51 protein-coding genes (2 of these 51 cut by a window edge) are annotated in these 57,671 nt (G+C 55.7%); 29 read left to right on the top strand and 22 right to left on the bottom strand.

Translation table 11 applies throughout. From position 1 onward, the window contains the following. The 4 genes from urtC to trmB form a co-directional block, all read left to right on the top strand. Nucleotides 1-966 carry the 3' portion of an urea ABC transporter permease subunit UrtC gene (urtC, locus tag H6F46_RS09900; protein ID WP_099532336.1) on the top strand. 204 nt of this gene lie to the left of the window's left edge, so 966 of the gene's 1,170 nt are visible here — the last part of the coding sequence; its start codon lies off the left edge, out of view; it ends in the stop codon at nt 964-966. After that, on the top strand, nt 963-1,742 hold the full coding sequence (gene urtD, locus H6F46_RS09895) for an urea ABC transporter ATP-binding protein UrtD (protein WP_099532335.1): 780 nt from the start codon (nt 963-965) through the stop codon (nt 1,740-1,742). Before urtC ends, urtD begins: the two co-directional genes overlap by 4 nt. Nucleotides 1,743-1,797: 55 nt before the next feature. Further along, nucleotides 1,798-2,514: an urea ABC transporter ATP-binding subunit UrtE gene (urtE, locus tag H6F46_RS09890; RefSeq protein WP_190354631.1), complete on the top strand. Its 717-nt coding sequence runs from the start codon at nt 1,798-1,800 to the stop codon at nt 2,512-2,514. Nucleotides 2,515-2,664: 150 nt separating this feature from the next. After that, on the top strand, nt 2,665-3,315 hold the full coding sequence (gene trmB, locus H6F46_RS09885; RefSeq protein WP_242027883.1) for a tRNA (guanosine(46)-N7)-methyltransferase TrmB: 651 nt from the start codon (nt 2,665-2,667) through the stop codon (nt 3,313-3,315). A 172-nt stretch (nt 3,316-3,487) separates the two neighbouring features. Here the strand turns inward: trmB and fabF are convergent, their stop codons facing one another. Both fabF and acpP read right to left on the bottom strand, forming a co-directional pair. Beyond that, nucleotides 3,488-4,798: a beta-ketoacyl-ACP synthase II gene (fabF, locus tag H6F46_RS09880; protein WP_099532332.1), complete on the bottom strand. Its 1,311-nt coding sequence runs from the start codon at nt 4,796-4,798 to the stop codon at nt 3,488-3,490. Between the two features lie 77 nt (nt 4,799-4,875). Continuing rightward, nucleotides 4,876-5,118 (bottom strand): acyl carrier protein, encoded by a 243-nt coding sequence (gene acpP / locus H6F46_RS09875; protein ID WP_099532356.1) that lies wholly within the window; start codon nt 5,116-5,118, stop codon nt 4,876-4,878. Nucleotides 5,119-5,815: 697 nt separating this feature from the next. Here acpP and H6F46_RS09870 point away from each other — a divergent pair. Then, complete coding sequence (locus tag H6F46_RS09870) at nt 5,816-6,799, top strand: CoB--CoM heterodisulfide reductase iron-sulfur subunit B family protein (protein WP_190354629.1); 984 nt, start codon at nt 5,816-5,818, stop codon at nt 6,797-6,799. 224 nt (nt 6,800-7,023) lie between these two features. Further along, a complete protein-coding gene (gene psaC / locus H6F46_RS09865; protein WP_190354628.1) occupies nt 7,024-7,269 on the top strand; it encodes a photosystem I iron-sulfur center protein PsaC in 246 nt (81 codons plus the stop codon). A 242-nt stretch (nt 7,270-7,511) separates the two neighbouring features. On the opposite strand, the gene H6F46_RS09860 is transcribed toward psaC, so the two are convergent. Together H6F46_RS09860 and H6F46_RS09855 are read right to left on the bottom strand one after the other, a co-directional pair. Then, the gene (locus H6F46_RS09860; RefSeq protein WP_099532329.1) at nt 7,512-8,705 is read right to left on the bottom strand and encodes an aspartate aminotransferase; all 1,194 of its coding nucleotides are present in this window, start codon (nt 8,703-8,705) and stop codon (nt 7,512-7,514) included. Beyond that, nucleotides 8,702-9,892 (bottom strand): iron-containing alcohol dehydrogenase family protein, encoded by a 1,191-nt coding sequence (locus H6F46_RS09855; protein ID WP_190354627.1) that lies wholly within the window; start codon nt 9,890-9,892, stop codon nt 8,702-8,704. The genes H6F46_RS09860 and H6F46_RS09855 overlap by 4 nt, the downstream gene beginning before the upstream one ends. Nucleotides 9,893-10,028: 136 nt before the next feature. Between H6F46_RS09855 and H6F46_RS09850 the strand changes: the two genes are divergently transcribed. Next, a complete protein-coding gene (locus H6F46_RS09850) occupies nt 10,029-11,240 on the top strand; it encodes a PD40 domain-containing protein (protein ID WP_206753579.1) in 1,212 nt (403 codons plus the stop codon). 187 nt (nt 11,241-11,427) lie between these two features. Beyond that, complete coding sequence (locus H6F46_RS09845) at nt 11,428-14,757, top strand: alpha-mannosidase (protein WP_190354625.1); 3,330 nt, start codon at nt 11,428-11,430, stop codon at nt 14,755-14,757. Nucleotides 14,758-14,816: 59 nt separating this feature from the next. Here the strand turns inward: H6F46_RS09845 and H6F46_RS09840 are convergent, their stop codons facing one another. Beyond that, a complete protein-coding gene (locus tag H6F46_RS09840) occupies nt 14,817-15,884 on the bottom strand; it encodes a hypothetical protein (RefSeq protein ID WP_190354624.1) in 1,068 nt (355 codons plus the stop codon). A 728-nt stretch (nt 15,885-16,612) separates the two neighbouring features. Here H6F46_RS09840 and H6F46_RS09835 point away from each other — a divergent pair. Continuing rightward, a complete protein-coding gene (locus H6F46_RS09835) occupies nt 16,613-17,464 on the top strand; it encodes a lipopolysaccharide assembly protein LapB (RefSeq protein ID WP_099532323.1) in 852 nt (283 codons plus the stop codon). 115 nt (nt 17,465-17,579) lie between these two features. Here H6F46_RS09835 and H6F46_RS09830 read toward each other — a convergent pair whose 3' ends face one another. The 7 genes from H6F46_RS09830 to H6F46_RS09800 form a co-directional block, all read right to left on the bottom strand. Continuing rightward, nucleotides 17,580-18,503 carry an SPFH domain-containing protein gene (locus H6F46_RS09830; RefSeq protein WP_190354623.1) on the bottom strand — a complete coding sequence of 308 codons (924 nt, stop codon included), beginning with the start codon at nt 18,501-18,503 and terminating at the stop codon, nt 17,580-17,582. A gap of 291 nt (nt 18,504-18,794) precedes the next feature. After that, nucleotides 18,795-19,322: a transcriptional regulator NrdR gene (nrdR, locus tag H6F46_RS09825; RefSeq protein ID WP_190354622.1), complete on the bottom strand. Its 528-nt coding sequence runs from the start codon at nt 19,320-19,322 to the stop codon at nt 18,795-18,797. Between the two features lie 298 nt (nt 19,323-19,620). Next, on the bottom strand, nt 19,621-19,716 hold the full coding sequence (locus H6F46_RS09820) for a photosystem II reaction center protein T (protein ID WP_037216787.1): 96 nt from the start codon (nt 19,714-19,716) through the stop codon (nt 19,621-19,623). Nucleotides 19,717-20,029: 313 nt separating this feature from the next. Then, nucleotides 20,030-21,550 (bottom strand): photosystem II chlorophyll-binding protein CP47, encoded by a 1,521-nt coding sequence (psbB, locus tag H6F46_RS09815; RefSeq protein ID WP_099532321.1) that lies wholly within the window; start codon nt 21,548-21,550, stop codon nt 20,030-20,032. Nucleotides 21,551-21,802: 252 nt separating this feature from the next. Then, a complete protein-coding gene (locus H6F46_RS09810; protein WP_190354621.1) occupies nt 21,803-22,153 on the bottom strand; it encodes a hypothetical protein in 351 nt (116 codons plus the stop codon). Between the two features lie 50 nt (nt 22,154-22,203). Then, a complete protein-coding gene (locus tag H6F46_RS09805) occupies nt 22,204-24,579 on the bottom strand; it encodes a protein phosphatase 2C domain-containing protein (RefSeq protein WP_190354620.1) in 2,376 nt (791 codons plus the stop codon). A 20-nt stretch (nt 24,580-24,599) separates the two neighbouring features. After that, nucleotides 24,600-27,179, bottom strand: a complete 2,580-nt coding sequence (locus tag H6F46_RS09800) for a GH116 family glycosyl hydrolase (protein WP_190354619.1) — start codon at nt 27,177-27,179, stop codon at nt 24,600-24,602. Between the two features lie 342 nt (nt 27,180-27,521). Between H6F46_RS09800 and H6F46_RS09795 the strand changes: the two genes are divergently transcribed. Then, nucleotides 27,522-28,721, top strand: coding sequence for a peptidoglycan-binding protein (locus tag H6F46_RS09795; protein ID WP_190354618.1), 1,200 nt, complete (start codon nt 27,522-27,524; stop codon nt 28,719-28,721). 104 nt (nt 28,722-28,825) lie between these two features. Further along, a complete protein-coding gene (locus H6F46_RS09790) occupies nt 28,826-29,431 on the top strand; it encodes a peptidoglycan-binding protein (RefSeq protein WP_190354617.1) in 606 nt (201 codons plus the stop codon). A 16-nt stretch (nt 29,432-29,447) separates the two neighbouring features. Here H6F46_RS09790 and H6F46_RS09785 read toward each other — a convergent pair whose 3' ends face one another. Further along, nucleotides 29,448-29,858, bottom strand: a complete 411-nt coding sequence (locus H6F46_RS09785) for a hypothetical protein (protein WP_099533734.1) — start codon at nt 29,856-29,858, stop codon at nt 29,448-29,450. 245 nt (nt 29,859-30,103) lie between these two features. Between H6F46_RS09785 and H6F46_RS09780 the strand changes: the two genes are divergently transcribed. Further along, nucleotides 30,104-31,234 (top strand): endonuclease NucS domain-containing protein, encoded by a 1,131-nt coding sequence (locus H6F46_RS09780; protein ID WP_190354616.1) that lies wholly within the window; start codon nt 30,104-30,106, stop codon nt 31,232-31,234. 205 nt (nt 31,235-31,439) lie between these two features. Here the strand turns inward: H6F46_RS09780 and H6F46_RS09775 are convergent, their stop codons facing one another. From H6F46_RS09775 to H6F46_RS09760, 4 genes are all read right to left on the bottom strand, one after another. Beyond that, a complete protein-coding gene (locus H6F46_RS09775; RefSeq protein ID WP_190354615.1) occupies nt 31,440-32,261 on the bottom strand; it encodes an MOSC domain-containing protein in 822 nt (273 codons plus the stop codon). Nucleotides 32,262-32,297: 36 nt separating this feature from the next. Then, nucleotides 32,298-32,729, bottom strand: a complete 432-nt coding sequence (locus H6F46_RS09770; RefSeq protein WP_347278305.1) for a Fur family transcriptional regulator — start codon at nt 32,727-32,729, stop codon at nt 32,298-32,300. 333 nt (nt 32,730-33,062) lie between these two features. Beyond that, on the bottom strand, nt 33,063-34,310 hold the full coding sequence (locus H6F46_RS09765) for a methionine gamma-lyase family protein (RefSeq protein WP_190354682.1): 1,248 nt from the start codon (nt 34,308-34,310) through the stop codon (nt 33,063-33,065). A 49-nt stretch (nt 34,311-34,359) separates the two neighbouring features. After that, nucleotides 34,360-34,620, bottom strand: a complete 261-nt coding sequence (locus H6F46_RS09760; protein ID WP_190354614.1) for a hypothetical protein — start codon at nt 34,618-34,620, stop codon at nt 34,360-34,362. A gap of 184 nt (nt 34,621-34,804) precedes the next feature. On the opposite strand from H6F46_RS09760, the gene H6F46_RS09755 reads away from it, so the two are divergent. After that, nucleotides 34,805-35,629 carry an acyl-CoA desaturase gene (locus tag H6F46_RS09755; protein ID WP_099533726.1) on the top strand — a complete coding sequence of 275 codons (825 nt, stop codon included), beginning with the start codon at nt 34,805-34,807 and terminating at the stop codon, nt 35,627-35,629. A 750-nt stretch (nt 35,630-36,379) separates the two neighbouring features. On the opposite strand, the gene groL is transcribed toward H6F46_RS09755, so the two are convergent. Continuing rightward, nucleotides 36,380-38,020 (bottom strand): chaperonin GroEL, encoded by a 1,641-nt coding sequence (groL, locus tag H6F46_RS09750; protein WP_099533724.1) that lies wholly within the window; start codon nt 38,018-38,020, stop codon nt 36,380-36,382. Between the two features lie 34 nt (nt 38,021-38,054). Between groL and H6F46_RS09745 the strand changes: the two genes are divergently transcribed. Next, nucleotides 38,055-38,213: a hypothetical protein gene (locus tag H6F46_RS09745; RefSeq protein WP_158234460.1), complete on the top strand. Its 159-nt coding sequence runs from the start codon at nt 38,055-38,057 to the stop codon at nt 38,211-38,213. On the opposite strand, the gene groES is transcribed toward H6F46_RS09745, so the two are convergent. Continuing rightward, nucleotides 38,210-38,521 (bottom strand): co-chaperone GroES, encoded by a 312-nt coding sequence (groES, locus tag H6F46_RS09740; protein WP_099533722.1) that lies wholly within the window; start codon nt 38,519-38,521, stop codon nt 38,210-38,212. The two genes, H6F46_RS09745 and groES, sit on opposite strands and share 4 nt — an antisense overlap. 326 nt (nt 38,522-38,847) lie before the next feature. On the opposite strand from groES, the gene H6F46_RS09730 reads away from it, so the two are divergent. Both H6F46_RS09730 and H6F46_RS09725 read left to right on the top strand, forming a co-directional pair. Next, nucleotides 38,848-39,372 (top strand): ferredoxin, encoded by a 525-nt coding sequence (locus tag H6F46_RS09730; protein WP_242027882.1) that lies wholly within the window; start codon nt 38,848-38,850, stop codon nt 39,370-39,372. A 480-nt stretch (nt 39,373-39,852) separates the two neighbouring features. After that, entirely contained in the window at nt 39,853-40,500 is a 648-nt protein-coding gene (locus tag H6F46_RS09725; protein ID WP_099533721.1) for a response regulator transcription factor, read from the top strand. Nucleotides 40,501-40,816: 316 nt separating this feature from the next. On the opposite strand, the gene rpe is transcribed toward H6F46_RS09725, so the two are convergent. Next, on the bottom strand, nt 40,817-41,515 hold the full coding sequence (gene rpe, locus H6F46_RS09720) for a ribulose-phosphate 3-epimerase (protein ID WP_099533719.1): 699 nt from the start codon (nt 41,513-41,515) through the stop codon (nt 40,817-40,819). Between the two features lie 280 nt (nt 41,516-41,795). Here rpe and H6F46_RS09715 point away from each other — a divergent pair, with 280 nt between their 5' ends. The 13 genes from H6F46_RS09715 to H6F46_RS09655 all read left to right on the top strand — a co-directional run bounded on the left by H6F46_RS09715 (nt 41,796) and on the right by H6F46_RS09655 (nt 53,638). Next, a complete protein-coding gene (locus tag H6F46_RS09715) occupies nt 41,796-43,472 on the top strand; it encodes a S8 family serine peptidase (RefSeq protein ID WP_190354613.1) in 1,677 nt (558 codons plus the stop codon). Beyond that, complete coding sequence (locus tag H6F46_RS09710; RefSeq protein WP_190354612.1) at nt 43,473-43,889, top strand: hypothetical protein; 417 nt, start codon at nt 43,473-43,475, stop codon at nt 43,887-43,889. Nucleotides 43,890-44,162: 273 nt separating this feature from the next. Continuing rightward, nucleotides 44,163-46,556, top strand: a complete 2,394-nt coding sequence (locus tag H6F46_RS09705; RefSeq protein ID WP_190354611.1) for a dynamin-like GTPase family protein — start codon at nt 44,163-44,165, stop codon at nt 46,554-46,556. Between the two features lie 77 nt (nt 46,557-46,633). Next, entirely contained in the window at nt 46,634-46,960 is a 327-nt protein-coding gene (locus H6F46_RS09700; RefSeq protein ID WP_099533710.1) for a KGK domain-containing protein, read from the top strand. Nucleotides 46,961-47,184: 224 nt separating this feature from the next. Next, a complete protein-coding gene (locus H6F46_RS09695; protein WP_190354610.1) occupies nt 47,185-47,505 on the top strand; it encodes a KGK domain-containing protein in 321 nt (106 codons plus the stop codon). A 43-nt stretch (nt 47,506-47,548) separates the two neighbouring features. Further along, nucleotides 47,549-47,941: a KGK domain-containing protein gene (locus tag H6F46_RS09690; protein ID WP_190354609.1), complete on the top strand. Its 393-nt coding sequence runs from the start codon at nt 47,549-47,551 to the stop codon at nt 47,939-47,941. Between the two features lie 3 nt (nt 47,942-47,944). Beyond that, the gene (locus H6F46_RS09685; RefSeq protein ID WP_099533703.1) at nt 47,945-48,181 is read left to right on the top strand and encodes an HNH endonuclease; all 237 of its coding nucleotides are present in this window, start codon (nt 47,945-47,947) and stop codon (nt 48,179-48,181) included. Between the two features lie 53 nt (nt 48,182-48,234). Beyond that, the gene (locus tag H6F46_RS09680; RefSeq protein WP_099533701.1) at nt 48,235-48,933 is read left to right on the top strand and encodes a response regulator transcription factor; all 699 of its coding nucleotides are present in this window, start codon (nt 48,235-48,237) and stop codon (nt 48,931-48,933) included. Beyond that, on the top strand, nt 48,878-50,542 hold the full coding sequence (locus tag H6F46_RS09675; protein WP_199291487.1) for a cell wall metabolism sensor histidine kinase WalK: 1,665 nt from the start codon (nt 48,878-48,880) through the stop codon (nt 50,540-50,542). The genes H6F46_RS09680 and H6F46_RS09675 overlap by 56 nt, the downstream gene beginning before the upstream one ends. A gap of 196 nt (nt 50,543-50,738) precedes the next feature. Beyond that, nucleotides 50,739-51,245: a hypothetical protein gene (locus H6F46_RS09670; protein WP_190354608.1), complete on the top strand. Its 507-nt coding sequence runs from the start codon at nt 50,739-50,741 to the stop codon at nt 51,243-51,245. 145 nt (nt 51,246-51,390) lie between these two features. Next, entirely contained in the window at nt 51,391-51,888 is a 498-nt protein-coding gene (locus H6F46_RS09665) for a DUF4363 domain-containing protein (RefSeq protein ID WP_190354607.1), read from the top strand. A gap of 119 nt (nt 51,889-52,007) precedes the next feature. Continuing rightward, nucleotides 52,008-52,310, top strand: coding sequence for a peptidase (locus tag H6F46_RS09660; RefSeq protein WP_099533749.1), 303 nt, complete (start codon nt 52,008-52,010; stop codon nt 52,308-52,310). Between the two features lie 53 nt (nt 52,311-52,363). Continuing rightward, nucleotides 52,364-53,638, top strand: a complete 1,275-nt coding sequence (locus H6F46_RS09655; RefSeq protein ID WP_190354606.1) for an adenylate/guanylate cyclase domain-containing protein — start codon at nt 52,364-52,366, stop codon at nt 53,636-53,638. On the opposite strand, the gene H6F46_RS09650 is transcribed toward H6F46_RS09655, so the two are convergent. Together H6F46_RS09650 and H6F46_RS09645 are read right to left on the bottom strand one after the other, a co-directional pair. Beyond that, on the bottom strand, nt 53,635-57,012 hold the full coding sequence (locus tag H6F46_RS09650; RefSeq protein ID WP_190354605.1) for a DNA methyltransferase: 3,378 nt from the start codon (nt 57,010-57,012) through the stop codon (nt 53,635-53,637). The genes H6F46_RS09655 and H6F46_RS09650 overlap by 4 nt on opposite strands. A 224-nt stretch (nt 57,013-57,236) precedes the next feature. After that, nucleotides 57,237-57,671, bottom strand: partial view of an FIST N-terminal domain-containing protein gene (locus tag H6F46_RS09645; protein WP_234406964.1) — the 3' end only. The gene runs 813 nt beyond the window's last position; the window shows 435 of its 1,248 coding nt (coding positions 814-1,248); the start codon falls outside the window, past its right edge — the gene reads right to left on this strand; the stop codon is at nt 57,237-57,239.

Raw genomic sequence — 57,671 nt, 5'->3', positions numbered from 1 at the left:
TTGGGGCATGGGGTGTTTTTTACCCTGGGTGGCTATGCCTTGGCCATGCACCTGAAGCTAGTACAAATTCCGCCCGATGCCACGGTGAAATTGCCAGAGTTTATGTCCCTGTATGGGGTGACGGAACTGCCTTGGTTTTGGCAACCGTTCTATAACTTTCCGGTAACCTTGGTTGGCATGGTTGCCGTTCCCATGGTTGCCGCTAGTATTCTGGGCTATTTGGTGTTTCGGAACCGAATTCGAGGCGTTTATTTCTCCATTCTGACCCAGGCGGCGACCATTGTTTTCTTCAATTTTTTCAATGGTCAGCAAAAATTAATTAACGGTACCAATGGGCTAACCAACTTTGGGCAATTTCTGGGCTTTGATATTTCATCCCCAGGAACCCAAAAAATCATCTATTTCATCACGGTTGGTGGATTGGTGGTTGCCTATTTGGTTTGTCGTTGGCTCATTTCTGGCCGCTTTGGGCGACTCCTGATCGCCATTCGGGACGATGAACCTCGGGTGCGTTTTTCTGGCTATAACCCCACGGGTTTTAAGGTGGTGGTGTTTGCGGTTTCTGCGGCCCTGGCGGGGTTGGCAGGGGCATTATTTACCCTGCAATCGGGAATTGTGTCGCCCAAAACCATGGATATTCCCTTCTCGATCGAGATGGTGATTTGGGTGGCCGTCGGCGGGCGTGCCACGCTCCTGGGCGCAATAGTGGGAGCGGTGTTGGTGAACTTTGCCAAAAGCCTTTTGAGTGAACAATTCTCAGCAATTTGGCTCTTTTTCCAAGGGGGCTTGTTCCTTTTGGTGGTGATGGTGTTGCCCGACGGTATTGTTGGTTGGCTCAAGACCTCTGGCATGGATTTAATCAATCGACTGATCGGTCGATCGCCCCAGCCGGTTGCTACCTATCCCAGCTTGGAAACCGATCCCGAAGTTCAATTTGAGCGCGAAGAATTGCAGGATAAATCATGACCCATTCTTTGGATCTGCCGACGGCGGCGGCTCAGCCAATCCTCGCCATTCAAAACCTGACCGTCAACTTTGATGGATTCAAGGCCCTGAATAACCTAACTTTCAGCATGGCCCCCGGCGAGTTGCGGGTGGTGATTGGGCCCAACGGTGCAGGAAAAACCACGTTTTTGGACACAATCACGGGCAAGGTCAAGCCCACCCAAGGGGATGTGTTGTTTAAGGGCCGCAGTCTCAAAGGGCGCAGTGAATACGAAATTGCGCGCTTGGGTATTGGTCGCAAATTCCAAACGCCTCGGGTTTATCAAAACTTGACCGTGGCCCAAAATTTGGAACTGTCGGGCAATCCCCAAAAAGGCGTGCTCCATAGTTTGTTTCGGAAACCCCTGCGATCGGAACGACAGTCCGTTGCCCAGCTCTTGGAAACCCTAGGACTCACCAGCAAAGCCCAATTACCGGCGGCCCTGCTCTCCCATGGGGAAAAACAACGGCTAGAAATTGGCATGTTGGTTGCTCAGTCGCCCGATCTTTTGTTGGTGGATGAACCGGCGGCCGGTTTAACCGACGAAGAAACCTACCAACTGGGAGAATTATTGATTTCTTTGGCGGAAGTTCATTCGATCATTGTGATTGAGCATGATATGGAATTTGTGCGGCAAATTGCCCGTACAGTGACGGTTTTACATGAGGGATCATTGCTGTTTGAAGGCACGATGGATGAAGTGCAAAGCGATGAACGGGTGATTGAAGTCTATTTGGGCAAAGAAGACGAGGACTAGGGATCTGGCAATTGCCCCTAGAAAAAACCCAAGTAATTGAGATGGAGGACTAGGGATGTTGAAGGTTTCGGGCTTGAATGTTTATTACGGCGAAAGTCATATTCTGCGCGACGTGGATATGACCGTTCGCGAAGGGGAAATGACTTGCTTAATTGGTCGGAATGGGGTTGGAAAAACGACGCTCCTGAAAACCATTGTGGGCCTGCTGCCGCCTCGGAGCGGTGCGATCGCCCTGGCTGATTCTCCGATCGCCCATTTGTCTCCCGATCGCCGAGCAAAGTTGGGCATTGGCTATGTGCCCCAAGGTCGCGATATCATTCCCCGGCTGACGGTGCGGGAAAACCTGCTGTTGGGTTTGGAAGCTTGCCGAGGAACCGATCGCGCCGGAGCAAACGCCAAAGACTTAACGATTCCTGAAGAAATTTTTGATTTATTTCCGGTGTTGAAAACCATGCTGAATCGGATGGGGGGCGACCTGTCCGGCGGTCAACAACAGCAACTGGCGATCGGGCGGGCTTTGATGGGCAAACCGAAACTTTTGGTGCTGGATGAACCCACGGAAGGGATTCAACCTTCGATCGTGTTGCAGATTGAAGAAGCGGTGCAACATATCATTCGATCGACCGGCATTGCGGTGTTGCTAGTGGAACAGCACTTGCACTTTGTGCGCAAGGCTAATCACTACTACGCCATGCAAAAAGGTTCAATGGTGGCCTCCGGTGACACGAGCGAACTCAGCAACGAAACCATCCAACAATTCCTGGCGGTTTAGGGAATTGGTGTAGGGCGTGAATGCCGGATTTCGCCAGTCCCATTGCGCTCTCATCGCGTTCCTATTGCGGGGACTTCCCTCAACTTTCCAAAATCTTGCTCCCGATCGCGATCGCATTCAATTGAAGCGGTAGGATCGGGAGGTTTTGAGTTGAGGAAACCTCCCGTGGCCTTGGTGCGTGTTCGTGAGCATGTCAATCCCCTCAGTCGCCATTATGATCGGGCGATCGAACCCCCCAATTGGTCGCAACTGTTTCGCCAACTCGATCGGCCCCTTCATCTCGACATTGGCTGTGCGAAGGGGCATTTCATCTTAGCCATGGGGGCCCAAGAGCCAACCTGGAACTTTTTGGGCCTCGAAATTCGCGAACCCTTGGTGCATCAAGCCAACCGCTGGGCCGAAGAACGCGGCCTCGAAAATGTACGGTATTTGCCTTGTAATGCCAATCGCTCAATCCGTCCTCTGTTGGCATCCTTGCCCCCAGGAATTGTGCAGCGGGTAACGATTCAATTTCCCGATCCTTGGTTCAAAAAACGCCACCAAAAGCGCCGGGTTGTGCAACCCAGCTTGGTCAAGGATTTGGCGGAGTTTTTACCCTTGGGGGCACAGGTTTTTGTGCAATCAGACATCGAAGACGTGGCGATCGAAATGCGCGATCGCTTCTGTGAACATGCGGCTTTTCGGCTCACCCATTCCCTTCCTTGGTTGACGCAAAATCCGTTACCGATTCCCACCGAACGGGAAAAATCGGTTTTGGATCAAGGCTTGCCGGTTTATCGGGCCTTGTTCGATCGCATTTGATGGCGAAATCTAGCAATTCACCGAATCGATCGAATCAATTTCACCGAATTAATTCCACCAAACCAATAGGGGCAGGTTCCCAGAACCCACCCCTACGGATTGCACCGAATTCAGCGCCAAATTCAGTTTGAACTCCCTTGCATTCCAGTCGATCGCGATGCTAGGAAAAATCCTAGCCGCGATATTTACGGAAGGCGAGCGTCACGTTGTGACCACCAAAGCCAAAGGAATTTGACAGGGCCACTTCCACCGGCATTTCCCTTGCTTGATTGGGCACATAGTCCAAATCGCAAGCGGGGTCAGGATCATCCAGGTTAATGGTTGGCGGAACCTTGTTATGGACGATCGCCATAACCGTCGCCACTGCTTCAATTCCACCGGAGCCACCCAGGAGGTGGCCAGTCATGGACTTGGTAGAGCTAATGGCCACCTTGGAAGCCACGTCTTCACCCAAAGCTGCTTTGATGGCCGCTGTTTCCGTGGAATCGTTGGCGGGGGTGCTGGTTCCGTGGGCGTTGATGTAGTTCACTTGGTTGGGAGTGATGCCTGCATCCTTCATGGCCAAGCGAATGGCTCGGGCTGCGCCTTCCCCGCCGGGAACTGGAGCCGTCATGTGGTACGCATCGCAGGTCATCCCGTAGCCGATGATTTCCGCGTAAATTTTGGCTCCCCGGCTGAGGGCGTGATCCAGTTCTTCAAGCAACAGAATCCCGGCTCCTTCGCCCATGACGAAGCCGTCGCGTCCTTGGTCAAAGGGACGGCTGGCGCGGGTGGGATCATCGTTGCGGGTGGACATGGCCTTCATGGCTGCGAAGCCGGCCATCCCCAGCGGTGTGATGGCTGCTTCTGAGCCGCCGCACACGATCGCCTGGGCATAGCCTCGCTGCACGAGCCGGAACGCATCCCCGATCGAGTTGGATCCCGCCGCGCAAGCTGTCACTGTGCAAGAGTTTGGCCCCTTGGCCCCCAGTTGGATTGCCGTCAGACCAGCGGCCATATTGGCAATCATGGTGGGAATCATGAAGGGGCTGCATCGATCGGGCCCACGATGGAGTAGCACTTCCACCTGGTCTTCGAGAACCTTCAGTCCCCCAATGCCGGTTCCGATTAACACCCCAACCTGCTCAGCGTTCAGGTCGTTGATCACGAACTGGGCATCTGCAACGGCTTGCTTACTGGCACAAACCGCGATTTGCGTGAACCGATCCATCCGCTTGGCATCTTTGCGATCGATGTATTGCAGCGGATCAAAGTCCTTCAGTTCGCCGGCAATTCGGCAGTCGTGGCGTGAGGCATCAAACAGCGTAACCGGCCCAATGCCGTTACGCCCCGCCATTAGCCCATCCCAATATTCACTGAGGGTGTTGCCAATGGGGGTAATTGCGCCCAGACCGGTGACGACAACGCGCCGACGGGGTTCGTCAGCGGGGGCCGCACCGGCAGCGCTTGCCACAGGGGTGTCAACGCGGTTGGAACTGGTCATGGTGATAACAGTCTGGAGGTCTGCAAACCCAGCACGAGAGGTCTACGAGCCGTCAGTGGGCGATCGGGCTGCAATAACTAAGATTGTTGAGCGAGGATATAGTCAACCGCTTCTTGCACGGTGGTGATTTTCTCAGCCGCTTCGTCAGGAATTTCGATATCAAATTCTTCTTCGAGGGCCATGACTAACTCAACGGTGTCCAGGGAGTCTGCACCCAGGTCGTTGCTAAAGCTAGCTTCCGGTACGACCTTTTCATCCTCAACGCTGAGCTGATCGGCTACGATTTTTTTAACTTTTTCGAAAATTAGAGCTGACATGATGACTCCTATTGGACAGCCCCCCAAGCCGCCCAGGTTCTAGTCTGACGGGGTGAGGGTTATCGTCGCACAACGGGGGTGCAATGATCGATCCGACAACAGATCTGAGCTATTGAAAACTCTGAAAATGCTGCGATCGAGAAGGTGAGCGGGCGGGCCTTGCATCCGGCTCAGTCGGCTTGCGTCTGAATAGACCGCAGCGAGGCAGTCGGCTGGCTCGAAGATGACGATAACCAGGCCGCGACCAAGGGGCATCGAGACGGGTCACCGATGAGGGCGCATCTAAGCATTCCTTCATCTTATCGGAAAGCGGCCGTTGCGGGTGAGATTCTACGGGCGATTGCTCCCCGCAGCCCAATGCGAGTCGGTGGGCGGTTTGGGTTGACTTGGCGGGGCAGAAATTCTGGGGTGGGATCAAGGTACAGATACTGAAACCAAGTAACTGGCTCAGAATGGAACAGAATCCAAAAGATTTGCCCTAAACCCCAGTCGCGCCCTTTAAACTCAGAACCATCAACGCCATGACAGCGCCATGCCTTAGTTGCCATGCTTTAGTTGCCACGATTCGGCTGCCGCGATTCGGTTGTCATGTGTTGCCACGTAATCGATGGCTCATGATTCGGCAATGACACGACTGGCAATGACACGACTGGCAATGAAGTGATTGGGCGTTTGATTAACCCTTGGGAGTAATTTAACGATGGTTGTTGCCCAAAGTGGAACACCGACGACATCGCGATCGACCGGTTCTTTTCCCGATCGCCAGCCGCTACAGGGTCGATCGGGCAAGCTGAAATATGCCTATTACCCAGGCTGTGTGGCCAAGGGGGCCTGTGGCGAGCTGCACCAATCCACCACCGCGATCGCCCGTGTTTTGGGCATTGAACTGGTGGAATTGACGGCGGCCGCCTGTTGTGGGTCAGGCACGTTCAAGGAAGAATCCCAACTGCTTGAAGATACGGTCAATGCTCGCAACATTGCCCTGGCTGAGGCCTTGGATTTACCGATGCTGACCCATTGCAGCACCTGCCAAGGGGTGATTGGCCATGTGGATGAGCGACTCAAAACCGCCCGCGATCGACAACCGGACTATTTTCAACAGGTGAATGGCCTGCTGTCGGATCAGGGTTGCTTGCCCTATCGGGGTTCCACGGAGGTGAAGCATTTGCTCTGGGCCCTGGTGGCCGATTATGGCATTGAAGCGATCGCCCAGCGGGTGACTCGCCAACTGGCCGGCCTCAACTGCGCCGCCTTTTATGGTTGCTATTTGCTGCGGGCCCAGTCGTTCAATCGTTACGACAACGCCGACAACCCCCGATCGATGGAGCAAATTTTTGCGGCCTTGGGCGCTGGGGCGATCGACTACCGTGGGCGCACCCAATGCTGCGGTTGGCCCCTGGCCAGCTATGCCACTGAGGCCTCCTTCCAGTTGGCGGGAACCCACCTTGCAGAGGCGATCGCAGCGGGGGCCGACTGCCTGGTCACGCCCTGTCCCCTTTGTCATCTCAACCTCGATTCCCGACAACCGGAAGTGGCAAAAGTGACCGGGCGATCGCTCAACATCCCGGTGCTGCATCTGCCGCAACTGATTGGCCTGGCATTGGGCCTGGCCCCGCGCGATTTGGGCCTCGATCGCCACATTGTTTCCACGCGCCCAGCACTCCAAAAGCTGGGTCTGGCTTAGGCATCAGCCCCCGGCGACGGGCGATCGACCCCGGCGGGAACCGGCCCCCAAATGACCCACAATGACTGGCCCCCGCCGTCAAGCTTGGTTTACCAACTTTAAATTTTTGCAACCTTCAAGGAAGCCACCAAAACTCGCAAGATACACTGAACGGTGATTTCAACGGATTCTCGGCACGATCGCCGTTTACTTCAAACCAAGGAATCGAAGGGAGTATTGCTTCAATGTCTCATTCGGTAAAAATTTACGACACCTGCATTGGCTGCACCCAATGCGTGCGCGCTTGCCCCACCGACGTGCTGGAGATGGTTCCCTGGGATGGCTGCAAGGCCGCTCAGATTGCTTCCTCGCCCCGCACCGAGGATTGCGTGGGTTGCAAGCGCTGCGAAACCGCTTGCCCCACCGACTTCTTGAGCATCCGTGTTTATCTGGGCGGCGAAACCACCCGCAGCATGGGCTTGGGTTACTAAGCCACGGCTTTTGATGTTGGTTGAAGTTGGCTTGGCTGAATTAGCGCATCTTTGCTGGTTGGCTAAGTTGTCTTGCCGGGAGTCTCGATCGCATCCCCCGCTGGGGTGGTGAACTTGGGACAACGTTGCAGGAATTTTTTAGATGATTTTAAGAGTACGCACCCTTTGCGTACTCTTTACTTTGCTGAACTTTGCTGAAGTTGGGTGGTTTTAGAATTTTGGCAATTTCCAATTAAACCGTTTTAAACCGTTGTGGCGGCCATGTCGTAGTGAATCCCAGCGGCAGCCAGGCGATCGAGCGCTTCACCCAATCGGGGCAAGTCGCAAATCAAGCTGACCCGCACATAGCCTTCGCCTCCCGGGCCAAAAGCATTCCCCGGCGTGAAAACAACGCCCGTTTGCTCCAACACCGAAAGGGCAAAATCCGTAGAAGTCAGACCCGGCGGGCAGGGAACCCACAGGTACATGGTGGCGCGGGTGGGCTTCAGAGACCAACCCAATTGGTTAAACCGCTCCACTAGGAAATCCCGGCGCGATCGATAGCGTGTTTGTACCTCCGTCAGGTAGGTATCAGGCATCGAAAGGGCTGTTTCCGCCGCCTTTTGCAGGGCTGAAAAGATGCCGTAGTCCAAATTGGTTTTCAGGGTGCGTAACCCCTGGACAATCTCCGTGTTCCCCACCACAAAGCCAACCCGCCAGCCGGCCATGTTGTAGGTTTTCGAGAGGGTGTGGAATTCCACGCCAATCTCCTTCGCGCCGGGAATTTCCAGCAAGCTGGTGGGTTGATAGCCATCAAAGGCCAGCTCGGCATAACAGAGATCGTGAACCAACAGAATCTCGTGCTTGCGGGCAAAGGCCACGGCTTCCTCGTAAAACTCACGGGGGGCGGTGGCGGCGGTGGGGTTGCTGGGGTAGTTGAAGTAGAGAATTTTGGCGCGATCGGCCACGTCGTCTGGGATGGAACCAAAATCAATCAGCCAATCCTGTTCTGCCTTGAGCATGATCGTGTACAGATCAGCGCCGGCCAGCAGGGGCCCCCGGAAGTGGGGAGGATAGGCAGGGCTAGGAACAAGAATGGTATCGCCCGGATTGATGTAGGCCAGCGCCAGGTGGGTTAGACCCTCCTTGGAACCCAACAGGGGCAGCGCTTCGCTGTCGGAATTGAGCTTTACGCCATAGCGCCGCTCATACCAATCGGTGATGGCGCGTCGAAAGCTGGCGTTGCCCTCAAAGGGGGGGTAACCGTGGCCGTTGGGATTGTCGAGGGCTTCTTTGGCGGCGGCAATGACCGGGGCGGGCGCGGGGCCGTCGGGGTTGCCCATGCCCAAATCAATCAAATCTAGGCCCTGTTCCCGGGCGCGGGCTTTCAGTTCGTCAAGGCGAGCAAAAACGTATTGTGGTAGGACGCGCAGGCGATCGGCTGGTTGAATTTTCATGGCTGAGTGACCTCCTCTCCGGTGTAGATGGGGGCCGCGGCGATCGGCCCGCCATCGGGGCTGAAGCTGCTGCGGCAGGGGGCGAGGGTTGACACCAGGGCCGCCATCACTTGGTCGGCACTCACGGGGAAGGGGAGGTGATGAATATCCGATCGCTCATGGCAGGCCAACTCTGCGGCCTGTTTCAAATCCTGAAGTGTCATTTGCCCAAGGCCCAGGTCTTCCAGGCAGCGCGGCAACCCGATCGCCTCGTAAAAACTCAGCAATTGGGCCCGGGCAGCGGCGGCCAACTGACTGCCTTGGATCATTTCTTCGAGCCGCAGTTGGGCCAAAATTCCGAGGGCCACCTTTTCGCCATGCAGCGTGCCGTGGCTGGCGCTGATGTGGGTGAGACCGTTGTGGATCGCGTGGGCGGCCACGGTGCGACATTGGGCCCCGCCCAAACCGCCAATCACCCCGGCCATCAGCACGGAAGCATCGACCACTTCTTGCCACAGGGGGCCGCCGGGTTGGGCGATCGCCTCGGCGGATTTTTGCAATAGCAAATCTCGCAACACTCGGGCCGATTGAACGGCGGCAACGATCGTGGTTTGCTCAGAGCGCCCGCTGCTGATGGCGGCTTCGTACCATTTGGCGATCGCGTCACCGATGCCCGCCACCAGGGTGCGAGTGGGGGCCGTCAGCACCAGTTGATAATCCAAAATCAGCAAATCGGGGCAGCGATCGAGCGTCACGTCATACAAAAACGCTCCCGATTCGGAATAAACATTCGAGAGGGCTGTCCAGGCGGCGCAAGTGGCTCCGGAACTGGGAATCGTGGCGATCGGGATTTTTAGTTGATGGGCCACCAGCTTGGCCGCATCCAGGGCCTTGCCGCCGCCGGTGCCGATGATGTAGTCCGCTCGATGGGTCTTGACCGCCACGCGCAGGCGTTCCAGGCTGCTTTCACAGCAATCGGGCAAATAATTGGCGGCGGTGCTTTTAGCCCCGATTTGCTCCAGGATCGGTTGCAAAGGAGGTAATAGGGCCGCCAGGGAGCGATCGCCCCCGATGATCAAGGGTCGCTTGCCCAACCGGGCCAGTTCTGCTCCTGCCTGGGCGATCGCACCCCAACCGCGTGTCACCCTGGCCGGGGCGATCGTTAAGGCTGGAATTGGCACGGTCACGGCAATAGGAGCAGTCGGCATGGCAGTCACCCACTACGATTAGGAATTGACCAGAAAGTACACTTTACTCTATGGCGGGAATAGACAGCGCACGATCATTTTTTGGCTGTCGTTGGCTGTTGTTGGCTGTCGCCAATGGTGACCTTATCGAATGTTGTTGCGATCCAATTTTCAACTCTGGCGGTGGCGGGCGATCGCGGCGCGCTGCTCAAGCCTTGGCCTGCTCTCTCTACTCTTAGGTTGCGTCAGTGACTTGCCCAAAGCACAGTTACCGAGCGTTACAGAACTGCCCAACGATCGGGACACCCTGATCGTGACCACGGACATTAACAATCAAGGCCCCGACCCATCACGGTTGGCATTTTATACGGCCGACTTACAAACGGGCTTGGTGGCTCGCTGGCTGCTGCAAAACGACGTGGAAATTGAGCAGCCCAACAAAAATCAAGCCCTAATTGAAAATGGCCCGCCCGTTTTGTTGCGCGATGGCAGCGGGTTGATCTATCAAGGCGTATTTTCCGGGCGATCGAGTCCCTTTTTGATTACGCCCCAAGGGGGAGTGCGATCGCTCACCGTTCCCCCCGCCGCCCAAAGCTCCAATGGCCGGCGGGCCTGGAGTGCCGATGGCCGTTGGTTGGCCTATGAACGAATTGAGTCGCGTGGTGAAGCCACTTTTTCGGAAATTTACTTACTCGATCGGCAAACGGGCCAACAGCGCCTTTGGCTCGCGAACGATGATGCTGATCGGGAAATTCGCTGGATGAGCTGGTCTCCCGATAGTCAGCGCCTGGCCGTTGCCCGCTATCAACTGGGGCAAGAGGCGGTCGATCTGACCCTGCTGGATTTGCAAAAGCCGCCCCAAGTGCTGATTCGGGAAGGGGAAACCACGCCTTTTCAAGTGCCCGAAGTCGCCATGTACGACTTCCAGTGGTTACCGGATAGTCAGCGGCTGAGCTTTTTAAATCACCGCAACCCGGCCGTGCGTGGCAACGACGATCCGCTTGATGAATTTTTGAGTTTTCAGTGGCTGTTTCCCCAATCGTCCGGGGTGAAATCCCAGTCCTCAATTTGGATTTTAGATACTCGATCGCGCCAATTTCAGGAACTGCCGCTGGTGACCCAAGGGGAGCGCCTGGGGGATTTGTCGGCCTATACCTGGTCACCGGACGGCCAACAACTGGTTTTGGTGGCCGGCTTTGCGGGCCCCTGTCGGCGGCTGGTGACCGCTGGTCAGGTCACCTGTAGTGACCATATCTATGTGGCGAGTGCGGATGGTCGGCGGCTGCGGCAGTTAACCCAGGTGGAGCAGTGGCCGAGCTATCGGGTGTTGTGGTTTTCTCCCCAACGTCCTGCGGGGCCATCATTCTGAGGGCAACTGATTTGAGCCTGATTTAAGCCTGATTTGAACTTGATTTGAGCCTGAGTTCTGCTTGATTTAAGCCTGATTTGTATCTCAGTGGCCTCAAATTCCGTGGAAGTGAACGAGCCAGCGAAAGAGCGACGGGAGAATGGCCTTTAAATTGGAGAAAGTATACATACACTGAGCCTAGCTTCCCGTGACTCCGCAGAATTCTGAGCCTTGGCAGTTCTCGATTGATCGGCTGCGTTCCCTCACTCGATATCGCTGCCAAACCGCTTGGCAGGGGTGGCGAGGGGAATTGCGCCTAGATTGGGCCTTGGATCCCGATCGGTGGTCGCGTTGGCCGCAGATGGCGGTGAATGACAAGGGCCACATCCCCGTGGCGGCGGGGCGATCGACCCTGTGGTTGGCCCAACGGATTGTGATTCCGGAATATTTGGCAGAACCCTACCCGATCGCGGGGCTGACGTTGCGACTGGCCTTGGGTTGGTGGGCGGAAGTGGCGGAAATTTATCTGAATGGGCAATTTGTCCAAGCGGGCGATCTCTTCGATCCGGCCTGTCGGCGGTTGCTGAGCGCGGCGGCGGAACCGGGCATGGCGTTTGATTTGGCGATTCGATTGGTGTCACCTGGCCATGATCAAGGGGCGCTGGTGAAGGCAGAGCTGATTTTTGAGACGGCTTCTTTGGTCGATCGCCTGGATCCGGGAACGCTGGCCGATGAGTTGGCGGTGGTGGCTCAGTTTGCCACTTTGGAATCGCCCGATCGCCCCGATCGCGCCAGTTTGGATCAGGCGATCGGGCAAATTCACTGGGCGGCCTTAGCCGATCGGGTGGCCTTTGAAGCCTCCCTGCAACGGGCCCGCCAAACCCTGGTGGCCGCCGGTTGGGCCGACTGGCTCAAGCAGCGACAAATTCACGCCGTGGGCCATGCTCACCTGGACATGGCTTGGCTCTGGCCCGTGGCGGATACCTGGGATGCGGCCGATCGCACCTTTCGATCGGTCTTGCAGTTGCAAACGGAATTTCCTGACCTCACCTTCACCCATTCCAGCCCGGCCCTGTTTGAGTGGTTGGCGGCCGATCGCCCGGCCCTGATGGCTCAAGTGCGCGATCGGGTTGGGGAAGGGCGGTGGGAACTGGCGGCGGGCCTGTGGATTGAGCCGGACTTGAACTGCATCAGCGGCGAATCGATCGCCCGCCAAATTCTTTACGGTCAACAATTTGCCCTGAACCATCAAGGCCAGTGGGTGGCGGATCAACCGGCCCGGATTGCCTGGTTGCCCGATACCTTTGGGTTCTGCTGGCAATTGCCGCAACTGTTGCGGTTAGGGGGCATTGATATTTTTGCCACCCAAAAACTGCGCTGGAACGACACCACCCGCTTTCCCCACGAAGCCATCACCTGGGAAAGTCCCGATGGGTCGCAAGTGTTGGGCTGGATGTTGCCGCCCATTGGCACGGACGCGGATCCCCTAGCGATCGCTCGGCATGCCGTCGATTGGGAACAGGCCACCGGCCAAACCACCAGCCTTTGGTTACCGGGGCTGGGCGATCGAGGAGGCGGCCCCACCCGGGAAATGCTGGAGCAGTGGCAGCGCTGGTCTGCTTCTCCCCTGTTCCCGCAGCTAGGGTTTGGACGGGTGACTGACTTGGGTGCAAAACTCGCCGCGATCGACACCTGGCCCCGCTGGCGCGATGAACTGTATCTGGAGTTTCATCGTGGTTGCTACACCACCCACTTGGATCAAAAGCTGGCCAACCGTCGCTGTGAAGGACTGCTGTATGAAGCGGAACTTTGGTGGTCTTTGGCGGAAATGGCAGGGCTGGTGACTCCCGAGTTGGCCACCGCTGCTTTTGCAGACTTAGAGCAGGCCTGGAAACGGGTGTTGTTTAACCAATTTCATGACATTTTGCCCGGTACTTCGATCCCCGAAGTCTACGAAACCGTGAATGGGGATTGGCAGGTGGCGGAAGCCGGAGCCTTGACCGGGCGCGATCGCGCATTAAGTCACTGGTGCGCTGCGATCGACCTGACCCAACCGCCCGTGGCCGGAGCTTCCCCCGTGGTGATTTTTAACAGCCTCAGTTGGGAGCGATCGGGCGTGGTGGAACTGGCGTTGCCCCCGGGATCTTGGCGAGCGGTGAGTGGCGATGGGCAACCGTTGTTAACTCAGCGATCGGGGCCCCGGGGCGATCGGTTGTTGGTGCAGGTGAATGACTGTCCCGGCGTGGGTTATCAATGCCTGTGGTTAGTGCCCGATGCCGAACCCACGATGGTGGATTTGCAACATTTACCCAGCGAGCCGCCGATTCTGCAAAATCCCTGGTTACGGGTCACGATCGATCCGATTACCGGCAACATCAGCAGTTTGTTTGACATCATCCAAAATTGCGAAATCTTGTCCGGCCCCGGCAACGAGCTGCAAGCCTTTCGGGACGCGGGGCAATATTGGGACGCTTGGAATATTGATCCCGCCTACGAAACCAACGCGCTGCCTCCGGCTCAACTGTTGGATTGGCGATGGGAAGAGTCCGGCCCCGTGCGCCAAGTTCTGCGAGTGCGACGACAGGTGGGGCAATCGGTGATCACTCAAGATTACGTTCTGGAGTCCCGATCGCCCCTGTTACAAATTCGCACTACCGCCCAATGGCAAGAAACCCAAGTGCTTTTAAAAGCCGCCTTTCCCCTCAGTGACGAACCGGATCTCGCCACCTACGAAATTCCTTGCGGGGCAATTGTTCGCCCCACCCGACCCAGCACCGCCGCCGAACAAGCGAAGTGGGAAGTGCCCGCCCTGCGCTGGGCTGACCTGGCCGCCCGGTTAATTGCGGATCATCCTGGGCCCGGGCGATCGACCAAGGATGGGGCGACCCATGCGATTCCCGATCGGACTCCCCAAATTGCAGATCCCACGCCGCAGGATGTGGCGGCCTGGGGGGTGAGTTTATTAACCACGGGGCCCCATGGGTTTGATGCCAAGCCGGGGCAATTGCGTTTGAGCTTGTTGCGATCACCCTGCTGGCCCGATCCCCACAGCGATCGGGGCACCTGGGAATTTACCTACGCGATCTATCCCCACTTGGGCGGCTGGCAAGGGGCCCAGACGGTGCAGCGATCGGCCGAGTTGCAATCACCGCTCTTGGCCTGTTGGGTTCCTGTGCCCGTCACTGAGGAGCCGCCATTAGCCGAAGCTGCGGCCGATTCGGCGATCGCGCCCCAGTTGCCCACCCAAGCCACCTTGCTCAACTTGGGCTGTGACTATGCCCAACTGATGGCCCTCACCCGCCACCCCCAACGGGCCGATCGCTGGGTGTTGCGGCTTTATGAAAGTGTCGGCCGATCGGGTCAGTTGCACCTGACTAGCGATTTGCCCTTGACCTGGGGCGATCGGGTCAATTTGTTGGGCGATCCCCTGTCGGACTCCACCCCAACGCCCACAGCAACAACCCCAGCAGACCCCGCCAGCACAAAGGCGATCAAGCCCTGGCAAATTTGTTGCCTGGAACTCGATCGCCTCAACTAATCGCTCCCAATTGAACTTATTTCCCAGACTGGCTGGGAACCACGGTCTCCGTTAGCCGCCTAGGATTCCCTTGAAGATTCGTGAGCCTCGCCCTCCGGAGCCGCGCTGCGTGGCCGCGGTTTCGATGGCTTTTGGTCTCCGCTCCGTTGGGGCCGTGGTGTGGCGGGCCGAGTCCCTTCGGGCCGATCCCCCGGCGGGCGATCGTTCCGATTAAACCGGCGACCTCCGCCGCCCCGAGGCTTGTGGTTACCCGTCGGCTTGCGGGGTTTGCGGGGGGGCATTCGTCGGATGGATGTGCCCTGCACGATCGTCAGCACATCCCCTTCCCGCTTCACCTCCACATCCCAGAAATGGCCCACGGCTCGCTCACCCAGCACGCCCTTCAAGTGGATCTTGAACGCCTTCGCCTTGTCATCGGGGCGACGCGGCGCTTGCTGGATGCGCATGGTTACCGCCTCTTGGTCGGCCCGATGGAACATCACCTCGCCTCGGATCGAGAAAAATTCTTGATCCACCACGGCTGGTTCTAAAACCGGCTCATCGGATCCTTCCGGCGGCTTGCGGTGCAAGGTTTCTGGCTCCCAAACGCCCACCACTTGCAAATGCAGGTGATTTTCACGGGTGCGCGGATAAACCACCCACAGGTGTTCCTTATCGAGGTCGATGTGGTTTTTGACAAGGCTCATGACCCGGCCCAGCAACACCGCATCGATCTGGATATCGTTTTCCACCACCAAAGCACCCTTGGTTAGGCGCTCTTCGGAAGGCAGATAGCGGCCTCGCACCAGCCCGATCGCCCGGTATTGCATGGGGTCACTGGGGGGTGGAATGGGATGCAGTCGCAACCCAAGGGTGCTGTCCTCTTCCGAGACGGGAGCGGCTTCCTCCGGTTCCACGGGTTCCGGCGCGGCGGTCGGTTCGGGGGTGGCGGTTGGGTCTCGCCGCACGGGCTTGGAAATACTAACGATTTTGGCGGACTCTTTTTCCGATTTAGCGGCTTCCTTGCGAGGGGCTTCTTCGGCTTGAGCGGCGGGTGGATTGGGACGGACGGGGGGCGGGTTTGGCCGCTTGGGCCCGTTGTTCGGTGTGGATGACTCGGCCGCAGGCGGCTCAGACGGGGGACACATAAGACCTCCTTGCAGGGGACGGAGACAGGAGCGAGGAACAGAGATCAGTTCGGTGATCGGTCAGCGATCGGTCAGCCCGGCGATCGGTGCATCACGGTGCGCATGACGATGGGTATGACACTGGATCAGCGCGAATCAGAAATGCAAATCAGAAATGCAAATCAGGGCGATCGCGCCACAGCCATTGAAGATCATTTGGCAAAAATCATTTGGCAAAGATCCTTCAGGGCCGGGCCTCAGCGAGCTTCCCGAGATGAGCCGAGAAACGAGCCAAGAGACCTCAGACGAAACCGATTCGGAACTGATATTGACGGGGCCAACCCAGGACTCACCCAACCCCCTGGAATGGCATTTTCCAGAGACCAATCACCCCATGGGTTCATGGGGAAACTGAAGGTGACGGCTCAAGGGCCAAGACCCGGGGGCTGTCAATCTGCCTATTCTACTGAATGCATGGATAGCCCAAGGGAGTCAGAAGATTTTTCTGGTTTTTTGGGAGTTCGGGGAAGCGTTGCCGATTTGGACTTGACCTAAAACCCTGATGCCATCATCATTTGAGCGAAATCAGGGATCGATCGCCGCATGGGGTTTGCTCGGTTGCCGAAGGGATCGGATCCAAGAATTCCTGTCGGTTTAGAGCGTGTGGATGTCAAAATGTCGGGTTACGGCCCCCCAAGAGACTCCCCAGCCCGGGGCGGCTCTTCCGTCAGGCAAACGAGGCAAAAACTGTGACGAATCAAAAGCAAAACCGTTGGCTCACGAGCGCTGTGCTGTTTTTGGCGCTACTCGCTTTTGTTGGACTGTCGGTGCTGCCCTTGTTGGGAGGCCTACGCCAAACCCCCAATTCTGCCGCCAGCCCGGGAACTAGCCCGGCCAGCTCGGAGCGCGATCGACTCATGAATGAGGCCAAGGGCTATGAGTTGGTGCTGCAACGGGAGCCGGACAATCAAACGGCCCTGCGGGGGCTGTTGGAAGCCAAGCTGAAAATGGGCGATCGCAAGGGGGCGATCGCGCCGTTGGCCAAGCTAGCGGAGCTGAACCCTTCCGAACCGGACTACGGCATTCTGTTAGCCCAAGCCCAAAAAGAGGCGGGGGACTTGGAAGCGGCGGCAGCCACCTACCGCACCCTGCTCGATCGCCAGCCCAACAGCCTCAAGGCCTTGCAAGGATTGGCCACCCTGCTGGTGGAACAGCAGCGCCCCCAAGCGGCCGTGGGTTTGGTGCAGGAGTCGTTGGATCAGGCGATCGCGGCCAATAAAAGCAAGCCCAACAGCGCCGATGTGGTGTCGATTCGGCTGCTCTTGGGCGAGGTTTACGTCAAGTTGGAGCGGTATGACGACGCGATCGCTGCGTTTGACAAGGCCCTAGAGGGCAATCCCAAGGATTTTCGACCGGTTTTGGCCAAGGCGATCGTGCTGCGCAACCAAGGCAAGACTCAACAGGCTGAGGAATTGTTTGCAACGGCTGCGGGGTTAGCACCCGATCGATTTAAAGATCAAATCCGCAAGCTGGCGGCCACGGAACCCGGTGCTGAGCCAACCCCCGCCGCCAGCCCCAGTCCGTCGCCCGCACAGCCCTAGGCTCTGGTTGTCATTGCCTGCAATCCAGTGAAAGCGGTCGATCGATGCGTAGCCTAACGGCCCCAGACAAGGGGCTTAAGCCCCTTGCCCCAACGATCCGCGCCAACCAACCGGCCTAAGCGCCGCCCGGGCCATCCAAGTCTGCGAAGTCAACCTTGCCATGTACATGGTTGTGGCGAGCGGGGACTGATTCCTCGCTTTCCATGATGCCGTTGACAGTTTCCGTGAGGGCTTTGGGATCCATGAAGATCACCTTAGAGTTGGGGCTTTCGCTAATTCGCTGGCTAGCGTCCACATAGCGCTGAGCCACCAGGAATTTCACCATTTGCTCCAAAACCCCCTTGTTTTGGGGACGATCCTGCATGGCGGCCGAAATGAGCTGCACCGCTTGCACAATCCCTTCGGCCTCGGAAACGGCGGCCCGCTTGCGCCCTTCCGCTTCGGCAATGGCCGCATCGCGCTTTCCTTCGGCTTCAGAAACGGCAGCTTGGCGTTCCCGCTCGGCAATCCGAGTTCGCTCCATGGCGCGATCGATCTCTTCAGGGCGCTTGATGTTTTGGATGGCTACCCGCAGCACCTTAATGCCCCACTCAGTGGTAATGGTATCGAGGCGCTCCAGGAGGTAATTATTCAATTCTTCAATTTTGGAGAAGGTTTCCTCTAGATCAATTTGGCCGAATCGGGCGCGTAATTCCGTCAAAACCAGGTTTCTGAGGGAATCATCTAGATTATCAACGTTGTAGTAGGCGGCTTTTAAGTTAACGATGCGCCAAGAAACGAGGGCATCTACCTCGATCGCCAAGCCGTCTTTGGTGATGACTTGCTGGGGGGCGATATCCAGGTCGCGTTCCCGCACGGTTTCGACAATCAGCGAATCCACGAACGGAATCACAAAGTTCAATCCCGGATCGAGCGTTCGTTGATAGCGACCGAGGCGCTCAACCAATGCTTTATTTCCCTGTTCAATCACCCGAGCGGAGCTGGCAAAATAGCCCAAGCCCACGGCGAGAGAAACGAGTAGCCCCAACACTGCATCCACTTTGATTCACTCCATGCTTAGGTGCGACCGTTGGTTGACGCTGCAACCAATGCCGATATTTGGTCTTGCCACTTTGGTTTTGCCACTCTTAGGGGCATTTGACAAGCGGCCGGGCCCCCTGTGTGGTTGGGGGATGACAGCGATCGCCCCAGAAATCTCCTGGAAGGATCAAAAAATGAATTCAAGATAACCCAAAAAAGATAGTCAAAAAATAATCGAAATTGCTGATTGCGGGGCTTTTCGTGACCCTTGCTTGCGGCTCCAGGAATGGCTGCCTCAGGAATAGCAGCTTCAGGAATTATGGTCGCCGCCCAGAGCAACATCCTCCAGAAGGGGGGTGGCCGCTGGCCAAATATGCGCTTCAGCCCGCTCGGCTCGCAATCGATCGAGGGTTTCCACAAAATCCCGAATGCCCTGAAATTGCTGATATACCGAGGCAAAGCGCACGTAGGCCACTTCGCTGAGCAATCGCAACCGATCGAGCACCAATTCGCCTAATTCATTGGTTTTCACTTCCCGAATCGATCGCTGTTGGACTTCTGCTTCAATTTCGTCCACGATCGATTCCAACTGTTCTACGCCAATGCCAGTTTTTTCACAGGCGCGGATTAACCCCCGCAGCAGCTTTGAGCGATCGAACGATTCCCGCCGCCCGTCTCGCTTGACCACCGCGATCGGCACAAATTCCACCCGTTCGTAGGTTGTGAAGCGCCGTAAACAAGCCAAACACTCGCGCCGCCGCCGAATGCTTTGTCCGCCTTCCGCCGCCCGCGATTCAAGCACCCGACTATCCGTGTGATGGCAGAACGGACACCGCACAGGCATCACCCCTCATAACAGAACCCGAGTGACAAACCGTGCGATCGAGTTGCCCCACAGACCCTCCATCCAAACGATTCATCACTCGGGTTGAACGGTGATCATGGTCGATCGAGCCACCGAAGGGCTAGCTCCCAACCCTAGATTGGGCGATCGGGCCAACGATCCAAATATCAATACAGCCGATATGGCCAATACAGCCCTTGGCGCTAATGTTGCCAAGCCGAATGTCGGGAAGCTCAATATCGTGAGGCTCCGTGCAATCAAGCTCAACGCAGCCCATGCGGCCAAGCCTTGCCTACTTGCCAATCCGAGGAGGCTCGCGGAAGGCAATTGCAAAAAACAACGTCCCGATCGCCAACGCCAAAATCAAAATGTAGGCAACGCTTTCCATCGTTCATTTCCTAACAACTTTTCCTCAGTCTATCAAGCAAGGGTCGAAAACGTTCAGTTTCCAAAATCCCGTCAAATCAGGATTTACAACCTGCAACAATCTTCTGAAAAGGAACTTCCGAAAAAGAACTTTTGAAAAAACCTGGGGCTGGCACTGAAGACAAGCTGCCCAGGGCGATCGGCCCCACCGCCCAACACCCCCAAAACACAGCGGGAGAGCCTGGAATCCCAGACTCTCCCGTTAATTTTTGGGCTACCAAGGAGTCAGAGTCTGACCCTTAGCACCCCAAAGCTAGAGTGACCAAAGCCAAGCCCTAGACCGACTCCTTACGGGTGGTCAAGTCGCCCAGTTTTTGGAACGCACCAAACTCGATTTGTTCGCCCAGGTCAGCTTCAATCCCAGCAAACACGTCGCGGAACAGCGTCCGAGCACCGTGCCAGATGTGACCAAAGAAGAACAGCAGCGCAAACGAAGCATGGGCGAAGGTGAACCAACCGCGAGGGCTGGTGCGGAACACGCCATCTGCATCGGTGGTGTCGAACTCAAACGGTTCGCCCAACTGCGAACGGCGAGCCAGCCGCTTCACATCCGCCGGGTTGGTGAAGGTTTGGCCGCCCAGCGCACCGCCGTAGACCTTAGCCGTGACACCGCTTTGCTCAACACTCAGCCTCGATTCTGCACGACGGAACGGAATGTCCGCACGCACCACACCATCCGCATCGGTCATCACAACCGGGAAGGTTTCGAAGAAGTTCGGCAGACGGCGCACGTTCAGTTCGCGACCTTCAGCATCGGTGAACACCGCGTGACCCAGCCACTTCTTGGCCGTGCCGTCGCCGCTGTTCATCTTGCCGACGCGGAACAGACCGCCCTTGGCGGGGCTGTTGCCCACGTAGTCATAGAAAGCCAGTTTTTCGGGAATTGCCGACCAAGCTTCATCCAAGCTCTTGCCAGCCGCCACATCGGTTTGAACGCGACGTTGGATTTCCTGTTGGAAGTAGCCGCTATCCCACTGATAACGGGTGGGGCCAAACAGTTCGATCGGGGTGGTGGCGTTGCCGTACCACATGGTGCCCGCAACCACGAAGGCCGAGAAGAACACCGCAGCGATACTGCTCGACAGCACGGTTTCGATGTTCCCCATCCGCAGGGCCTTGTAGAGGCGCTCGGGCGGGCGGACGCTCAGGTGGAACAGACCGGCAATAATCCCGACAATCCCCGCAGCGATGTGGTGGGCCACAATCCCGCCGGGGTTAAAGGGGTTAAAGCCATCGGGCCCCCATTCGGGCGCAACGGGCTGGACATGGCCAGTGATGCCATAGGGGTCAGACACCCACATCCCTGGCCCAAACAGACCCGTGAGGTGGAATGCACCGAAACCAAAGCAGAGAAGACCAGACAAGAACAGGTGGATGCCGAACATCTTCGGCAAGTCGAGGGCGGGTTCGCCCGTGCGGGGATCGGTGAACAGTTCCAAATCCCAGAACACCCAGTGCCAAACGGCTGCCAAGAACAGCAGACCCGAAAGGACGATGTGGGCAGTTGCTACGCCTTCAAAGCTCCAGAAGCCGACGTTGGTGGCAGTTTCACCCGTGACGCTCCAGCCGCCCCACGATTCGGTCACGCCCAAACGCGCCATGAAGGGCAGCACGAACATGCCTTGCCGCCACATGGGGTTCAGAACGGGATCGCTCGGATCGAAGTTGGATAGCTCAAACAGCGCCATGGAACCGGCCCAGCCGGCCACAAGCGCTGTGTGCATTAGGTGTACGGCAATCAGTCGGCCTGGGTCATTCAGGACGACTGTATGCACTCGATACCAGGGTAGTCCCATTGACTACGGCCTCCTCAATCGTTGGTGATACAGCAGTGCAGTAAATCGATCGCCTGTTATGGAAGTCGCGATGCAGTTTCTCGAAAGAATCCGTTAAGGCAGTTATCTAAAAAAGTGTATAGAGTCCACATACCGATCGCAAGCAAACGGGGAGGCCGATCGCCCTGTGATGGCGGCAATGGGTGATTGGCAGGGGAATGCGCCAGCCGTTGTTGACGGTTGGGGATCGAGACCGTGGCGATCGGGGAAACCCTAGAACTGGCCGGCTTTTTGGGTTTGAAAGTGGGCTTGGGCCAGGCTCAGCCGTTCGATTACCTGGTCGGCGCTGATTAAACGGGTGAGCAGCACTTGCCCGATCGGCTGATTGAAGTTGCCGTCACCCGTGGTGGTCGGTTCGGGCTTGACCTCGATGGTGACGATGTTGGACTCGGCTCGATACAGCCAGAGCACTTCGTCCTGCTGGGTGATGGAGAGGTGGGTGCGTTCAATGCGGGGCCCGCGTCGCCAAGCGATGGTGCTCCAGGGGCCATCGGTGCTCCAAACGCGCCCAACAATCCACCCGTCCGCAAGAAAGAAATATTTCCAAGATTCAGTGCTGTTCATGGCTGTCCCCGGGGAGGCGATCGCAAGTCCGCGCTCAACTTATCACCAATTCACGGCGGGTTGTTGACAGCATCGGGAGTGATTGTCGAGGCTTGGCAGCCGTTGGGCAAGGGGAGGGGAGCGGCGGCCACAACGCGATCGCCCAAGTCTGCTTGGCGGGCCCAAAGAGTTGCGCCGCTGGCGAGAGAACTGTTGAGATTGCTGCGGCCCAGGGTACAGATTTTGAGTTCCACCCAGGTCAGTCCCGGTGGCGGCCCAGAGGGGCGATCGCCGGTTGGTGGGTTGGCGATCGGGGTGGCCGTTGGGGTGGCGGGGGCGATCGGCAAGGAGATGCGCAGAATTTGAATGGTGCTGTTGGGGGGTAACCAACCAACCAGGGTGGTTCGATCGGGCCCGTATAACCCCAGGGCGGCAGCTTGGGGCTTGATTTGCAGCACCTCGCCCACGTTCAGAGCCATCGGGCTGGGTACGGGGCTGGGTGTGGTGTTGATTCCACTGGGCGAGGCGATCGGGGTGGAGCTAGGAGCCGGGGTATTGGGGGCATTGGCATCGACCAGTTGTCGCACCAGGGGCATGATCACCAGGGCCAACAGCCCACCGCCGAAAATGACTAGGGCCAACAGGCTGAACCAGCGGCCAACCCAGGGCGATCGAACCAGGGGCGATCGGCCCTCAGGGGGAATTGGCGAGGGTTCCGCCGAAGGGGTCACCAGTTCCGTTTGGGGCATTTTGGCCACCACCGAGGGCAACAGGTCATCCCCTTGGAAACTATTGGGGTTATTGGAGTTGGCGGCGGGCGAAACCTCCAATTCCCGATCGAGCGGTGGACTAGGAACCATCACGGGGCGGCGCAGGCGGGCTGGATCCGGCACGAGCTGGCGCGTGGCTCCAATTTGCACCAGGCTGATGGTGGCGTTGTCGTGGCCATTGTGTTGATTGGCGAGGGCGATCATTTGGGCCACGGTTTGACCGGGATCCCCTTGGCCCCAACGCACCGGGAACTGGTCACGCCACGATCGCTCGATCAGGTCAAAATCGCTCACCCCATCGGAGCAGAGGACGATCGCGCAATCCTCGTCCAGCACCATGCGGCGCACGCTGGGATAAAGTTGCTCAGAATTGCCCATGCCCAAGGCCTGTACCAGGGCCCCGGCGGCGCTGATTTGCAACAAATCTCGATAGAACCCGAGACCCAAACGGGTTTCGCGGGTAGCCAGGTCATCATCCAAGGTCAAGGCATAGCAGCCCGTGGGCGTGATTTGATAAGCGCGGCTATCGCCCACATGGGCAATGTACAGCCATCGATCGATCACCAGGGCCAAAACCACCGTGGTGCCCATCCGTTGGCGCTCGGCTCGCCCCTCCTGCACATTGCGTTGGGTAATGACGGCATTGGCCAGCCCGATCGCCCGCAGCAGGGTGGCATTCACCAACTCAGGGCTAGGGGGGGCCTGGGCGGCGGCCTCCACAAAGGGCACTAACTCGGTGGTGAGCTGCTCGATCGCCCAACGGGAAGCCACGTCCCCGCCCTCATGGCCCCCTAACCCATCGCAAACGATCGCCAAACCCAACCGCTGCCCTCGGGTCTGATCTTGGCTGAAGGGATAGCAAGCATCTTCATTGCGCGATCGGCTCGGCCCCGGGTCGCTCAGGCTGGCCACGGCCAGCTCCACGGGCGCATCCTGGGCCGCCACTTGGGTGATGAGCTGCTCCAAATTCGCCACCAGAGTCGGCGGATCGCAATTACCCAACGCCACCTGTTGCAACAGGGGCGAGACCAAAGATTCCAAGGCCGGATGGGGCCGCAGCCGTTGCACCCACCAGCGCCCCCACTCGGCCCAACTGGGCGATCGCCCCGCATTGTCCTTCAGGGCCAGCAACCGCACCCAGCCGCTCCCCACCCGCAACCGCTCCGGCTCCAACAGGGTGGCCGTGACCCCCGCGTCTTGCAAGGGTTCCCAGAGCCGCGCCACTTGCCACAGCCAATTCAGTTGGCGCAGGGGTGTGGCCTTGGCCCATTGGTCAACCAACTTTGGCAGCAGGGATCCATCGGGGCCGATCGGGGCCCCTTCAAGTAACAAAATGGCTTCCCGGCTAAAGTTCGACTGTTTGACAACGCCGTAAATTTGGGGCACTTGGGGCCGATGCTCCACCAGCCGCAAATAGCTGAGAAGCAGGCGCGTCACCTCCCCAGGCACTTCGGGCACTTGGCCTGGCTTGCCGTCCAAAAAGCGCCGATCGCCCAAGTAGTAGTAGCGATTGGCGAGCCAAGTGCCGGGAGCCAGCGACCGCAGGTCGGATCCAATCCCGTAGAGGTATAGATGCAGCAGCGGAGCACCACAGGCAGCACAGACCTTGGCCGAGGCGGGATTCCCGTGACCGCAGTGGGAATTACTGCATTCGATCGACCCGATCGGCACCGTCATAGCTCCTCAATTGCTGCTCCCTAACGGGCCGTTAAGGGCGCAAACTCCGTCAGAATGCCATACATTGCCCAAATGGCCATCGGTCGCAGGTAGGTACTGGCCCGGAAGGTGTTTTGAGCCGTAATAGCCTCCGGCGTTCGGAATTGCAAACCCCCGCTATAGATTTGGTTCACAACGGCGGCGGCCACTTCCATGGCTTCCTGCTGGTAGCCCATTTGCAACCAAAAAGCCGCTAGCCCAAAGTTAATTCCTGTCCAGACTTCCAATGGATGGGTGGCCTTCGGGTTTTCGGGGGAACCATCGGGCAACACGCCGTTGGCCACCCCCAGGTTAGGCAGGTCGTGGGGAATGTTCCACCCCAGTTCCCGGGCCCGATCGCTCCGACAGAAGGCGTTGAACTTGACGAAACAGGAGTCATAAACCGTTTCGATCGTCCTGCGAACGGCGGCGCTGTCCACCACATCCGGCAGCCCCAGCAATCGGGCATAGAACTGACCACAAAGCTGATCCGCCATCACCACGTCGGAACCGCTGCCGGTGTCGAGGCGATAGGATTGCCCGTTCCAGAGGGCCAGATGATAAACCGATCGGGCTTGGGTGAGCCAGTCTTGGTAGGTGGCCAGGGTGGCCGCCAAGCGGGGGCGATCGAGGGCGGCGCGGGCCCGGTCTGATTCATAGGTTAAATCATCCAAATCCGCTTCCAGCAGCACTTGCCCGATCGCGATCGCCGCTTCCAATGCCGCAATCCACAGGCCGCCGCAGTAGGCACTCACGCCCACCAGTCGCCAATCATCAAAGGTTTGGTCGGGTGCGCCGGAGTTTTCGGGAATGCCGTCGCCGTCTTGGTCAAAGGTTTTTAGGTAAGCGAGCGATCGCTCCACCGAATCCCAGCAGTCCACCAAGAATTGCCGATCGCTGGCTCCCGTGAGTTGATAGTCCCGGTAGACCTGCAACACGAAATCGCAGGGTAAATCCTTCCACAGGTTGCAATCCTGATAGCTGGTGTAGTTGGTGGCTTCCCAGGGATGTTCGTTCGGTGCGCCCAAATCATGGGGGGTGGCATCGGCAATCTTCCGAACCGCCGCCGCCCGGTTATAGCCAATGATTCGAGGGGTGGCATCGGCCGTGGGAATTGCCCGCGCAAAGGCTCGCATCACGGCCTTTTCCAGCTCGGGCCACAGCAACAGCAGCCCAAAGGAACCATAGAGCCGCACATCTAAACTTTCATACCAGCGGTAGTCCAGACATTCGGCCACGGCGAACTGGCCCTTGGGATCTCGCTCATCGGCGGCACTCCAAACGGTGGCCCCAGCCGTCAGGTCGTATAGCTCATTGAGAAGGCCCATTTTGAACCAATCGGGCCAGTCGGGGTGATCGAGTACGGGTTTTTGCCAGGCAATGATCCCTTCGCGCCAGGCATCGTAATGCTTCAGGGCGGTGCGGGCGATCGACCAGGCCCCTTGACCATTGCGCCCGAAAAAGTCCGTGTAGCGACGATAGTAGGTCACGCCGGCCTTGAATTCCGTGGTGGGAAAGTCCCAAGCCAAGATGAAGGGAATTTTGCGAGTTTTGCCGGGTCGGAGGGTGAAGCGAACGGCGATCGCTGCGCCAATCCGTTCACCGGCCTTGGCGGGCCGATCGTCGCTTTCGTCGGACAGGTCACCCGATCGGGAAAAATCGCGCCACAGATCCGAACCATCGCCGGCCGGGTTCCAGCGGGTGTGGTGAAACACCTCCACCGCCGGGTTTTGCACCGTCATCAAGGCCCATTGGCCCATCCCTTCGGCCAAGGGGCGATCGCCCGGATCAATCAAGCCTTCCAAGTTCAGGAGCGTGCAGCCCACCCGCGAGAAATCTTCAATCCAGCGGTTAAAGTTCCCCTCGCTCTCGCCCCAACGGGGTTGATATTCATACTCGGGGCTGCCGTCGTCCCGCACCGTAATTTCGGGATTCTTGAGGGCATTGGTGAACCAACCCACCGTGTTTTCCCAACTGAGCAAAATACTGACTGTAATGGGGCGATCGGTGGGGTTGTGGGCCGTCCACTCAAACACCGCCACGGGATAGCTGGTTTCTTGGTAGTTGCCCGCCAAAATCGGTGAAAACTGTTCGCAGGTGAGGTGGGTCTGCAACACGTTTTCGTAAGTAAACCAACTGCGCGGGTAGAGCGCCGAGTAAGTGCCCGTTGAGCGCTCGGCCGTGGAAGCGGGATACCAAGCCCAATCCCCCAGGCTGCCATCGGCGGGTGGTTCGCTGCTGAGGGCATAGGTTCGGGGTAAGTCGCCCTCTGCTTGCTCAAAAACCGCAAACTGACAGCCGGGCAGGTTGGCAAACACATGCTCCCCGCCGTCCATGTGCCAAAAGTTAAATTCACCCCGGGGCGATCGACCCAAGGAGCCGGCCCCAAACCCACCCAAGGGCGCACCATGCCAGGGGCCATCGTCCAAATTGCTGGCATAGCGGACGGTGTAAGGACGTTCCCAACCAAGGCCGATCGGGCGGCTCCAAGCGCATGGGGGGATCGACCCGGCGACGGGGTGACCGGTGGGGGGCGCGATCGGGGTCGCGGGGGAATTGTTTGTGGGATTTGCCTGAACCATGCCCAGAATTCTAAGGTCTTTTGTTCGATCGCGCCTAGGACTTTGGTTGGAGATTCGACGGTTAATCAGCGTCTGACGCGAAGATCACCTGACGAGAAGATCACCCCGATTCCCACCCCCATGCCCGATCGCCCGGTGGCTCCCACCTTGTGTCTGAGGTCTGTTCTCCAGTACAACGGGGATGGATGATTCTGCAACCAACGTTCACCCATTCCCGATCATCGTTCAACCAATCGCTGTTCAATCGATCACGGTTGAATGAAAAAAATTTGAGTCGCTTAGCACTCCAGTCAGAGTCAAGAATTCAGTTTAGGAACTCAATCCACTTTTGATGGGCTTGTTATGGAAAGCTGGGCCTATTTGCACTATGCCCTGGCGTTAGAGGCGCTGGATGCCCCGGAACACCTGGAAGACCAAAATCAGGGAGCTGATCAGGTCACCGATCGGGCAGCGGGGCAGCTCAATCGAATCACCTCGGGCCGAATGCTTCTGGGGGCGATCGCCCTTGGGGTGTTGTCTTGGCCGCTTCTGGCCGAAGGGGCCCAGGCCTATAACAGCCTGCGATTTGGCGATCGGGGCTTGGCGGTTCAAAATCTTCAGCAACTGCTCAAGGGGGCCGGGCTGGAAGTGCCGATTACCGCTGAGTTTGACAGCGCCACGGAACTTGCCCTGCGCAATTACCAACGGCGCACCGGCAAGCTCACCCCCACGGGCGTGCTCGATCGCACCAGCACCATGATGTTGATGGCGGCCAATGGTGCGCCCGCCCGCCAAACGCCCGCCCCCTACTTGGTGCGCGGCGACCAGGGCCCTTCGGTGCAAGTTCTGCAATGGCGACTGCGACAGGCCAGCACCTTTAACCTGCCCCTGTTGGTGACTGGAACCTTTGACGAAGCCACCCGCACCGCCCTGTTGACCTATCAGGCCCAGCACCGATTGCCAGGAACCGGCGTATTGGATTTGGAAACCCAAGCCAAGCTTGATGCGGAAACGGTGGAGCCACGCAATCCTTGGCGATCGGACGGCCGCGGCGACACGGGCAACACGAACGATCGGGGGAATCAGCCGGGTGGTTGGCAGCCGGTGATTAACCGTCCGCGCCCGGTGGCTCCGGTGGTGCTGCCCCCGAGCGCTCGCCCCAGCTCCGAGGTGAACACAGGAAGTTATGGAACCCTGACCGCGCCAATCTATGGGGGCGAAACGAGCGATCGCGTGGCCACCCTCCAAGGCAAGCTGCGCACCCTGGGCTTCCAAAAATCGCGCACTAACACGGGTCACTTCGGCAAAGTCACCCAAACGGCCCTGGTTGCCTTCCAGCGATCGCGTCGCATTCCCGCCACCGGCTACGTGGATGCAACCACGGTCAATGCCCTGGCCACCGTGCCCGTTTCCGGCCGCCGAGGCTCTCCCTATTTGCCCGTGAAGCGCCATGTGCGCCGGGCCCGAAACTGGGTGCGACCCGCGACCGATTCCAGTTGGCAGCCTGTTTATAATCCCTGTTGCGTGCGAATCTGTGGCTCTGGCTATGGCGGCTGGCAGTGATTCAGTAGTGATGCTAATTGCAGTTGAGTCTGTGCCCCCGGTTGCGGACGCTTCGGATTGCTTAGGTTCGGATTCTTTGGATTCTTAGGTTTGGCAAATTATCTATGGAAAGTCTTGGCTATCCCCACTTGGCAGCGGCCTACCGGTCTGATTTCCTGGAACTCCCGTCCCTAGAAGTGGCCCTCAGTCGGGCGATCGCCTGGGAGCGGCTGTCGTCCCACGGTTGGTTGCGCTTTTTGTCGCTGCTGTTGACCGTCAGCATTCTGGGCGCGGCGATCGGCCCGGCCCTGGCCGCTGAGCATGCGGGTGAAACCCTCCGCAGTGGTGGCGGTGGCGGCGGCGTGGGCGACGGCCCCGCCTTCGTCAATCCCAATCGTCCCGTCACCAAGCCCCTGCCACCCATCACCGTTCGCCCTTGCCCCACCTTCAAAACCATCAGCAGCTACGTTTACCGCCCCCCTTATCTTCGCAATAGCGGCGGATGGGGCGCGGGAGCCGGCCCCTGCTATAGCTGTGTGAGCGGTCGCAACGTCAACACCAGTCGCTTGCAACAGCGGCTGAAAGACCTGGGCTATTTCCGCTTCCGGGTCACGGGGTATTACGGCCCGATCACCGAAGCGGCGGTCAAGCGCTTCCAACGGGACTCTGGCTTAGTTCCTGACGGAGTAGCCGGGCCGCGCACCAAGGCGGCTTTGGGTTTGTTGGGCTAGGTTTGACCCGATCGCCCTAACCCAAATCCCGCTCCAGGGCGATCGCCCATTGGGCCGCGATATCAATTTGGGTGAAGGGAATCTTCATGGCTGGGCCGCTGTCCTTGCGCACCAGCTCCAAAATCACCTGCTTGGCTTGAGTGGGATATTTCTCGGGGTTGATCGCTTGGCCATCGGCCATGAGCACCACGCCCTGCACTTGCTCCAGGGAAAGCCGTTGCACCTCGATCGGCCCCTTGCGGTTGGGGATGCCCCAAACCAATTCACGACCCTTTTGGCCCAAGACGGCGTAAATGTCGTATTTGGCGCGATCGAACCCTTTTGCCCAAATTTTGTAAGCCTCTAGCCGTTGGTATTCATTCCAACCGGCATAGGCGAGACCAATAAACAGCCCTAGGAGGGGCAGCCACATCAAACCATGTTCCATAGGGCCGTTACGGGGGTGCGAATTGGATAATTTGGGAGATGATCTTGCTGATTTTACGGGTCTTGTGGATGTTGTGGATCGCCTAGGTTTGAGTACCTCATGATTTTGATCTAAGGCTGCAACTCAAAATTCTTATCAAAATTTCACTTGAACGAATTAAAAATTCCTGAACTTAATCAATATTAAGTGTTAAGCAAGTTAAAATGATTAACCCAAAATAAAAGTCTTAACTTATTTTCTGAACCATGCCTTATTCACTTTCTAAAGTAGCCAAGCTTAAAAAAATAGGTTCAAACTGGGAATTTCAGTCGGAAGCAAACCTCGAAGACTTCCTGTATTTATGCTTAGATAAAATGCTAGGTGTTACTCCATTAAAAAGACAGTTTCCTATTGGTGGTCAGTTCTGCGACATCTTGGCTGTAGATTCTGATAAAAGACTACTCATTGTGGAACTTAAAAATCAAGAAGACCGATATGTTGTCAATCAAGTATCTCGATATTACGACGCTTTACTAGAAGAGAAGCCGTTGGCTGATTTTGTTGACTACTCTAAGCCTATTAAAATCTTAATAATCTCCCCTGTCTTTCACAGAGATAATCTAATTGACAGAAAGTATAGTTGTTTAGATATTCATTTTTTAACATTTGATTTGTCTATAAAATCTGAAAGTCTCATATTCACTCTCCACAATTTAGAAAATAATGAGTCATCTTCGATCACTGTCTCATATGAGCAGGAATCACAGGAGCGGTTAGTTCAAGAACCACCAAGACGACTGTTGAAATTACTGACTGATGTTGCAGAAACTGAACGACAATTTATTTTGAATGCAAGAGAACAAATACTCGGATTTCATCACCAAATGAAGGAGATACCTATTGGCAATAATATTTTGTATGGCTCTAGTAAAACCAGACCTTGCGCTGAATTGAGATATGATGAAAGCCGCAAAACACCAGCCTTGTTTCTGTGGCTACCGCATGTTACATCAAGAACAATGAGTGCCAGAAAAATCATTGCTAGGATGAAGATCTGGACAGATTGGCTATCAGTAACTTCATTAGGGCATGTTCCAAAGGGGAACGGAAGGATGGTGAGTTATGAAGAATGGCGGCTGGGATCAGTTCGACCTCTGAATAAATTACTACCTCCTAATTATGGGGTGCATTCTGTTGAGAGATACTTTATCGATAAGGATTATCGAGAGCGGTTTGTCGAAGAAAGATATAAGAATGAAACTCTAAATCCGCACTATAAGTCAGGTTTGGCAATGCCCATAAAAGGATATCTCTCCTTAATTAAGAACGAAGAAGAAATATCATCCCTGCAAGACTTAATAAACTTGGCACTAGAAGCTTGGCTAGAGAAAATTTAGTACTAGGTGATCTATCTTTGCGCTAGATTGCCACTAGTTTTGCTGTTGTTGGGTTTCGTACCTCAACCCAACCTACAAGATCACTTCTGTTTCCCTTATCCTGAACTGACGTTTAAAACTGCTCTACCACGCACTGTCAAGGTGCTCATCAGGCGAGGTAATTGCTATGACTAATTAACTCAATTACCAGTTAATTTAGTTTGATTTAGTCCAATGTGAGCGTTAACCGATCGCCCACTTGCAACATCCTAGATTCTTCGTTGGCAGAGGCAGAATTGGGGTCGATCGCCGGAACTTGGGTATTGATGGCCAATCGGTAGAAGTGATTAAAACGCGATCGCTCGGCCCAAGGTGGCAGGGTGATTTGGCGCTGGGCCATGAAGGTTTTTTGAAATTGAGCCGTGGGTTCGCCGGTTTGGCTGTTTCGGGTGGGGACAATGCAGCGTTGACAGGGATTCGTGCCTAGAAATGGCACTGCGCCAATTTGAAACGGGATCCCGTTGCCAGCGGTGCTGTAGAGCTGTTCTTCCCAAAAAGGCTCCACCTCGTCAATTTCCAGGTTGGTTCGCAGCCGATCGCGCAGTTCCGCGACGGTCAAATCTGGAAACCAACTGGCCACCGCTGCGATCGACCCTGCGCTAATCAAGGTGGGGCCCCAAGCGGCCGGATCATCGGGAAAGCCGGCCTCGTGGTTTTGGGCAATGGTGACCGGTTGCTGAAAATAGTCGCTGAACCAGGTGGCTAATGCTTCCCGATCGCGATCTAAATGGAAGGTGGCGGCGGCTTGAGAGCCTGCTTGTAAGCGCAGGGTGACGAGACGTTGGGCTAGGTCAAAGGTCGATCGAATGTGGTGAATGGCGGCGTTGCGCTTGCCGTTAATGAACTTGCCTTGGGCATCAAGCAGGGCAAATTCCCGATCGCCCACTAAGGATCCAGCCGCCGTCAGGGCGACCCGATCGACCGCGACACCATCCAAGGACTTGATCGGAAACAGGGTGATGCGGGCCAGCCTCGGGTGGGTGGACATGGGGGAGTAGAGGGGTGATCGATGGGGCAACTGGCACTAGCTGGCCTGGGCAGACTGCTGATCGTAGCCATAGAAATCGATCCGATAGTCAGCGATCTTGACCCCCGTTTGGGCCTCGATTTGGGCAATCAGCTCCGGTGGCAGGGTCACATGCACGTCAACAATTCGGCCGCTGTCTAAGCAGTTGATGTGGCTGTGGGGGTCGCTAATGTTGCCGTACAGACGACCATCAGCCCGATCGATACATTCCACAATGCCGTTACGGGCCAAGGCTTCCAGGTTTTGGTAAACCGAGGTGTGGCCAATGTCTTTGCCCCGCCGATTCAGTCGGTCATAAATTTCCCGTGCCGATAGGTGCTCCTGATCGTCCCATAGCAGTTCCAAGATGAAGCGGCGCTGGCGACTGACGCGCATTCCCAGGGTTTGGCAGCGTTCTAGGGCATCATCAAGCGATCGAATGGGTTTCACGGGCGGCTTCTCAGCAGAACGGGTTAGACAACTGGGTTTGAGGGCAGGTTCAGGGACGGGCGAGAGCGCGGACGGTCTCTTGACAGCGGCGGGCCGTTCGATGCCGGGGGTGGCTGTCAGGGGTGTAAACCGCTGGGCGATGGGCGATCGGGGCTGGCGTTGTTGCGAGCCTTTACCACATCAGGGGGCTATCTCATACCCGGACTGATTTGATTTTAGCGCACCTCTTGGAAACAAGGGTTTGGTGCGAATGGAATGCTCCCATGGACTGTCTGGGCGGTTCAGTCGATCGCACTGCTGATTAAACCGCCCATTGAGCCAAATCACTGGTGGTTAAGACTCCAGGGCACTGCCTGCGGGGCCGATCGCCGCCACGGCCGTTTCCAGGGCGATCGCCGCGTGGGTCCAGTGGGTTCCCCCTTGGAAATAGGCCACATAGGGCGCGCGCAAGGGCCCATCGGCCGACAGCTCTGAGGTGCTGCCTTCAATGAAGGTGCCCCCAGCCATCACCACTTGATCCTCATAACCGGGCATCACGGCCGGCACGGGATCCACGTAGGAATCGATTGGGGAAGCCTGTTGCACTGCCCGGCAAAAGGCAATTACCTTTTCGGCACTGCCCAGCTTCAGGGCCTGGATGATGTCGCTTTGGGCTGCGTCCGGAGCCGGATTCACTGGGTAGCCCAGGTTGGCAAACACCCGCGCTGCCAGGTAATTGCACTTGAGCGCTTCTCCCACCATTTGGGGAGCCAAGAACAAACCCTGATAGAGCAGTCGGTGTTGGTCGAAGGCCGCCCCGCCCTCGGAACCAATGCCGGGAGCCGTTAACCGACAGGCCGCTTGCTCCACAAGATCAGCCCGGCCGGCCACATAGCCGCCAGCGGTGACGATCGTGCCGCCGGGGTTTTTGATCAAGGAGCCGGCCATCAGGTCTGCGCCCACGGCGGTCGGTTCGTTGTCTTCCACAAATTCGCCGTAGCAGTTGTCCACAAAGCAAATCGTGTTCGGATTCTGGGCCTTCACGATCGCCACGATCCGGCCAATGTCGGCAACGGAGAGGCTGGGTCGCCAGTCATAGCCACAGGATCGCTGGATCGTGACCATCTTTGTTTCTGGACGGATTGCTTGGGCCAGGGCTTCCCAATCGATCGTCCCGGCCGGAGTCAAATCCAATTCCCGGTAGGTGATCCCAAAATCCATCAGGGATCCCTGACCGCTGCCCCGCTTGCCAATCACCTCTTCGAGGGTGTCGTAGGGTTTGCCGGCCACGGACAGCAGCTCATCGCCGGGCCGCAGCACCCCAAAGAGGGCACAGGCGATCGCGTGGGTTCCCGACACAATTTGCACTCGCACGATCGCGGCTTCGGCCTGGAGGGCCCGGGCCATGACTCGATCGAGCGTGTCCCGACCCAAATCATCGTGGCCATAGCCCGAAACCCCCGCAAAATGGTGGGCCCCCACTCGTTCCGCCCGAAACGCATCCAACACACGCTTCAGCTTGGCCTGCACCGCGCGATCGATTTGCCCGAATCGGGGCCCCAACTCCTCCACCGCTTGTTGCACCACCGCCGCCGCATCCACCGTGACACCGCCCTTGGTGGCCTGATCCATCTGAATCCCCATGACCGAACTAACCCCAAATGGCTTGAATTTTCGTAATTGCGCCCAAAAAATTGCCAAAATTAGGCAAGCTTTCCAAAATACCGCTCCGGTGCTCAATCAAGATCACCAACAACCCAAAATCGAGGGGCAAAGATGCACTGATCAAGGTCAAAACACGACCAGTCTGAGCCGGTCGATCGCCCGTGATCCCCAATGTTTTCAGGGATTCCTGACTTAGACTGGCGTTGATCCCCGGCTTGATCGCGATCGAAAGGTTTCGCGATCCCAAAAATTCCCTAAACCCCCGATCGCGATCAAGCCGCCCCTCTGCGGCTGCTGCCGATTCCTAGATTTCGCAGCGCCAACCCACACCACCGCTGAATTTCGGTCAACCTGGATGCTCAGTCCATTGTGAAGAAATTCAAATAGGAAATGATACGCTGATTTAGCGCATCGATGACATAGGTAATTGAATGACTGCCGCAACGTCCGCACAGAACTTGCGCCCAGACTGGGGCGTAATTATCTTTATGACGGCGATGCACATCGCAGCCGTCGTGGCATTTCTGCCGCAAAACTTTAGCTGGGCAGCCGTTGGCCTGATGATCTTCCTCCACTGGGTGACGGGCGGCCTCGGAATTACCCTTGGGTGGCATCGCCTCGTCACCCACCGCAGTTTCGAGGTTCCCAAGTGGTTGGAGTACTTCTTCGTGTTCTGTGGAACGCTCTCCTGCCAAGGTGGCCCCATTTGGTGGGTTGGTTTGCACCGCCACCACCACCTGCATTCGGACACCGATCCGGATCATCATGATTCGACCAAGGGTTTCCTCTGGAGCCACATCGGTTGGATGATGTACGAAGTGCCCGCCGAAAGCGAAATTCCCCGCTTCACCAAGGATATCGGCGACGATCCTTTCTATAAATTCCTCGATCGCTACTTCCTGCTGCTGCAAATTCCCCTCGCCGCCATTCTGTACCTGATGGGTGGATGGTCGTTTGTGCTCTGGGGCATCTGCGTGCGGATGGTTTCCCTGTGGCATTGCACTTGGCTGGTGAACAGCGCCACCCACAAGTTTGGCTATCGCACCTTTGAAGACTCAGGCGATCGCTCCACCAACTGCTGGTGGGTGGCGCTCCTGACCTACGGCGAAGGCTGGCACAACAACCACCATGCCCATCAATACTCCGCTCGCCATGGTTTGGCTTGGTGGGAAATTGACGCCACTTGGATGACGATCCAACTGTTGCAGTTCTTGGGCTTGGCGAAGAACGTCAAGTTGGTGAAGGCGGAATCGTAACTTGGGGTGAGCGGCCGTTCAGCCCCGATCGCTTGACAACGGTTTGAGGAAAATTCTGATTCAATCCCAGCTTGGCCCAAAAAGCTTCAAAGCTTGATTCAAGAATTGTCTTTAGTCGTTTCAACTCAACGATCTTTAAAACCAGTTGATTAGCCCTCTTTCGCTGTACGGTTGAAAATCCCTACCATTCAATTGCAAATGGATCGACGGGTTGGCTCAGTTCTGTCTTGAGCAACTTAAAGTTTCTGAATCTCCCAAATTTCCGGAATATCTTGCATATCTCGGTTGTTTGGAGCTGATGAATGCTCTGAGCCGTTCTTGAGAATTCAACCCGCGATTAAGCTTTCAGTCTTAAAGCAGTACCCATGGGAGTGCTGCTTTTTTGTTGCCCATGAATTGGGTTGATGGGCTGTTTTGTTCATGGGTCCACCATCAAAGGAACTCAACCAGCCGCCATGAGATCGCCGGAGATCAATAGCGCCGAAGATCAATAGCGCTGGTTTCCCACTGCCCAATTGAAAAGAAGGGGCTGGGGCATGAGGGTTTCTTGCGGATTTGTGCAAAAGATCCAGCGAAGCCAACCCATTCGGAATCACCGTTCATGCAAAATCGGCTGGAAACTAACTGCCTGTGGCATAGCTCCCAACCGATTTACTTTTGAGTTTGCCTGGGCGATGGAGGGATCGTTACCCTTACAAGTTGGGTAACGATTCCCTGAACCATGCCCGGGACAAGGATTGTGGGCGAGACTTAGTAGTCGAAGTCGCCGCCGCCCATGCCAGCGCCAGCACCAGCAGCTTCCTTCGGTTCGGGCTTGTCAACCACAATGCACTCGGTGGTCAGCACCATCGCCGCGATCGAGGCAGCGTTTTGCAGGGCCGAGCGGGTCACCTTGGCGGGGTCAACGATCCCAGCTTCAAACATGTCTACGTATTCGCCGCTCGAAGCGTTGTAGCCCACGTTGAAGTCTTTTTCCATCACGCGCTCAGCGATCACCGCGCCGTTTTGACCGGCGTTTTCAGCAATCCGCTTCAGGGGAGCCGTCAGGGCACGAGCCACGATCAGTGCGCCGGTTAGCTCTTCGTCCTTCAGGTTGGCGTTTGCCCAATCGGTCAGACTAGGAGCCAGGTGTGCCAGGGTTGTACCACCACCGGGCACGATGCCTTCTTCAACGGCCGCCTTGGTGGCGTTGATCGCATCTTCCAGACGCAGCTTGCGATCCTTCATTTCGGTTTCGGTGGCCGCGCCAACCTTCACCACTGCCACACCGCCAGCCAGCTTGGCCAGACGCTCTTGCAGTTTTTCCTTGTCGTAGGAAGATTCAGTTTCTTCCATTTGACGGCGGATTTGCTCGCAACGGGCCTTCACTTCGGCTTCGTTGCCATCGGCCACGATCGTGGTGGTGTCCTTGGTGATCGTGATCCGGCGGGCTTGACCCAGTTGCTCCAGCTTGGTGCTGTCGATCTTCAAGCCAGCATCTTCGGTGATCAGTTGACCGCCGGTCAGGATGGCGATGTCTTCCAGCATGGCCTTACGGCGATCGCCAAAGCCAGGAGCCTTCACGGCCGCCACGTTCAGCACGCCGCGCAGACGGTTCACCACCAAGGTAGCCAGGGCTTCCTTCTCGATGTCTTCAGCGATGATCAGCAGGGGCTTGCCAGCGCGAGCGGCTTGCTCCAGGATCGGCACCAGGTCTTGCACCAGGGTGATTTTCTTGTCGGTCAGCAGGATGAAGGGGTTATCCAACACTGCTTCCATCCGCTCGGTGTCGGTGGCGAAGTAGGGCGAGATATAACCCTTGTCAAAGCGCATCCCTTCGGTAACTTCCAGCTCAGTCGTCATCGACTTGCCTTCTTCCAGGGAGATCACGCCTTCTTTGCCCACTTTGCTCATGGCATCGGCGATCATTTGGCCAACTTCTTCGTCGTTGCCGGCGGAGATGGCTGCCACTTGCGAGATGGCTTTGGAGTCGTTTTCGGGCACTTGGCGAGCGTGGGCCTTGATTTGATCCACCAGGTAAGCGACGGCCTTTTCAGTACCGCGCTTCAGGGTGATGGCGTTGGCACCGGCGGCCACGTTGCGCAGACCTTCTTTAACGATCGCGTGGGCCAACACGGTGGCGGTGGTGGTTCCGTCGCCCGCTGCATCGTTGGTTTTGGAAGCGGCTTGGCGAATCAGGGCCACGCCGGTGTTTTCCACGTGATCTTCCAGTTCAATTTCTTTGGCGATCGTCACACCATCGTTGATGATTTGAGGTGCGCCAAATTTCTTTTCGAGCACGACGTTGCGACCCTTGGGACCCAGGGTGACGGCCACGGCTTCCGCCAGGATGTCCATACCGCGCTCAAGGGCACGACGGGCGTTTTCGTTGTAGATAATCTTCTTAGCCATGATCTGCCTGTTGGAGGTTGAAGAATGAGGAGTTTTGCGAAACCCAGGATTGGGCTGGTTAGTCCGGTTTGACGATGGCTGGTTTGGCGATCGGCTTAACCGGGGCGATCGAGCCGAGGAACCGTCAACCCTTGAAGAGCAGCCCTTAAAGAGCAGCGGTCGATCGGGACGGCTCGGGCCATGGCTTAATTAGCCAACAACCGCCAGGATGTCTTTTTCAGAGAGCAGGACGTAATCTTCGCCGCCCAGCTTGATATCCGTGCCAGCGTACTTGGAGTAGAGAACTTTGTTACCAGTGCTGACTTCGGGAGCTTGGCGGCTACCATCATCGTTGCGCTTGCCAGGGCCCACAGCGACGACTTCGCCAACTTGGGGCTTTTCTTTGGCGTTATCGGGCAGGAGAATACCGCCAGCGGTCTTTTCTTCAGCGGCGGCGACTTTGACCAATACGCGATCGCCCAAAGGAGTCACGGTCGATACGCTCAACGATACGGCTGCCATACAGAATCTGTCTCCAGAGGTTTGAAGTGAAAAGCTAGACCAATGGTGAAGCGGATAGGCGAAAGGCTGAAAACCCATGGTTACGCAGTGCTAACTGCGCGGTGCTGACAGGGTGTCTGTCGCAGCCTGACCAACGGCTTTTAGCACTCTCTCCATCCGAGTGCTAATTTACTGGAGACCATGGGGCCTGACAACAGACCCCTCTGTACGGGTTTCCGAACTGGCAACCAGGGCGTAACTTGGAAAGATCTCGATCGCCCCGCCCAGTACGTCACCCGCCGCCCGGCACACCTTGCCAACCACCCTCAGCCCCACTGCATTGCCCCATGGCAACCCCATTGCACTCTTCCCTTGCGAACCCAGAGGCCGATCGACCCGATCTCGATCCCGATGCCTCAACCCCTTGCCCTGCCGAGGCCCAAACCAATTCCCCCACCGAGGAGGCCCGATCGCTCCTGCCCGTGGTGCGGACATTGGGAATCGATCGCATCGAACGCCACGTTTTCATTTGTGCCGACCAAACCAAACCCCTTTGCTGCCCCAAGGATGCCAGCCTGGAATCCTGGGACTATCTGAAGCGCCGATTGCGAGAACTGGGTCTTGACGGAACCGGCCCAGGCAACCCCTCAGGTTCAGAATTTTCCCCATCCTCCGTGGTTTTTCGGACAAAAGCGAACTGTTTGCGGGTTTGCACGGAAGGGCCAATCCTGCTGGTTTATCCCGAAGGCGTGTGGTACCGACGCGCCACTCCAGCCGCGATTGAGCAGATCATTCAGGAACATCTCATTGGTGGGCGTGTTGTGCAGTCCTTGGCTTTCTTTGAGCGATCTTTGCCCCAAATGGCTCCCTGAGCGGCGGAACTGGGCAGCCGTTGCACTCGGGAATCAGGACTGCCTAGCGAAATTACTGGTAGCACTCAACACCAGCATTGCCCTAAACTAGGAGGCAGGTTAAAAAAATACCCATCAATCCTGTCCGTAGCTGGTTAACTTGTCCAGCCGTGGTTGGTTTTTCGGATTTCCTGCCCGTGGCCCAACGACCACGACCCTAAGTTCATCCTAGTCGTATGATTGCGGCGCATTCCTGCGGCGGATTGCGACAAAGTTTTGGTGAAATGTTGGTGAAATGGCAGTGAAGTGGTTGTGAACAATTGCGGTGAATTTAATTTCCCCCTTAAATTCCCGAACCGTAGGCTATGCAGTTCCTTGGGCTATGCAGCTCCTTGAGCAGCTCATTCAACGGGACTGAAATTAACCTGAGTGATTAAAAAGGTAGACGATCGCACTCGATCGTGCTAACTTCCGCTCTTCCTAAAGATCTTTTCGCTTCCTATGAGAAGAAGCAATCTTGGTATTCAAAAACGAATCTTACTCATCGATGACGATCCAAATCTGATTTTGCTCGTCAAAGATTATTTGGAATTTCACGGATATGTGGTGATTCCGGCGAGCAACGGTCGCGAGGCCCTGGAACAGCTTGAGCAAGATTTGCCGGATATGATCATCTGCGATGTGATGATGCCGGAAATGGATGGCTACAGCTTGGTGAAATCCGTGCGTCAAGACCCGCGAACGAACTGGATTCCGGTGCTGTTGCTGTCGGCAAAGGGTCAAAGCCAGGATCGAATTAAGGGGCTGACCACGGGGGCCGATATCTACATGACCAAGCCCTTTGAACCGGAAGAATTGGTGGCCCAAGTTGAGTCTTCCTTAAAACAGGCTTCCCGGTTAATTCGTTACCAAGCCAAGGGAGATCGATCGCCCAAATTCAAAGTGCCAAAAGACGTGGAACTGACCCCCACGGAGTCGCGGGTGGTGCAGCTAGTGGCGCGGGGCATGGCGAATCGGGAAATTGCTGAATTGATGAGTGTCAGCCAACGCACGATCGAAAGTCACGTTAGCAATATGTTAGGCAAAACGGGACTCAGCAACCGCACAGAACTGGCACGCTGGGCGATCGAAACTCGAATGGCGTTATAACCAAAAACTTAAGGAAAACACTAAGCAAAAAAATAGATCAGCGATAGACAAAATGCTTAAGCAAAAAATAAGTGAACAGCTTAAGCCAACAACTCAAAAGCAAAACCTCAAACAGAAAATCAAACAAAAAATCAAACGAAACCTTAATAAAAAAAGATGAGCGATCGCCTGAATTGGCTAAAATCGCTCATCGCAATTGATATTGATTGAGTGGTGAGTGATGGTCTAGCTACAGCAATCTTGATTGATGGCTTTGGGCGGGCGGTCAATCTGCAATGATCGAATAGTCGCCAGCCCGTTGGCCACCCGAAAAATCCTAGACCGCAGCCAACTCGCGAGTGGCGGGGTTCTTGCTGTTGCGGATCCCTTCGATCGCGGTGGCATAATCCGGCGCATTGAACACCGCCGAACCGGCCACGATCGCGTTTGCACCCGCTTCGAGCACTTGCCAGGTGTTGTCCACCTTCAGGCCGCCATCCACCTCAATCCAAGGATCGAGACCGCGCTCATCGCACATTTGACGCAGCTTGCGAATCTTCGGCAACACACCGGGGATGAACTTCTGGCCGCCAAAACCGGGGTTGACGCTCATGATCAACACCAGGTCGCACAGTTCCAGCGTGTATTCAATCAATTCCAGCGGGGTCGAAGGATTCAACACCACACCAGCCTTGGCACCGGCTTCCTTGATTTGGGCGAGGGTGCGGTGCAGGTGGGGCGAGGCGTTGTGCTCCGCGTGAACCGTGATGTGGTCAGCGCCGGCCTTGGCGAACGCATCCACATATTTTTCCGGCTCGACGATCATCAGGTGGACATCGAGGGGCTTTTGGGTGTGAGGACGCACGGCTTCAACGATCAGCGGGCCGATCGTGATGTTCGGCACGAAGCGACCATCCATGACATCAACGTGGATCCAATCAGCACCGGCAGCATCTACGGCCCGAATTTCTTCACCCAGGCGGCTGAAATCGGCGGATAGAATGGAAGGGGCGACGACGATGGGCTTTTGGCTCATGGTGGGTGCGTCCTCTGGGGGCGGGCAAGGGTAGAAATTGTATTTGTTTTAACAGAATATGAACAATATTTGTTAAAACTTGCAGGTTTTTCAGGGTTTCTTGACGAGCGATCGCGCTACAACCCAAACAGCATCCCCGATCTATCCACGATCAAGACAGGATCAGGATCTGTTCGCCCAAGATTTGCCCAAGATTCGTCCAAAATTCGCCCAAAATCCGTTCGTCGCCTTAATTGAGCCAGCAATTTGGTCAGCTTTCATCAGCTATCAGTGAGGAGTTATGGGTCGATCGCGCCATTTGTTTTCCCTCCGATTCGATCGCCTCGGCCAAGCCCTGATTCGGACTGGGCGCTTGGTGTTGTTAGGGGCGATCGGCTGCTCGATCGCCACGACCGCCAGCGCCACTTTGCCCACCGTGTTGTTGCCGCTGTCCACGGGGCCCGATGGCATCGATTCCGATCGACTGCACCAAGCGCCCTACAACATCACCGGCCGCAAAATTGGCATTGGCCAAGTGGAAATTGGTCGGCCCGGTCGTTTTGGCTACGACAAAGCGGTGGGGAACGCGGATGACTTTCGAACTGCGGGCCTGTTCGTTTTGGAAGAGCGGCCAGGGCCCGATGAATATGTGGACGGCCATGCCCACAGTGTGGCGGGGGTGATGATTGGGCGATCGGGGAAATTGGCGCGGGGCGTGGCTCCTGGGGCCATGCTCTATTCCGCAGCCACGGGCCCATCCGAAGGCAATGGCCAAATTGGGGAATGTTTAGCTAGCCAGTCCGTGGCCCTGCAAAACCATGGCGATGTGCGAGCCATTAACTTCAGCTTTGGCGAACCTCTCAGTCAGGATCAGCGACTGAACGCCATGTTGGATGGCAATTCCCTGCTCACCCTTTGTGTGGATTGGTCGGCGCGGGCCCATGAAGTGCTGTATCTCATTGCGGGCAATCAGGGCGATGGGGGCATTTCAATTCCCACGGACACCTTTAACGGCATCAATGTGGCCTTTACCCGGCGGTTTCGGGGGCAGTTTTCCAAGTTGGATTTTGCCAACCTGGGGAACGTGGTCACGGGGGTTGGTCGGCATTTGGTGGGCTTCGAAAGCAATGCGGGGTTGCGGCGGTCGATCGGGCTGGTGGCTCCGGGGGCCGATGTGGGGCTGTATGAACTGAGCGGCCAGGTGATCTATGCCAGCGGCACGAGTTTTGCCACCCCCCATGTCACCGCCACCGTGGCCCTGCTTCAGGAATGGGCCGAGCGGCAAATTGCCGGAAAGCAAGCCCGTTGGAGCAAAGATGCCCGTCGCCACCAGGTGATGAAAGCGGTGCTGATGAATTCCGCAGACAAGGCCAAGGACGCGGGAGATGGCAACCGGTTGGGCATGACCCGGGATGTGTGGCGCGAAGACGAGAAAACCTGGCTCGATTCCGATGCCGCCAGCGATCCGACGATTCCGCTCGATGAACAAATTGGTGCGGGTCAACTGAACGCCTACCGGGCCTATCAACAGTTTGCACCGGGTCAATGGCAGCCGGGCGAGGCTGTGCCCTTGGTGGGCTGGGCGTTCCAGTCCTTGGCCCTGAAGGATGACCAACCGGCCGTTCACGACTACCCGATCGCCCAACCGCTCCAGGGCGGCAGCTTTGCGGCCTTGACCCTCACTTGGAGCCGCCATGTGGAATTGCTCGATCGCAACAACAACGGCCGGTTCGATCGGGGTGAAGGTTTTGTGAACAAAGGTCTGAGCGATTTTGATCTGTACCTGATTCCGGAAGGGGAAACCGTGGCCATCACCACTAACCCCTGTCGATCGATCAGCTCCGTGGACAGCGTGGAGCATGTGTTTTGTGAAGTGCCCAAAACCGGCCGCTACCGGGTGCGCGTGGCCCTGAAGGAGGCGGCTGTGGGTCAAAGTGATGAGTATGCCCTCGCTTGGTGGACGAAGGGAGCCAACTAGATGCACCAGCCGCCCGAGGATGTGCCGCCCCTGATCGATCGCACCGAGTTGGGGGTGCGCGATCGGGATCTCGACCCGATCGGCTCCCGGCTGCGGCTGTATCTCTACTACGCGCCGATCGCCGGTTGGTTGCCGGCCTTGCTGGCCCTGCGGCGATCGGGTTTGGATGAGCGGGAATTTGTGGCGGCCAAGCGATCGGTGCAGTTGGCGATCGGCTGGGCGATCGGCCTGGCCGTGGGCAGCACGGTCAGCGAACAGCTCGCTAACCCCAGCCTCAGTTTTTTGTTGCTGCAAAGCGCCTGGACAAGCACCTATTGCCTAATTTGTGTGGGGCTGATGGTGTCCGTGTGGCGGCGGCGCTCCTGGGCGATCGGGCCGGGCCGCGGGCGATCGGGCGATCGGCCGGATTCTGACTGAGATCGATTGGGTTGATGTGCAAAAAACGGTAGCCCAACTTCTGCCAACTTGACGATTTTTCGTACCTCTCAACCTGATGCAGCCACTTAAAGTTTAGGATGTTAATTAAGGTTCACAAAAACCGTATTGTGCGACCCCATAATGGGATAAGTATTGTTTTGCGCTATCCTAATCTCAGCCACTTGTAAGAACAAAGGCTCACTCAAGCAGCAGCCTTTGTTCTCGCCAGTATTCTCTGAATCTTTAAACCGATCTCAATTGGTTGGAAATCCCATGGCTCAATTGGATAGCAATCAGATCGCAGCTTGTCAGAATCTCCAGGAATCCGTTGAAGCCATTGTGCATCTGGTTGAGCAGGAGTCCACACTCCAAAATCAAGATATTACGTCAGTTCATACGTCTCTGCGTAAGGCGATCGCCCCGACCTTTGAAGTGGCCTTTGTGGGGGCTTTCAGCGCTGGCAAATCAATGCTAATTAATGCCCTATTGGGTCGGGAATTGCTCTATAGCGCTGAAGGCCATGCCACCGGAATTGAATGCTACATCGCCTATGCACCAAGCGATCGGGAACGGGTTGTATTGACCTTTGCTAGTGCGGCTGAAGTTCATGAAGAAGTGCAAGTCCTGCTGGAGCGGCTAGGGGTGTCTTCGGCAATTGATTTGAGCCGAGAAGAGACCGTTTCAACGATTCTCACCGCCTGCGAAAAAATGATCGAAAAAGAAGGCGGCGAGTCCAAATCTGAGCGGGCTAAACAAGCAAAAGCTCTCAAGTTGCTGATTGAAGGCTGGTGGACTAATCGCGATCGCATCCATCCCACCAGTAATGCTACCTACTCAATGGAGCAATTTAATTTTACCAACCTCAAAGATGCAGCAGCCTATGCTCGCCGGGGCAGCAATAGTGCTGTGCTCAAACGGGTGGAATATTACTGCTGTCATCCTTTGTTGGAAGATGGTAACGTCCTGGTTGATTTGCCAGGAATTGATGCCCCGATCAAAAAGGATGCTGCCCTCACCTATAGCAAAATTAGCAATGAAGACACATCGGCTGTGGTTGCAGTGCTGAAACCAGCCGCAGCGGGTGACATGACGAAAGAGGAAACCGAACTCCTGGAAGCGATGCGCAGCAATTCAGGCATTCGCGATCGGGTCTTTTTCGTCTTCAATCGTATTGATGAAACTTGGTACAACGTTCAACTGCGGCAACGCCTAGAGTCCCTGATTTCCAGTCAGTTTCGAGATGGACAGCGGCTCTATAAAACCAGTGGGCTGCTGGGGTTCTATGGCAGCCAGCTCCGAGAAACCAGCGCGGGCGATCGCTTCGGCCTCGACAGCATTTTTGCCAGCAGCATCAAAAGTGCAGAAATTGCCGAAGAAACACCGCAGTTTGTTTATGAATTCAATCGCTATTGCTCCAGTTCTGGCAAATTACCGGCCAATCGTTTTCGGATCTCGGTTAATAACTATGAAAGCCAAAACGAAAACTATGTTCGAATTTTGAGCGAATATGGTTCACCCCTGGTGGATCAACTGATTCATGACAGCGGCATTGAAGTATTTCGAGAGGGCATCACGCGCTATTTAACGGAAGAAAAGCGACCGCAACTCTTCTCGACTTTGGCCAATGATTTACAGCCCCTTTGCGTGGCCCTGCGTCGGTTGTATAGCGATCGCTACCGAGAACTCGATAGCCAGCCCACGGAACTCGAAGGCATTAAAAGCAATCGGCTCGATCGACTCAACACCGATCTGAAGCGCCTAGCCGAAAATTTTGCAGATCATTTAAAGCGTGAAGTTAACGAGATTGTCACCAATCAATGTGTCAGCTTTGAAGATGATTTCCGCAATTTGCAAGTGCGGATGCAAGGACGGATGGGAGAGCTGCTGAACGGATTTTCCGTTAAGCAAGCTTATCAGCGGGCCACTTTGGCTCACCCGCGCAATTCAACTGCCCCCTTACTGGCAATTCTGGTTGAGGCTTTCTATTACTTAGCCAATGAACTCGAAGAAGTGCTAACTGCGGAAATTGAGCGGGTAATTCGGCGGCTCTTTTCATTGTTGATGGATCGAATTCGCCATCAAGATTATTATCGGGAGCTATGCCGATTGGTGGGAGATGATGCGGGGCTAGAAGATCGATTGAAGGCGATCGAACAATCCGTGCAATTAGCCCTTCGCAGCGAGGCGAGCACTGAGTGCGATCGCTATGTGCGCGAAAGTCCCGATTTCTATCAAGAAGGCTCGGTTTCGCTCTATCAGTTTCGGGAAGTGTTGCGCCAAACTTCTGTGGGCTATGACTTTTTGCCGATGGTGGAAGCAGAACCCGCCATTCGCCAATTGTTAGAACTCGACTTTTCCCCCAAGGTCAAACGCACCGTGACGAGCACCTTTCGCCAAGCGGTGAGCCAGACTCTGAAGTCGCAACTGTTGCCCGTGGCGGTGGAATACGAAGAGGTGATTTTGCAGCAATACACGATCGCCCGTAACCACCTAGAAAAAACGATCGAGAAGGAAGCCCAAGAACAACTGGAGCAACTGGCTGAACAAAAGTCTGCTTTGCAGGAGCAAATTGCGACTTATAACCAGGCAGTGGAGGCGATCGATGCTTGTTTGCAATCCATGGGGTGCGATCGCTACCAACTCCCGATCGTTGAGTTGGTAACCTAGCCCCAACCGTGTTTGGTAACAAGGGGCTTGAGCATCTTGTCTAGTGACAGAAACCAAGATTTTTGAGGTGTTTACGTATGACTGAGCCAATTGTTTATCGTCTTGATGCCGAGGATGTTATTCGATCGGATGATGGAAACTTGCCCTTTGTGGAAATTTCGACTTGCTTGGCTACGGATATGACTGCCAACTTGGAAGAAACCTACGATGAGGACTTAGAAAAGGCTGCTTTTTCGGATGGTTTTCCCTGTAGGGTTTTGCGTCCTGGTCAAAAACAATGGCTGTCAGGGAAGGTGCGTTTCTTTCTGGAAATTGAGCTTGATCCAGATCAAGAAGAAGAGATTACTAACCCCGAAGGATCCAACTCGACGTTGGATGAGCTACGTAAGCTGGCTGGGGAATAGGGTAGAAGTAGCCTGTAGGGTGGGCATTGCCCACCTATAGACCGTGCCGAAGAAATCTGGTCATGTTTTGGGAACAAGCAATTATTGAGGATAAATGTTGTCTTTGTTAAATAATAGTGGTGGGCATTGCCCACCCTACCAGCTACTTGACGTTGGCTGAGCTACGTAAGCTGGCTGGGGAATAGGGTAGAAGTAGAACTGTAATCTTCAAGAGGTTATTCATCATGGATTTTTCTAAAATGCAAGAACTTTTGCCCAACGAAGTGGTCACGATGGAGTATGGCTACTATATCAATAATCGTCCCACTAGCCAGATCTCAGAAATTCAAAAAATTATCAATGATCGCCTTGGTGGAGATCTTAGAATTTTGTTCTCAGAAGAAGGACTGAAATGCCAAGTTTTAAGACTAGGCGCACCACAATGGAAATCTGGACGACTGCGACTAACATTGCTTTTTGAGCCAGATGAACCAGACGAAGTAGAGTCCTTGACTGGCAACCCTGATCAGCCTCTAGATGAAATTCGTAGATTGGCTGATGGATAAAGTTGATCCGGAGTCTTATCCTTAGTCAGGACTTGTTAAAACCATGCCCCAGGAATTTACATCTCTCAAACCACATGAAGTGATCTCATGCGAAATGAGATATCAGATTGGCTTAAAAACTCCAACTTCCACGGTTGAAGAATTTCTACAGGCTATTGCCAATGCACTGCAACACTATTCCGGCTATAACATATCCACCATTGAGTGGAATTCAAACCGTCGTTTATGGTTTTCTATAGAAGGGATTAAGGGAGAAGCTTTAAGGTTTGGAGCAAAGGGTTGGCAGTCGGGGCGGTTGAGATTGTCGATCGAGTTTTGTCCTGATGAACCGGAGCCAGAACCAGAACCAGAAACGCCAGAATTGCCCTTATTAGAAGCCAGCATTGAACCGGCTGATTCTCCATTAGATGAAATTCGGCGATTGGCAGAGGAATAGGAAATGGCTAAAACTCCCCGCATCAAAATTGATCCAGCCGTTCGACAATTTGTACTCGATCGCGACAATCACCAATGCCAAAGTTGCGGCAGCCGCGATCGCCTAGAAATTGACCACATCAAATCCCTCGCCGCTGGTGGCTCCAACGACATTAGTAACTTGCAAACCCTTTGTCGCAGTTGCAATGCCCGCAAGCGCGATCGCTTCGATTCGCGGTTCGATCGCCGGTTTAATTGGTAATAATCGCCCTATTGCAATCACGGCGATCGGGCCCAGAGGATTGATCACAGGTCATGCGGATTTTGCTTGTGGAGGATGACGATCGGATCTTGCAGCCCCTGGCCGAAGCCCTGCGCGATCGCCACTACACCGTAGACCTGGCCAGCGATGGGCGATCGGGGCTGGAGTTGGCCCAATCCCTGGACTATGACCTGCTGATTTTGGATTGGATGTTGCCCCAACTCAGCGGGGTGGAACTCTGTCGGCAACTGCGAGCCGCTGGGCAAACCGTGCCGATCGTGCTGCTGACCGGGCGAGACACCAGCCGCGACAAGGTGGATGGTCTCGATGCGGGGGCCGATGATTATGTGGTGAAGCCCTTTGATTTGTCGGAATTTTTGGCGCGGGTGCGGGCCCTGTTGCGGCGGGGAACCGTGGCCACCAATCCGGTGCTGAGTTGGGGGGCGTTGGCGCTGGATCCGCGATCGTGCGAAGTCACCTACCGCCACCAGCCGATCGCCCTGTCACCGAAGGAATATGCCCTGTTGGAATTGTTCTTGCGCCATCCGGGCCGCACGTTCGATCGCGCCAGCATCCTCGATAACCTGTGGAATTTTGACGAGCCACCCACCGAAGAAGCGATCACCGCCCACATCCGCCGCCTGCGCCAAAAACTGACCGAAGCAGGCGCACCCAAAACAGCAATCGAAACGCGCTATGGCATGGGCTACCGACTTCATCCACAACTGCCGGAACTGGACGCGGGTTCTTAAGCGATCGCGCCCTGGAACTGCCCTGGCGGCCACCGAAGCCGCCCAGTTTCGGGCCTTGCGGCGGCGGTTGTTGCTGTCGTTTCTGGCGGTGATGACGACGGTGGTGGGGCTGGGGTCGATCGTGGCGATCGAGTTTTTGATCTATAGCCTCTATCAGCAGGTCGATCGACAGCTTTTGGTGTTGGCTCAAGCGGCCGGTCACAGTTTGGAAGCGATCGAGGAAGCCCACGAAGAGCAATTTGACGACGACGGCGACGAGGACGATCGGCAGCAAGAAAAAGAGCAAGCAAAGCAGGAAAGAAAAGCCAAAAAAGAGCAAGCAAAGCAAGCGAAAAAAGAACGAGCAAGAGAGCAAGAATCAGACGATGAGGACGACGATAAGGATGAAGATCAGGACAAAAATCAAGCGAATCAAAATCAGGCAAGAACCCTCAATACCGATCGCCCCAATGCTGCCAACTTTTTAGACGATCGCTTCTTTGAAGAACGAGAAGAATTGCGGCCACGCCTGGATAACGATGGAGATTTGGATATTCCCTGGCAGAGTTTGCAACAACCGGATCAGGGGGTGGAGTGGTTTGATGCGCGGGGCAAGTTGTTGGCTCGCCAAGGTCGGATCTTTCCTGCCTGGCCCCTGGCCCCGATCGCTCATCCCCAAGGGGCGATCGCTCAAGATCAACAACTCCGCACTCTGACCACGCCGTTCTATGACGGGGAAAAGCAGCCCCCCAAACTCCGGGGCTATGTGCGGGTGACGGAATCGATCGACCCGATCAACAACGCCATCCAGCAATTGGGAACGGGCCTGGCGATCGGCTCGGGCCTGGCGATCGGGCTGAGTACGATCGGGGGTCTGTGGCTGACGCGGCAATCCTTGCGGCCGATTGAAGCCAGCTTTCGGAAACTGCGGCAGTTCACCGCTGATGCCTCCCATGAGTTGCGCGGGCCACTGACGGCCATTCGCACCTCCGTGGAAGTGATGCAATCCCATCCCGAGCGGATTGACCCGGCCGATGTGGCCAAGTTGGCGGCAATTCACAACGCCACCGGTCAAATGACCCAACTGGTGGAAGACCTGTTGCTGTTGGCACGCCAGGACACCCCCGGAGCCGCTGCCCACCCACGCCAATCGATCGACCTGCCCGAATTGCTGGAATCTTTGATCGAAACCTACGCGGATCGGGCCGCCGTGCAGCAACTGGAGCTGACCGGTGAGCTGGCCCCCGCCGTTGTGTTGGGCGAGCCGCTGTTGCTGTGGCGGCTGTTTGGCAACCTACTGGATAACGCCCTCAAATACACGCCAGCGGGCGGCTGGGTGCGGGTGGTGATTCTCCCGGTCGGGCGCGATCGGCAAGTGCGGGTCGAAATTCACGACACGGGCATCGGCATCGCCCCGGCAGATTTGCCCCAAGTGTTCGATCGACTCTGGCGGGCCGATCGGGTGCGATCGCACCGGGAAGGCGGTTCGGGGCTGGGCCTGTCGATCGCCCAGGCGATCGCCCGATCGCACCAGGGCCAAATCACTGTCCGCAGCCAACTGAACCAAGGCAGTTGCTTCACTGTCACCTTGCCGGTTGTTGCACCGAGCAGCAAAGTCTCCACCCTGTGAGTGGATGCCTGAAACGGGTTTCCCGCAAAAGTCGATCGCCGTTGTGTGACCCCAGTGGACAGATTTTCAAGCGGTCGCTGGATGGTTGATCGTCATTTTTTTGTCATTTTTTCTACCTAGCCTGAAAGGGGCAATGCTTCAGCAACTTCCGCCCCCTAATCAGGTTGGTTGTCCTTGAAATTTCTTGAGCATGGTGATGAATAACCTCAAACAACTACAGTTTTTTGCCGTTGGTGCGCTCACAACCTTGATGGTTTTGCCAGAAGCGGCCCTGGCTCGATCGCTGGCGGAATCTTCCCTGGAGCAACGGCAATCTTTCCAGAATTCAGCCATGGGTCAGCGGCCGGCTGAGCGCTTAATCAGCGGGATCGATCGAGCCAAAGATGGTGACGATGACGACTGGGATGATGACGATGATGATGACCCCATCATTCGCATTTCGGGCCGGGTGATTCGCTTTGGCGAGCGGGACGAAAACGAGTGGATTGTGGAAGCCAATGGCCGGCGATATCGCGTGGATGCGGGGCCGCGTTGGTGGCGCAATTTACCTGTTTCCGTGGGCGATCAGCTCACCGTTGAAGGCGAGTTGGATGATGGCGAATTGGATGCATTTTGGGTGCAATTGGCCAACGGAGAAACGGTGCAATTGCGAGGGCGATCGGGCCCGCCGCCTTGGGCGGGTGGTCGCCGTCGATCGCGCTAATAACCTTTTTCAAGAGAGACCCACAATCCCAACTCTGTGGCTGTCATGAGTTTGTCGTTTTTGTTGGTTACGGTTTAGGTAATCGCTGAAAACGCGAGTTTTGCAATCCCGATCGCCCAGCCGCTACCTCTCTTGGAGAATGTTCATGTCCTTGCTTCCCTTGGCTCGCTCATCTTCTGCACCGGCAAGAGTCCTGACCCGGGGACGTTTGGCCCTGGCCTTGGTCGCCGCCCTCAGCATTGTGACCAGCGCCGGTTGCAGTTCCCAAACCGCTGCCAACCCTGCGGCCAGCCCCGCCGAGTCGGCCGCCGCTAGCCCCGTTGCCAGCCCCGTTGAACCGGCCGCCAGCCCTGCCCCTAGTCCGGCGGCCGGCGGTGACCTCAGCGCATTGACCGCCGTGGTGACCAAAACCCGGGCGGCGGTGGAAGCGGGAGACGCAGCCAAGGCCAAAACGGAATTTGAGCAATTTGAAGCCGCTTGGAAACCCGTTGAAGATGGGATTAAGGAAAAAAATCCCAAGGCCTATGAGGCGATCGAGGAAGCGATGGACGGTGTGAGCGGGCAACTGGGCGGCAATTTGGATAAAGCCAAAGCCCTGACGGCTCTGAGCAGTTTGGAAGGGGCGATCGGGCAGGCGAAATAGGGCAAAATCAGGCAATTTCCTTGATTCTGATTGCTGGTGTTGTTGTTTGCGGATCAAGCCTGAACCGATCGCGTGATTTGCCAGGTTCAGGCAACTTGTTTCTAGAGGCTCGATCGCCCATGTTCAAAAATTTCCAAACATTCCAGAAATACCAACGCAAATATCATCGGTTTCTGGCTCCCATTTTGCTGTTGCCCCTGATCTTGACGGTGATTACGGGCATGTTGGCTACCTTGGTGGAAGAATGGCATCTGCCCGGAATTAAACGCAGCCTCTTAATGGATATTCACACGGGTGAAATTTTCCATCTGGAAGCGATTTATCCCCTCTTGGATGGGTTGGGTTTGTTGGCTTTAATCCTGACGGGTATCTCGATGTTGGGATGGTTTAAACCAAAGCGCAGCCCAAAGCCGTTGGAATAGGCTAAGGGATCGTCGGGTTGCTTCTTGATGTCAGCACCCATCACCCGAAATTTATGACCGATCGCTCTCCTCAACAGATTCCTAGCCTCAATCTAGATCACCTGCTGAATCGTCGATTTCACGGCACACCCTGGCAAGCTTTCTGGCAGGAATTTTTGGGCAACAGTGGCCATTTCCTGATTCTGAAAATTTTGTCTGATATCGCCAAAGACGGCTGGTATGCCTCCATCAATGACATTGCAGATTGGTCTTTGATTGGGGCTTTTACTGTGCAATCTTGGTTTCTCAGCCAACGAAAAATTCATCCATTCTGGGGCAACTTAATTGGCCCTAGTTGCTACACGTTGGTTGATTTGCCGTTGGATGGTTGGGAATTTTTTGAAAATCCCAGTCATTGGATGCTTTGGGGGTTTTGCTCGTTGGTGGCCATTGCCCAGGGACTCAGGTTGGCCTGGAAGCCTGCTATCACTCGATATCTATTGCCTCTGGAAAGCATTGCCCGCACGGTGATGGTGTGGGTTGCCTATTTGATTACGACGGCGGCGTTGCACCAAGAGCCGGTGACGTTGACCTATATTCAAATCTTTTTTACGGGCGCAAGCCACGAATTTCTATTTTCAGCGCTGGTGTTTTTGGGGGTGTTGTTGGGGTTGCAATCGCTGCAACTGGCTCAGCAACAGCAACAAACTCAGGAAACTGCGGCCATTTTGCGCAATTTGGCCCAATGGGGCATGGGCAATCATGTGGTGACTTCAGCGATCGCCAATCCGTCGGCGCTGACCTTTCAGCGGGTGGAACGGGCGATCGTGTTTATGGATATTCGGGGGTTCACGACTTGGTGTGAGGCGGCGCGGCCGGAGCGGGTGGCGCAGGTGCTGAATTGTTACTACCAAGTGGTGGAACCGGTGGCGACGGTGCATCGGCCGCTGCGGGTCACGTTCACGGCGGATGAGGTGATGGTGATTTATGCAGATTTGCCCCAGGCGATGCGAGCGGCGGTGGCCATGCAGCGGGCGGCGCGATCGGTGCTGTCGGCGGAAGGGTTGGGAGCGGGCTGCGGATTACACTACGGCCCGGTGGTGGAGGGGCTGTTTGGTAGTGACGGGGTGCGCACTTACACGGCGATCGGGGACACGGTGAACACGGCCAAGCGGATTGAGGGAGCTACGCCTGCCCACCAACTCTACCTATCGGATGCGGCCTATCAACAACTCCCGATCGAACTACAAATTCACTGCCAAGCATTGCCGTCGATTCAGGCGAAGGGCAAGCGTGTTCCGGTGGCGTTGTGGCACTGGCAGGGCCGCTTGGCTGATTTTGAGGGTTAATTAGGCGGGGCGATGGGCATTCGGGGCGGTGCTGTTTTCCACATCAATTCGATTTCTTCGGGAGTGAGTTGATAGGCTTGGTTCACCAAGTCCGAAAGCCGCTGTTCTCGTCGCAAAATTTCTGCATTGCGCTGTTGAATTGGGGTTGCATAATCGCTATAGGCAAGGTCAATTGATTTAACTTGCTTGGGGCCGATCGCGGTTCCTTTGGGGCAGCGTTTTTTCAGTTCGGCACGAAATTCGTCGAGGCTGAGTTGGGCAAAGTTGGCTAACTTCTGGCCGGGTTTTTCGATGTTGAATTCAAAGGCAAGCCAGCCCATTACGTCGCGGGTTGCTTCTTGGTTGGCTTGGGTGAGTTCGATCAATTCGCTGACCAAATCTTCGGCTTCTCGGCGGATCGGTTCGGTGGGCGGGGCGATCGGTAATTGCTCAAATAAATAGCCCATTGGACTAATTGCATTGGATAGCATCCGTGTAAAATTGCGATGGCTGTAAGACCAAATCAAAGGAGAACCTAAAGCTCCAAGTAAATATCGATCTTCAGAAGGAAGAAAAAACGTTTTGTCATTTCCAAAAATTCCAGAACTATCTAAGGCATAATTTGGCAAAGTTTGAATGACTTGATAGATGATCTTAGTGGAATCAAATAGATGATAATAGTTTGCCCCATATCTACTTAAGCAATACCAAGGAAATCGATTTTGCTGAACTTCTGGTCGCTGTTTTAATGACTTTTCATATTGTCTCAGCCAATTGAGCAATGATGGATAATCATTAATTGGAAAATCCCAGCTAATGAATAATAAATGCCTCTCTGATCCGGGTGAATGCCATCGTTTAATGTCTTGACCGCGCAAGTAAGGCTTAATGAATTCAGCGCACTTAGGATCTGCACTGATCAGGCTTTGGCGCGTTTGATTGTCAATTAAAAAAGCTTGATTTAAACCCGTTACAATCCCGCGATAGGGTTTGGTTCCTGCAAAGTCAACGAGGGGAACGCCGACACTGCGGATTTTTTGCATCAGTGCATCGACCTGCGGATTTTCCAGACTCCAGGCCGCTTCAGACAAGCGCGATCGGGGGATTTCATAGCCCTCCCGCTCCACAAATTGCGCCAAATTGAGGCCCTCTAGCTGCTCCCGAGGAACCGCACAAACCAGCACCATTTGAGACTCATTCTGTACCCCAGATCCTAACAAGGGGCTTAAGTCCCTTGCTGCCAACGAGTCCGGTGCTTGAGTAGTTAACGATCCCGACGCATCGGCATCTGGCAAATTTAGAGCAGCTTTTTGCAACACGATAATGCAAGGAAACGTGTCCGCATCGCGAAAAATTGGTGCATGGCCAAAATCGATAATTTGTTCAAAAATGGTTTGTTCTGCAAAGAACTTGCGTAACGGTTCGCCATAGCCCGATCGCAACCATTTGTTGGTGACAATGTAAGACAACATCCCACCCGGTTTCAGCAGCTTTACCCCGCGTTCATAGAAATAAACATAGAGATCCGCCACCCCGTCATAACAGGCATAATGGGTTTGCAAATAGGGCTTAAAGGGCGATAGCAACTCCTGGCGCACATAGGGCGGATTGCCCAACACCACATCAAAGCCCCCATCCGCCATCACTTCTGGAAATGCCCTTTCCCAATCAAACGCTCTGGGATCAACTGCCCGATCGGCAACAATTGAATTGCCTGCTTTGATGTTGTCATCCAAATTGGTGAGCGCTTGCCCCTTTTCCGCCGTTTGCAACCATAGGGAAAGCTTGGTAATTTCGACCGACTCGGAAGACAAATCAACCCCATAAAGGTTTTGATTGAGAATTGCTTTGTTCAGGTCAAAAATTTCCCGAATGCCGCCTTGTAAGTTGGCAATTTCCGTGTTGATTTTTTCGTATTGCCGCGCCAAAAAGTTAAAGGCCGCAATTAAAAAAGCGCCCGATCCACAGGCCGGATCCAAAACGCGAATGGTTTTGAGTTCTTCGCGCCAAGCTTTCAAATAAGCCAGTTCGGCTGCTTGTCGTTGCTTGGTGTTGCGTTCAGGAATGGCATCTAACTGAAGCCGATCGCGCAGCAATGCCGATCGCTTGGATAAATAGCCGCCTAAGGCTGTTTCCACCATGTATTGCGTCACCCAAGTTGGGGTGTAAAAAACACCTTGGGTTTTGCGTTTTCCTTGCTTGACGTTGTAGGTTTCACCGGCCGCCAGCGATCGCAATTCCTCCAGATCCGTGACCGATTGCTCAAAAATTCGCCCCAGAACATCAACTGAAACTTCTGTGTCAAAGTCATAGGCCGTCAGGTTTTTAAGCCTGGTGCAAAGCCAATCGGGAACCTCAATCTCTTGATCAACGATCGGATCAAGCTTAAAAAGACCGCCGTTGTAGCCCGAGATGGGGGGCTGATCGTTGCCTTGGTCAACCCACCGAAAAATGGCTTTGAACCGCTGCCAAATGCTCGATCGGTTGTAAGGGTCATGAAAATCATGGGCCTCTTTGAGGCATTTGGCTGGCAATAGCTTTCGATCTTCGCAAAAGGCAATGAACAGGATTCGATCGAGAACTTTTTGGGCCGCTTCAATAAACTCCGCCTGTCGATCGCTCCAATCTTTGCTATACCGACCCTTAAAAAACTGCACCAACTGTTGGCGCACATCTTTGTAGTCTTGGTAGAGCTTTTCGGTGATCGCTTCTTCGGCTTCGTTGGACTCTGCCAACAACTCATCCAGCCGCGAGCGATCGCCTTCATGGGCGCTGGCGGGCAAAAAGTTTTCCCGACAAAGCAGAAAATAAAAGCGCTTGAATGCTTCCAAATCTGCTAAATCTTCTAAGAAAAATTGCTCACAGCAAGCGGGTGTTTTGTTGGTGTGATAAAGCCGCAATTCGCGATAGTTGGAAACAATTACCCAGCGACAACCCATGGTGTAGTTGGCATAGCGCCAGCCCTGTTCCACCGGGGATTCTTGTCCTTTGTGGCGTGTGTCGAGATCGGTTTTGGTTCCTTTCAGTTCAATGGGGGCCACCACACGGCCGGTGAGCTTTTGTTTGCCGCCGGAACCCGTAACCGCAGAAAACAGCCCGATCGCCCCATCCGCAAAGCCGCCACCGCCATCGATATGCTTTTCGGCGTGCAATTCCCAATGTTGTCCTTGGCCACCCACAATGCTGCGATAGCCCAAGGCATCCCGGAAAATATCGCCCAGGAAATCGCCATGCAAAGAGGTTTCTTTGACGGCTTTTAAAGAGTTGCTTTTGAGCACTGTTGCCCAATTTTTAACGGGAGCATGGCGCGCCTCCAAATCTGCTGGAAATTCAAACGCTTTGAGGGCAGTTTGTAGGGTTTTGCCATGAAACAAAGCGGGAAAGGTGACGCGCACAACTCAAACTCCTAACTCCAACGGGCCAGAACAACCCTTTGTTCTAACCTATGACTAACTTTAGCTCACTTGAACGAAAGAACTGAAGCGAAAAACCTGAGCTGAGTTGCACCACAGCCTTTACTGAAAATAATTGGCACGCCATATCGCAGATGCCATGGAGCAATGATTCGGTGGGCACTGCCCACCCTACAGGCTAAGTTGAGTTGCCCGAAGTTGAATGGCTAGGCCTTGGGGCGAAACAGGGCAAAAACGGAGGTGTAACCGTGAATAAAGGTTGTGCCACCCACGGGGCCAATTTCACCGTTGCAGAAAAAGCCCGCCACGGGCATCAGACCCAAATATTTTTGCAACAGGCAGGAATCAAAATTGGCTTTGTTATAAAGCCCTTGGCCACGACCCACACAGGCAAACATCAAGGCCCCGATCGGGTCGGGCTGTTCCGATGGGCGATCGCGCAAATACCGTTCCAACAGGGCGCGTAGGTCTTCGGCGGAGGTGTCCGCATCTCGCAAATGAAACTGAATCCGTTGGCCCCGGCGGATTCGATCGCCGATCGCGATCGCGCCGCCGCTGGGATCCACCCCCAACAGGTTGCGAATCAGAAAATCGCCGGGTTCCAGGGTTTGGCGAAAGGCATCGCGGGCCAAACCCACAAA

Origin of the sequence: Limnothrix sp. FACHB-1083 (assembly GCF_014696485.1) — a bacterium.
Taxonomy (GTDB): Bacteria; Cyanobacteriota; Cyanobacteriia; order CACIAM-69d; family CACIAM-69d; genus CACIAM-69d.
Note: the sequence above shows the minus strand (reverse complement) of the source record. Positions and strands in the feature narration are given on the sequence as shown.

Excerpts from the sequence above, each read along its gene's own strand:
- urtD (WP_099532335.1), top strand. The coding sequence starts at position 963 with ATGACCCATTCTTTGGATCTGCCGACGGCGGCGGCTCAGCCAATCCTC.
- urtE (WP_190354631.1), top strand. The coding sequence starts at position 1,798 with ATGTTGAAGGTTTCGGGCTTGAATGTTTATTACGGCGAAAGTCATATT.
- fabF (WP_099532332.1), bottom strand. The coding sequence starts at position 4,798 with ATGACCAGTTCCAACCGCGTTGACACCCCTGTGGCAAGCGCTGCCGGT.
- H6F46_RS09870 (WP_190354629.1), top strand. The coding sequence starts at position 5,816 with ATGGTTGTTGCCCAAAGTGGAACACCGACGACATCGCGATCGACCGGT.
- psaC (WP_190354628.1), top strand. The coding sequence starts at position 7,024 with ATGTCTCATTCGGTAAAAATTTACGACACCTGCATTGGCTGCACCCAA.
- H6F46_RS09860 (WP_099532329.1), bottom strand. The coding sequence starts at position 8,705 with ATGAAAATTCAACCAGCCGATCGCCTGCGCGTCCTACCACAATACGTT.
- H6F46_RS09855 (WP_190354627.1), bottom strand. The coding sequence starts at position 9,892 with ATGCCGACTGCTCCTATTGCCGTGACCGTGCCAATTCCAGCCTTAACG.
- H6F46_RS09840 (WP_190354624.1), bottom strand. The coding sequence starts at position 15,884 with ATGTGTCCCCCGTCTGAGCCGCCTGCGGCCGAGTCATCCACACCGAAC.
- H6F46_RS09820 (WP_037216787.1), bottom strand. The coding sequence starts at position 19,716 with ATGGAAAGCGTTGCCTACATTTTGATTTTGGCGTTGGCGATCGGGACG.
- psbB (WP_099532321.1), bottom strand. The coding sequence starts at position 21,550 with ATGGGACTACCCTGGTATCGAGTGCATACAGTCGTCCTGAATGACCCA.
- H6F46_RS09810 (WP_190354621.1), bottom strand. The coding sequence starts at position 22,153 with ATGAACAGCACTGAATCTTGGAAATATTTCTTTCTTGCGGACGGGTGG.
- H6F46_RS09805 (WP_190354620.1), bottom strand. The coding sequence starts at position 24,579 with ATGACGGTGCCGATCGGGTCGATCGAATGCAGTAATTCCCACTGCGGT.
- H6F46_RS09800 (WP_190354619.1), bottom strand. The coding sequence starts at position 27,179 with ATGGTTCAGGCAAATCCCACAAACAATTCCCCCGCGACCCCGATCGCG.
- H6F46_RS09795 (WP_190354618.1), top strand. The coding sequence starts at position 27,522 with ATGGAAAGCTGGGCCTATTTGCACTATGCCCTGGCGTTAGAGGCGCTG.
- H6F46_RS09790 (WP_190354617.1), top strand. The coding sequence starts at position 28,826 with ATGGAAAGTCTTGGCTATCCCCACTTGGCAGCGGCCTACCGGTCTGAT.
- H6F46_RS09785 (WP_099533734.1), bottom strand. The coding sequence starts at position 29,858 with ATGGAACATGGTTTGATGTGGCTGCCCCTCCTAGGGCTGTTTATTGGT.
- H6F46_RS09780 (WP_190354616.1), top strand. The coding sequence starts at position 30,104 with ATGCCTTATTCACTTTCTAAAGTAGCCAAGCTTAAAAAAATAGGTTCA.
- H6F46_RS09775 (WP_190354615.1), bottom strand. The coding sequence starts at position 32,261 with ATGTCCACCCACCCGAGGCTGGCCCGCATCACCCTGTTTCCGATCAAG.
- H6F46_RS09755 (WP_099533726.1), top strand. The coding sequence starts at position 34,805 with ATGACTGCCGCAACGTCCGCACAGAACTTGCGCCCAGACTGGGGCGTA.
- groL (WP_099533724.1), bottom strand. The coding sequence starts at position 38,020 with ATGGCTAAGAAGATTATCTACAACGAAAACGCCCGTCGTGCCCTTGAG.
- groES (WP_099533722.1), bottom strand. The coding sequence starts at position 38,521 with ATGGCAGCCGTATCGTTGAGCGTATCGACCGTGACTCCTTTGGGCGAT.
- H6F46_RS09730 (WP_242027882.1), top strand. The coding sequence starts at position 38,848 with ATGGCAACCCCATTGCACTCTTCCCTTGCGAACCCAGAGGCCGATCGA.
- H6F46_RS09725 (WP_099533721.1), top strand. The coding sequence starts at position 39,853 with ATGAGAAGAAGCAATCTTGGTATTCAAAAACGAATCTTACTCATCGAT.
- rpe (WP_099533719.1), bottom strand. The coding sequence starts at position 41,515 with ATGAGCCAAAAGCCCATCGTCGTCGCCCCTTCCATTCTATCCGCCGAT.
- H6F46_RS09715 (WP_190354613.1), top strand. The coding sequence starts at position 41,796 with ATGGGTCGATCGCGCCATTTGTTTTCCCTCCGATTCGATCGCCTCGGC.
- H6F46_RS09710 (WP_190354612.1), top strand. The coding sequence starts at position 43,473 with ATGCACCAGCCGCCCGAGGATGTGCCGCCCCTGATCGATCGCACCGAG.
- H6F46_RS09705 (WP_190354611.1), top strand. The coding sequence starts at position 44,163 with ATGGCTCAATTGGATAGCAATCAGATCGCAGCTTGTCAGAATCTCCAG.
- H6F46_RS09700 (WP_099533710.1), top strand. The coding sequence starts at position 46,634 with ATGACTGAGCCAATTGTTTATCGTCTTGATGCCGAGGATGTTATTCGA.
- H6F46_RS09695 (WP_190354610.1), top strand. The coding sequence starts at position 47,185 with ATGGATTTTTCTAAAATGCAAGAACTTTTGCCCAACGAAGTGGTCACG.
- H6F46_RS09690 (WP_190354609.1), top strand. The coding sequence starts at position 47,549 with ATGCCCCAGGAATTTACATCTCTCAAACCACATGAAGTGATCTCATGC.
- H6F46_RS09685 (WP_099533703.1), top strand. The coding sequence starts at position 47,945 with ATGGCTAAAACTCCCCGCATCAAAATTGATCCAGCCGTTCGACAATTT.
- H6F46_RS09680 (WP_099533701.1), top strand. The coding sequence starts at position 48,235 with ATGCGGATTTTGCTTGTGGAGGATGACGATCGGATCTTGCAGCCCCTG.
- H6F46_RS09675 (WP_199291487.1), top strand. The coding sequence starts at position 48,878 with ATGGCATGGGCTACCGACTTCATCCACAACTGCCGGAACTGGACGCGG.
- H6F46_RS09670 (WP_190354608.1), top strand. The coding sequence starts at position 50,739 with ATGAATAACCTCAAACAACTACAGTTTTTTGCCGTTGGTGCGCTCACA.
- H6F46_RS09665 (WP_190354607.1), top strand. The coding sequence starts at position 51,391 with ATGTCCTTGCTTCCCTTGGCTCGCTCATCTTCTGCACCGGCAAGAGTC.
- H6F46_RS09660 (WP_099533749.1), top strand. The coding sequence starts at position 52,008 with ATGTTCAAAAATTTCCAAACATTCCAGAAATACCAACGCAAATATCAT.
- H6F46_RS09655 (WP_190354606.1), top strand. The coding sequence starts at position 52,364 with ATGACCGATCGCTCTCCTCAACAGATTCCTAGCCTCAATCTAGATCAC.